This is a genomic window from Phenylobacterium sp. J426, from assembly GCF_024699945.1.
Classification (GTDB): Bacteria; Pseudomonadota; Alphaproteobacteria; order Caulobacterales; family Caulobacteraceae; genus Phenylobacterium.
Window position 1 is genome coordinate 2,599,534 of the sequence record NZ_JAJOMY010000001.1, and the last position, 51,940, is coordinate 2,651,473.

73 protein-coding genes and 1 pseudogene (1 of these 74 cut by a window edge) are annotated in these 51,940 nt (G+C 66.6%); 45 read left to right on the forward strand and 29 right to left on the reverse strand.

The annotated features are described in order from the left end of the window. The 19 genes from LRS10_RS13630 to LRS10_RS13720 form a co-directional block, all read right to left on the reverse strand. On the reverse strand, positions 1-486 hold the 5' portion of the coding sequence (locus tag LRS10_RS13630) for a hypothetical protein (RefSeq protein WP_257837746.1). The gene continues 462 nt to the left of window position 1, outside the view; 486 of the gene's 948 nt are visible here — the first part of the coding sequence; it begins with the start codon at positions 484-486; its stop codon lies off the left edge, out of view. Positions 487-603: 117 nt separating this feature from the next. After that, on the reverse strand, positions 604-1,398 hold the full coding sequence (locus LRS10_RS13635) for a hypothetical protein (RefSeq protein WP_257837747.1): 795 nt from the start codon (positions 1,396-1,398) through the stop codon (positions 604-606). Between the two features lie 4 nt (positions 1,399-1,402). Continuing rightward, a complete protein-coding gene (locus LRS10_RS13640) occupies positions 1,403-1,882 on the reverse strand; it encodes a hypothetical protein (protein WP_257837748.1) in 480 nt (159 codons plus the stop codon). Then, complete coding sequence (locus tag LRS10_RS13645; protein ID WP_257837749.1) at positions 1,875-2,036, reverse strand: hypothetical protein; 162 nt, start codon at positions 2,034-2,036, stop codon at positions 1,875-1,877. The genes LRS10_RS13640 and LRS10_RS13645 overlap by 8 nt, the downstream gene beginning before the upstream one ends. Before the next feature lie 205 nt (positions 2,037-2,241). Further along, on the reverse strand, positions 2,242-2,754 hold the full coding sequence (locus LRS10_RS13650) for a DUF1643 domain-containing protein (protein ID WP_257837750.1): 513 nt from the start codon (positions 2,752-2,754) through the stop codon (positions 2,242-2,244). 411 nt (positions 2,755-3,165) lie between these two features. After that, positions 3,166-3,612, reverse strand: coding sequence for a hypothetical protein (locus tag LRS10_RS13655; RefSeq protein ID WP_257837751.1), 447 nt, complete (start codon positions 3,610-3,612; stop codon positions 3,166-3,168). Positions 3,613-3,651: 39 nt separating this feature from the next. Beyond that, the gene (locus LRS10_RS13660) at positions 3,652-4,290 is read right to left on the reverse strand and encodes a hypothetical protein (protein WP_257837752.1); all 639 of its coding nucleotides are present in this window, start codon (positions 4,288-4,290) and stop codon (positions 3,652-3,654) included. 26 nt (positions 4,291-4,316) lie between these two features. Then, a complete protein-coding gene (locus LRS10_RS13665) occupies positions 4,317-4,496 on the reverse strand; it encodes a hypothetical protein (protein ID WP_257837753.1) in 180 nt (59 codons plus the stop codon). After that, positions 4,497-5,195 (reverse strand): exonuclease domain-containing protein, encoded by a 699-nt coding sequence (locus LRS10_RS13670; protein ID WP_257837754.1) that lies wholly within the window; start codon positions 5,193-5,195, stop codon positions 4,497-4,499. It lies immediately after the preceding gene. Then, entirely contained in the window at positions 5,195-6,232 is a 1,038-nt protein-coding gene (locus LRS10_RS13675) for a recombinase RecT (protein ID WP_257837755.1), read from the reverse strand. The genes LRS10_RS13670 and LRS10_RS13675 overlap by 1 nt, the downstream gene beginning before the upstream one ends. Further along, positions 6,232-7,248, reverse strand: a complete 1,017-nt coding sequence (locus LRS10_RS13680; protein WP_257837756.1) for a PD-(D/E)XK nuclease-like domain-containing protein — start codon at positions 7,246-7,248, stop codon at positions 6,232-6,234. Before LRS10_RS13680 ends, LRS10_RS13675 begins: the two co-directional genes overlap by 1 nt. Then, on the reverse strand, positions 7,245-7,505 hold the full coding sequence (locus tag LRS10_RS13685; protein ID WP_257837757.1) for a hypothetical protein: 261 nt from the start codon (positions 7,503-7,505) through the stop codon (positions 7,245-7,247). Before LRS10_RS13685 ends, LRS10_RS13680 begins: the two co-directional genes overlap by 4 nt. After that, positions 7,502-7,708 carry a hypothetical protein gene (locus LRS10_RS13690; RefSeq protein WP_257837758.1) on the reverse strand — a complete coding sequence of 69 codons (207 nt, stop codon included), beginning with the start codon at positions 7,706-7,708 and terminating at the stop codon, positions 7,502-7,504. Before LRS10_RS13690 ends, LRS10_RS13685 begins: the two co-directional genes overlap by 4 nt. Further along, positions 7,708-7,899 (reverse strand): hypothetical protein, encoded by a 192-nt coding sequence (locus tag LRS10_RS13695; protein WP_257837759.1) that lies wholly within the window; start codon positions 7,897-7,899, stop codon positions 7,708-7,710. The genes LRS10_RS13690 and LRS10_RS13695 overlap by 1 nt, the downstream gene beginning before the upstream one ends. A gap of 359 nt (positions 7,900-8,258) precedes the next feature. Beyond that, positions 8,259-8,522 (reverse strand): hypothetical protein, encoded by a 264-nt coding sequence (locus LRS10_RS13700; protein ID WP_257837760.1) that lies wholly within the window; start codon positions 8,520-8,522, stop codon positions 8,259-8,261. Further along, positions 8,522-8,773, reverse strand: coding sequence for a hypothetical protein (locus LRS10_RS13705; protein WP_257837761.1), 252 nt, complete (start codon positions 8,771-8,773; stop codon positions 8,522-8,524). Before LRS10_RS13705 ends, LRS10_RS13700 begins: the two co-directional genes overlap by 1 nt. Next, complete coding sequence (locus LRS10_RS13710) at positions 8,773-9,138, reverse strand: hypothetical protein (protein WP_257837762.1); 366 nt, start codon at positions 9,136-9,138, stop codon at positions 8,773-8,775. Before LRS10_RS13710 ends, LRS10_RS13705 begins: the two co-directional genes overlap by 1 nt. A 554-nt stretch (positions 9,139-9,692) precedes the next feature. Further along, on the reverse strand, positions 9,693-10,133 hold the full coding sequence (locus LRS10_RS13715) for a hypothetical protein (RefSeq protein WP_257837763.1): 441 nt from the start codon (positions 10,131-10,133) through the stop codon (positions 9,693-9,695). A 303-nt stretch (positions 10,134-10,436) separates the two neighbouring features. Then, positions 10,437-10,703: a hypothetical protein gene (locus LRS10_RS13720; RefSeq protein ID WP_257837764.1), complete on the reverse strand. Its 267-nt coding sequence runs from the start codon at positions 10,701-10,703 to the stop codon at positions 10,437-10,439. A 176-nt stretch (positions 10,704-10,879) separates the two neighbouring features. Here LRS10_RS13720 and LRS10_RS13725 point away from each other — a divergent pair, with 176 nt between their 5' ends. Further along, positions 10,880-11,116, forward strand: a complete 237-nt coding sequence (locus LRS10_RS13725; RefSeq protein WP_257837765.1) for a hypothetical protein — start codon at positions 10,880-10,882, stop codon at positions 11,114-11,116. 27 nt (positions 11,117-11,143) lie between these two features. On the opposite strand, the gene LRS10_RS13730 is transcribed toward LRS10_RS13725, so the two are convergent. The 4 genes from LRS10_RS13730 to LRS10_RS13745 are packed head-to-tail and all read right to left on the reverse strand — an operon-like array spanning position 11,144 to position 12,720. Continuing rightward, positions 11,144-11,623 (reverse strand): hypothetical protein, encoded by a 480-nt coding sequence (locus tag LRS10_RS13730; RefSeq protein ID WP_257837766.1) that lies wholly within the window; start codon positions 11,621-11,623, stop codon positions 11,144-11,146. Beyond that, positions 11,616-11,885, reverse strand: a complete 270-nt coding sequence (locus tag LRS10_RS13735) for a hypothetical protein (protein WP_257837767.1) — start codon at positions 11,883-11,885, stop codon at positions 11,616-11,618. The genes LRS10_RS13730 and LRS10_RS13735 overlap by 8 nt, the downstream gene beginning before the upstream one ends. Positions 11,886-11,922: 37 nt before the next feature. Continuing rightward, the gene (locus LRS10_RS13740; RefSeq protein WP_257837768.1) at positions 11,923-12,315 is read right to left on the reverse strand and encodes a DUF805 domain-containing protein; all 393 of its coding nucleotides are present in this window, start codon (positions 12,313-12,315) and stop codon (positions 11,923-11,925) included. A 33-nt stretch (positions 12,316-12,348) separates the two neighbouring features. After that, the gene (locus LRS10_RS13745) at positions 12,349-12,720 is read right to left on the reverse strand and encodes a helix-turn-helix transcriptional regulator (protein ID WP_257837769.1); all 372 of its coding nucleotides are present in this window, start codon (positions 12,718-12,720) and stop codon (positions 12,349-12,351) included. Between the two features lie 91 nt (positions 12,721-12,811). On the opposite strand from LRS10_RS13745, the gene LRS10_RS13750 reads away from it, so the two are divergent. Beyond that, on the forward strand, positions 12,812-13,042 hold the full coding sequence (locus LRS10_RS13750) for a helix-turn-helix transcriptional regulator (RefSeq protein ID WP_257837770.1): 231 nt from the start codon (positions 12,812-12,814) through the stop codon (positions 13,040-13,042). A 29-nt stretch (positions 13,043-13,071) separates the two neighbouring features. Here LRS10_RS13750 and LRS10_RS13755 read toward each other — a convergent pair whose 3' ends face one another. Beyond that, entirely contained in the window at positions 13,072-13,356 is a 285-nt protein-coding gene (locus tag LRS10_RS13755) for a hypothetical protein (RefSeq protein ID WP_257837771.1), read from the reverse strand. Positions 13,357-13,430: 74 nt separating this feature from the next. Between LRS10_RS13755 and LRS10_RS13760 the strand changes: the two genes are divergently transcribed. The 17 genes and pseudogenes from LRS10_RS13760 (at position 13,431) to LRS10_RS13835 (ending at position 26,190) form a co-directional block, all read left to right on the forward strand. After that, a complete protein-coding gene (locus LRS10_RS13760) occupies positions 13,431-13,565 on the forward strand; it encodes a hypothetical protein (protein ID WP_257837772.1) in 135 nt (44 codons plus the stop codon). A 3-nt stretch (positions 13,566-13,568) separates the two neighbouring features. Further along, entirely contained in the window at positions 13,569-13,925 is a 357-nt protein-coding gene (locus LRS10_RS13765) for a hypothetical protein (protein ID WP_257837773.1), read from the forward strand. Positions 13,926-14,394: 469 nt separating this feature from the next. Beyond that, positions 14,395-14,898: a hypothetical protein gene (locus LRS10_RS13770; protein WP_257837774.1), complete on the forward strand. Its 504-nt coding sequence runs from the start codon at positions 14,395-14,397 to the stop codon at positions 14,896-14,898. 49 nt (positions 14,899-14,947) lie between these two features. Continuing rightward, positions 14,948-15,640, forward strand: coding sequence for a hypothetical protein (locus tag LRS10_RS13775; RefSeq protein WP_257837775.1), 693 nt, complete (start codon positions 14,948-14,950; stop codon positions 15,638-15,640). Positions 15,641-15,666: 26 nt separating this feature from the next. Beyond that, on the forward strand, positions 15,667-16,086 hold the full coding sequence (locus LRS10_RS13780; RefSeq protein ID WP_257839166.1) for a RusA family crossover junction endodeoxyribonuclease: 420 nt from the start codon (positions 15,667-15,669) through the stop codon (positions 16,084-16,086). Further along, on the forward strand, positions 16,083-16,493 hold the full coding sequence (locus LRS10_RS13785; RefSeq protein WP_257837776.1) for a hypothetical protein: 411 nt from the start codon (positions 16,083-16,085) through the stop codon (positions 16,491-16,493). The genes LRS10_RS13780 and LRS10_RS13785 overlap by 4 nt, the downstream gene beginning before the upstream one ends. After that, positions 16,490-16,549 (forward strand): annotated as a pseudogene (locus LRS10_RS25180) (GcrA cell cycle regulator); the annotation flags it as partial. The gene LRS10_RS13785 and the pseudogene LRS10_RS25180, both read left to right, overlap by 4 nt. 157 nt (positions 16,550-16,706) lie before the next feature. Further along, the gene (locus LRS10_RS25185) at positions 16,707-17,138 is read left to right on the forward strand and encodes a GcrA family cell cycle regulator (RefSeq protein WP_374570999.1); all 432 of its coding nucleotides are present in this window, start codon (positions 16,707-16,709) and stop codon (positions 17,136-17,138) included. Further along, entirely contained in the window at positions 17,138-19,645 is a 2,508-nt protein-coding gene (locus LRS10_RS13795) for a DNA methyltransferase (RefSeq protein ID WP_257837778.1), read from the forward strand. Before LRS10_RS25185 ends, LRS10_RS13795 begins: the two co-directional genes overlap by 1 nt. Next, complete coding sequence (locus LRS10_RS13800) at positions 19,642-21,447, forward strand: AAA family ATPase (protein WP_257837779.1); 1,806 nt, start codon at positions 19,642-19,644, stop codon at positions 21,445-21,447. Before LRS10_RS13795 ends, LRS10_RS13800 begins: the two co-directional genes overlap by 4 nt. Continuing rightward, positions 21,444-21,599, forward strand: coding sequence for a hypothetical protein (locus LRS10_RS13805; protein WP_257837780.1), 156 nt, complete (start codon positions 21,444-21,446; stop codon positions 21,597-21,599). Before LRS10_RS13800 ends, LRS10_RS13805 begins: the two co-directional genes overlap by 4 nt. 302 nt (positions 21,600-21,901) lie before the next feature. Beyond that, a complete protein-coding gene (locus LRS10_RS13810) occupies positions 21,902-22,204 on the forward strand; it encodes a hypothetical protein (RefSeq protein ID WP_257837781.1) in 303 nt (100 codons plus the stop codon). Between the two features lie 59 nt (positions 22,205-22,263). After that, a complete protein-coding gene (locus tag LRS10_RS13815) occupies positions 22,264-22,458 on the forward strand; it encodes a hypothetical protein (RefSeq protein WP_257837782.1) in 195 nt (64 codons plus the stop codon). A gap of 265 nt (positions 22,459-22,723) precedes the next feature. Then, entirely contained in the window at positions 22,724-23,215 is a 492-nt protein-coding gene (locus LRS10_RS13820) for a hypothetical protein (protein ID WP_257837783.1), read from the forward strand. Positions 23,216-23,374: 159 nt separating this feature from the next. Further along, positions 23,375-24,907: an IS21 family transposase gene (istA, locus tag LRS10_RS13825; RefSeq protein WP_257839117.1), complete on the forward strand. Its 1,533-nt coding sequence runs from the start codon at positions 23,375-23,377 to the stop codon at positions 24,905-24,907. Between the two features lie 9 nt (positions 24,908-24,916). Then, positions 24,917-25,657 carry an IS21-like element helper ATPase IstB gene (gene istB, locus LRS10_RS13830; protein WP_257836904.1) on the forward strand — a complete coding sequence of 247 codons (741 nt, stop codon included), beginning with the start codon at positions 24,917-24,919 and terminating at the stop codon, positions 25,655-25,657. A 188-nt stretch (positions 25,658-25,845) separates the two neighbouring features. Next, positions 25,846-26,190, forward strand: a complete 345-nt coding sequence (locus LRS10_RS13835) for a hypothetical protein (RefSeq protein ID WP_257837784.1) — start codon at positions 25,846-25,848, stop codon at positions 26,188-26,190. A gap of 5 nt (positions 26,191-26,195) precedes the next feature. Here LRS10_RS13835 and LRS10_RS13840 read toward each other — a convergent pair whose 3' ends face one another. After that, entirely contained in the window at positions 26,196-26,381 is a 186-nt protein-coding gene (locus LRS10_RS13840; protein WP_257837785.1) for a hypothetical protein, read from the reverse strand. 131 nt (positions 26,382-26,512) lie between these two features. On the opposite strand from LRS10_RS13840, the gene LRS10_RS13845 reads away from it, so the two are divergent. Further along, positions 26,513-26,749, forward strand: a complete 237-nt coding sequence (locus tag LRS10_RS13845) for a hypothetical protein (RefSeq protein ID WP_257837786.1) — start codon at positions 26,513-26,515, stop codon at positions 26,747-26,749. A 29-nt stretch (positions 26,750-26,778) separates the two neighbouring features. Here LRS10_RS13845 and LRS10_RS13850 read toward each other — a convergent pair whose 3' ends face one another. Then, positions 26,779-27,099: an STAS-like domain-containing protein gene (locus LRS10_RS13850; protein ID WP_257837787.1), complete on the reverse strand. Its 321-nt coding sequence runs from the start codon at positions 27,097-27,099 to the stop codon at positions 26,779-26,781. Further along, a complete protein-coding gene (locus LRS10_RS13855; protein WP_257837788.1) occupies positions 27,096-28,130 on the reverse strand; it encodes a hypothetical protein in 1,035 nt (344 codons plus the stop codon). The genes LRS10_RS13850 and LRS10_RS13855 overlap by 4 nt, the downstream gene beginning before the upstream one ends. A gap of 805 nt (positions 28,131-28,935) precedes the next feature. Here LRS10_RS13855 and LRS10_RS13860 point away from each other — a divergent pair. Further along, a complete protein-coding gene (locus tag LRS10_RS13860; RefSeq protein ID WP_257837789.1) occupies positions 28,936-29,319 on the forward strand; it encodes a hypothetical protein in 384 nt (127 codons plus the stop codon). Positions 29,320-29,478: 159 nt separating this feature from the next. Here the strand turns inward: LRS10_RS13860 and LRS10_RS13865 are convergent, their stop codons facing one another. Next, entirely contained in the window at positions 29,479-29,793 is a 315-nt protein-coding gene (locus LRS10_RS13865; protein ID WP_257837790.1) for a hypothetical protein, read from the reverse strand. Between LRS10_RS13865 and LRS10_RS13870 the strand changes: the two genes are divergently transcribed. The 24 genes from LRS10_RS13870 to LRS10_RS13985 all read left to right on the forward strand — a co-directional run bounded on the left by LRS10_RS13870 (position 29,792) and on the right by LRS10_RS13985 (position 50,695). Then, positions 29,792-30,193: a hypothetical protein gene (locus LRS10_RS13870; RefSeq protein ID WP_257837791.1), complete on the forward strand. Its 402-nt coding sequence runs from the start codon at positions 29,792-29,794 to the stop codon at positions 30,191-30,193. The genes LRS10_RS13865 and LRS10_RS13870 overlap by 2 nt on opposite strands. 53 nt (positions 30,194-30,246) lie before the next feature. Continuing rightward, positions 30,247-31,089 carry a terminase large subunit domain-containing protein gene (locus LRS10_RS13875; protein WP_257837792.1) on the forward strand — a complete coding sequence of 281 codons (843 nt, stop codon included), beginning with the start codon at positions 30,247-30,249 and terminating at the stop codon, positions 31,087-31,089. Then, entirely contained in the window at positions 31,026-31,946 is a 921-nt protein-coding gene (locus LRS10_RS13880) for a terminase TerL endonuclease subunit (RefSeq protein WP_257839167.1), read from the forward strand. Before LRS10_RS13875 ends, LRS10_RS13880 begins: the two co-directional genes overlap by 64 nt. Further along, positions 31,946-33,367 carry a phage portal protein gene (locus LRS10_RS13885; RefSeq protein ID WP_257837793.1) on the forward strand — a complete coding sequence of 474 codons (1,422 nt, stop codon included), beginning with the start codon at positions 31,946-31,948 and terminating at the stop codon, positions 33,365-33,367. Before LRS10_RS13880 ends, LRS10_RS13885 begins: the two co-directional genes overlap by 1 nt. A gap of 17 nt (positions 33,368-33,384) precedes the next feature. Next, positions 33,385-34,596, forward strand: coding sequence for an HK97 family phage prohead protease (locus LRS10_RS13890; RefSeq protein WP_257837794.1), 1,212 nt, complete (start codon positions 33,385-33,387; stop codon positions 34,594-34,596). Positions 34,597-34,690: 94 nt separating this feature from the next. Continuing rightward, positions 34,691-36,040, forward strand: a complete 1,350-nt coding sequence (locus LRS10_RS13895; protein ID WP_257837795.1) for a phage major capsid protein — start codon at positions 34,691-34,693, stop codon at positions 36,038-36,040. A gap of 88 nt (positions 36,041-36,128) precedes the next feature. Beyond that, positions 36,129-36,515 carry a hypothetical protein gene (locus tag LRS10_RS13900; RefSeq protein WP_257837796.1) on the forward strand — a complete coding sequence of 129 codons (387 nt, stop codon included), beginning with the start codon at positions 36,129-36,131 and terminating at the stop codon, positions 36,513-36,515. Positions 36,516-36,606: 91 nt separating this feature from the next. Continuing rightward, entirely contained in the window at positions 36,607-37,230 is a 624-nt protein-coding gene (locus LRS10_RS13905) for a hypothetical protein (RefSeq protein ID WP_257837797.1), read from the forward strand. A 107-nt stretch (positions 37,231-37,337) separates the two neighbouring features. Then, positions 37,338-37,835, forward strand: a complete 498-nt coding sequence (locus tag LRS10_RS13910; protein ID WP_257837798.1) for a hypothetical protein — start codon at positions 37,338-37,340, stop codon at positions 37,833-37,835. After that, positions 37,832-38,830: a hypothetical protein gene (locus LRS10_RS13915; RefSeq protein ID WP_257837799.1), complete on the forward strand. Its 999-nt coding sequence runs from the start codon at positions 37,832-37,834 to the stop codon at positions 38,828-38,830. Before LRS10_RS13910 ends, LRS10_RS13915 begins: the two co-directional genes overlap by 4 nt. A gap of 70 nt (positions 38,831-38,900) precedes the next feature. After that, on the forward strand, positions 38,901-39,080 hold the full coding sequence (locus LRS10_RS13920) for a hypothetical protein (protein ID WP_257837800.1): 180 nt from the start codon (positions 38,901-38,903) through the stop codon (positions 39,078-39,080). 2 nt (positions 39,081-39,082) lie between these two features. Beyond that, positions 39,083-39,415, forward strand: coding sequence for a phage head closure protein (locus LRS10_RS13925; RefSeq protein ID WP_257837801.1), 333 nt, complete (start codon positions 39,083-39,085; stop codon positions 39,413-39,415). Further along, positions 39,415-39,939: an HK97-gp10 family putative phage morphogenesis protein gene (locus LRS10_RS13930; protein WP_257837802.1), complete on the forward strand. Its 525-nt coding sequence runs from the start codon at positions 39,415-39,417 to the stop codon at positions 39,937-39,939. Before LRS10_RS13925 ends, LRS10_RS13930 begins: the two co-directional genes overlap by 1 nt. Before the next feature lie 6 nt (positions 39,940-39,945). After that, positions 39,946-40,341, forward strand: coding sequence for a DUF3168 domain-containing protein (locus LRS10_RS13935; protein WP_257837803.1), 396 nt, complete (start codon positions 39,946-39,948; stop codon positions 40,339-40,341). 12 nt (positions 40,342-40,353) lie between these two features. Then, positions 40,354-40,776, forward strand: a complete 423-nt coding sequence (locus LRS10_RS13940; RefSeq protein ID WP_257837031.1) for a phage tail tube protein — start codon at positions 40,354-40,356, stop codon at positions 40,774-40,776. Beyond that, a complete protein-coding gene (locus tag LRS10_RS13945) occupies positions 40,776-41,120 on the forward strand; it encodes a hypothetical protein (protein ID WP_257837804.1) in 345 nt (114 codons plus the stop codon). Before LRS10_RS13940 ends, LRS10_RS13945 begins: the two co-directional genes overlap by 1 nt. 98 nt (positions 41,121-41,218) lie before the next feature. Continuing rightward, positions 41,219-41,482 carry a hypothetical protein gene (locus tag LRS10_RS13950; RefSeq protein WP_257837805.1) on the forward strand — a complete coding sequence of 88 codons (264 nt, stop codon included), beginning with the start codon at positions 41,219-41,221 and terminating at the stop codon, positions 41,480-41,482. Then, positions 41,479-42,534, forward strand: a complete 1,056-nt coding sequence (locus tag LRS10_RS13955; RefSeq protein WP_257837806.1) for a tape measure protein — start codon at positions 41,479-41,481, stop codon at positions 42,532-42,534. The genes LRS10_RS13950 and LRS10_RS13955 overlap by 4 nt, the downstream gene beginning before the upstream one ends. Continuing rightward, positions 42,492-45,680 carry a hypothetical protein gene (locus LRS10_RS13960; protein WP_257837807.1) on the forward strand — a complete coding sequence of 1,063 codons (3,189 nt, stop codon included), beginning with the start codon at positions 42,492-42,494 and terminating at the stop codon, positions 45,678-45,680. Before LRS10_RS13955 ends, LRS10_RS13960 begins: the two co-directional genes overlap by 43 nt. Then, complete coding sequence (locus tag LRS10_RS13965) at positions 45,677-46,585, forward strand: hypothetical protein (protein WP_257837808.1); 909 nt, start codon at positions 45,677-45,679, stop codon at positions 46,583-46,585. Before LRS10_RS13960 ends, LRS10_RS13965 begins: the two co-directional genes overlap by 4 nt. After that, entirely contained in the window at positions 46,585-47,895 is a 1,311-nt protein-coding gene (locus LRS10_RS13970) for a hypothetical protein (protein ID WP_257837809.1), read from the forward strand. Before LRS10_RS13965 ends, LRS10_RS13970 begins: the two co-directional genes overlap by 1 nt. A gap of 8 nt (positions 47,896-47,903) precedes the next feature. Continuing rightward, a complete protein-coding gene (locus LRS10_RS13975; protein ID WP_257837810.1) occupies positions 47,904-48,188 on the forward strand; it encodes a hypothetical protein in 285 nt (94 codons plus the stop codon). Positions 48,189-48,218: 30 nt separating this feature from the next. Continuing rightward, the gene (locus tag LRS10_RS13980) at positions 48,219-50,306 is read left to right on the forward strand and encodes a glycoside hydrolase family 55 protein (RefSeq protein ID WP_257837811.1); all 2,088 of its coding nucleotides are present in this window, start codon (positions 48,219-48,221) and stop codon (positions 50,304-50,306) included. 59 nt (positions 50,307-50,365) lie between these two features. Then, complete coding sequence (locus LRS10_RS13985) at positions 50,366-50,695, forward strand: hypothetical protein (protein ID WP_257837812.1); 330 nt, start codon at positions 50,366-50,368, stop codon at positions 50,693-50,695. Here the strand turns inward: LRS10_RS13985 and LRS10_RS13990 are convergent. Then, entirely contained in the window at positions 50,661-51,794 is a 1,134-nt protein-coding gene (locus LRS10_RS13990; RefSeq protein WP_257837813.1) for an acyltransferase, read from the reverse strand. The genes LRS10_RS13985 and LRS10_RS13990 overlap by 35 nt on opposite strands. Positions 51,795-51,940: the final 146 nt, after the last annotated feature.

Genomic DNA, 51,940 nt, shown 5'->3' on the forward strand with positions numbered 1-51,940 from the left:
TGACTTTGCTCTTGCGAGGGCTTTGAGAATGTCCTGAGCCTCGGCGTTCAGCACCCGCGCGGCTTCGGCTTGGCCCAAGCGCTCCATCCGGAGGGCGGCGGCGTCTATCGTGGTCTGGGCGTAGTCGAGCGCCCCCACGACTTCTTCCAAGAGGCGTTCGGCGGCTTGCTTCTCGCGGATCAGGCGCAAGACGGTCGGCGGGTCGAAGGTGGCGATGTGCTCCCCGACCGCCTCGGCCCGAATGATTGCCCCTTCGTGCGGTCGAGCCACGAGCAGGCCCAGCCCGGGATTGGTAACGACCGTGGCCGACGCGACTTGGTACTTCCAACCGCACGGCAAGCCGTGAGTGGCAGCCCGCGCCACCTTCTCCAGCCCGTCGAGGTCCAGCTCCGCCCCATCAGGAGGGGAGGATTCCCGGGGGCTCTGGCTGGCGTTCAGCGTCAGGACTGCCGGCTGCCACGCCGATGCCCGCGCCACCTTCCGCACGCGCTGCGTCGAGGAGGCGGGCCAACAGCGCACGCCCGCTGGCCACGTCCTTGCGGTCAAGGAGGGCGCGCATGTCTTCGTCGCTGATGCGCTCCACGAGAGCATTGCTCTGCTCACTCAGCATGACCGGCCTCCTGAGTGGGAGCGATACGCCGCCTGCCGATCATCGAACTCGGCGCGATCCTCCGGGCTTTCCCGCTGCGCCTCGATAATCCGCTGGCGTTCGTGGAGGCGTGCGCGGTCGAGCTGCGCATTGCAGGCTGCGACGATCCACTTGGCGCGGGCGATGTCCACGCCTTCCCGGCAGTCGTGATTGAGCGGGATCATCGCCCCGTTGGGCATGACGACGTAGCAGGGGTCATGTTCGCCCGGCTCATCGTGGAAGCCGAAGGGAGCACCCTCTGGCCACTCGCAGCCCTTTACCGACAGCGGCGCTTCGCTCGCGGTCGACCAGCCGTGGTGCCAGCAGAAGGCGGCATAGGCGGCTACATCTCGCGGGTCGCCCTTGGCGGCGTGATGATGCAGTTGGCGGCGGCATTCTTCCTGCCAGTCATCCCGCATCCAGCCGTCGCTGTAGCCGTATTTGGCTTCCGCCTTCGCCAGCTTGTCGGCGAGCGCTGCCGTGAAGCGCGCCACCAGATCGGCAGTCGCCGGGTGTAGCGCGGCGTCATGGTTGGCTGCGGGCAGCCCAGGCTCGGCCTGACCGCTGCCACTAGCCGAACTATCCTCCCCACCTCCTACATGGGGAGAGGGGGCGGCTGCTGGCGGATGCAGATAAAGCGGTTCCGCGATAACGGCGCACCAACCCGGCCGCGCCGGTTGAGACGCCATCGGCCGCTGAGTCAGCGTCCAGTGAACCTTGCGGCCCGGCGCGTCGTAACGATACCGCCAAGCGACCGGCTTCAGTTCCACGCTCTCAGACATTGCGGAGCCCGATGCTGTTGAGGGTGTTGATGGCGTCTTCGTTGGCGCCGTGAGGCTTGGCCTCGACCGGCGTCTCGATGATCTCGGCACACACGAACGTGCGGTCGCGTTGCAGGCCTAGCCGCGCCAGGAGGTAGGCCGCTTCCTCGACGCCCTCTCGGCTCTCGTGCGGGCCGTCGATGGGCTTGCTGTAGCCGTGCGGCCCGAGCTCAGCGAGCCACCACCAACGCTTCTCGACGCTCTCAGACATTGCGGGCCTCTGTGTCCTGGGTGAGGCCGACCACCAGATGCAGCGGTCGTGATCTTCCGGCTGGCAACAGTCGCACCCGTCGTCGGCCCACTGGATCGGGCCGCGCCGCGCCGTGATCGCCTGATGCGGGCCGTCATGGCCGGCAGGCAGCGGGCATCCGGTACGGTCGCCCAGGTCGCCGTGATAGTCGGGCGGCAGCAGGTCGCAGGTACGCTCAGCCATGATCGGTGTCCTGGGTGGAGAGGGCGGCGGCTTCCTGGCGATCCTTCTCGCGCTGCAAGACAACGGTCAGGAGGGCTGCGAGGCTGGCCGGGCTACGCGGGTTGACGTGATCCAGCGCGATGACGCGCCTCGGTTCCTTCTTCTCACCCTTCACCGGCCTTCTCCTGTGGTTTGATGGTTTGGTTCGGGCATTGATGATCTGACCGGCGGGGATGAAGCTGACGCGCGGCCAACCTTGCTTGTGGGCTCGTCCTGCTGGCGCGGTGTTTCCCGCATGACGCGGAAACTCGGCGCCACGGCATCTCGCCAGGACCCGTCGGCGCAGGTGCAGGCGTAGCGAACACAGACGGCGCAACGCATCAGGGCCGCCTCCACGGGATCAGAGGGGTGTCATAGGCGAGCATCAGCGGATGGCGCGGTTGCCCGTCCTGGGCTGTTCCAAGGCACATGAGCTGCACCCCCAGCCGGTCGGCCATGCCGCAGACCACGCGCCAGCGGCGCCGCAGGTGACCGGGCAACTTGGCGAGCGGCCCCCACGCCGCGATGACGACCGGCGCCTCTCGCATGATCCGCTCAAGGTGGGAGTCGTTCTCAGGCCCCCGCGGGTCGGCCACGTGCCGGAGCGCTTTGATGTCCGTCGCCCGATAGGCGAACTTGTTTCCGACGATGGCCCAGCCGCCACCCAGGCGCTCGGTGAAGCCCATCACCTTGCGGATCGTGGCGTCGTCTTCGGTCGCGTCGGCGGTCGACGGATTGACCATCAACCACGCGACCGCGCCGGCTCCGCTCAGCCCGTGACGCTCCAGCCGGTAGCGGTACAAGCCGCAGCCCGAGATGATGGCCGAGCCGTGGCGGCTGCGTCCGAGAGACACCGCCCCATCCGCAGGGAGCGAGGCGGCGGGGTTGGCCGCTGGCAATGGCCCGCTGGTCGATTGTGCGTGGTCCCGGGAGCCCGTCATGCTGCGATCCTTCCGATGCTCGGTGAGACAAAGCGCAGAGCAACCCGATCCCGATAGCCGCAGCGGTCGACCCGCTCTTCGGCAGATCGCCAAGTCATCTGACCGTGGCAGTAGGCCGCTCCCGTCTCGTTGATCGGAGGGCCAAGGTTCGGGCATTCCCCGCACTTAGGGGTTAGGGCGGTGAACAGGTCAGGCTGCACGCTGTTGGTAGAGCCCGTCATTGCAGAGCCCCGGCGCTCAAAGCGGTGCAGATCGAACCAACGGCCCCTCCGAGGAAAATGCCAACGAAGGTACCGATGAAGAATGAGATGCGGTCGGCCTTGGTCATGGCGCCTCCGAAGGGTGAGGTGGCGCGCCGTCCACGGATGCTTTCGTGAGGCCTTGCCCGGCCGCGAGCTCAGCTTGGCGGCGCTCCTGCCCGAGGCCGATCCGCTCCTCGTAGGCTTCGGGGCTCTCGCCGGACGCCGCCATTGCCTCGCAGCACGGCTGGCACCACGCGAAGCGCATGAACTCGCCGTCGTAGACTTCAGCGCGGCGACGGATGCGCATCGAGACAGCGACCTCGCCAGCGCACGTGTGGCACTCGCCGGACTTCCGGCACCAAACCATCTTGTCCGACAGCACGCCGTCGCCAGGGCCAGACCCGCCGAAGTCACCTTCGAACGGATCGCAGGCCAAGCAGTCCGCTTCCCAACTCAGCGCCTGCGGCTGGGCAATGCGTCCCTCGTTATCCGTGGACGGCGCGCCACAAATTCCATTTTCCGAGCCCATCAGGCGCTCTCCATCTGTTGGTGGGGGTTAGAGGCCGCGCTACTTCGTGGTGACGGCGACCTTGAGCGCCGCGGTCGCTTCGCCGAGCTTCAGCTTCACCGTGTCCAGCAGGCCTTTCGCGATGGCGCTGTTCGCGTTGGCGAGCGCCTCCTTCATCGCGGTCTCGATGGAGTAGTGGAGGTGCTTGTGGATCAGGTGGGCCACGCGGGTCTGCGTGCCCGACCACGAGTAGCCGCCGCTCTCGTCCTTGGACTTGCCCTCGTAGTTGACCTTCTCGGTCATGTAGGCTTCGGCCCGCTGGACTAGGTATTCGATGAAGGTGACCGACTTCCCGGTCGGCTCACCCCAGCGGTTGGTCTCCTGCAGGACGAGGTTCTCGACCAGCTCGCTCACGCGCGGCAGTACGTGCTTGCTGCCGAGGTCTTCGACCAGGGCGTCTAGACGCGCCTTCACCAGCTTGTTCAGCGACTTGGCGAACGGGCTCGTGCCGCGAAACTCGAAGCCGTCCTCGTCATAGTGCAGGTCCGTCAGCAGACCGTCCGCCAGCCTATCGACGAGGCGGTTAGCCAGATCCTCCTGAGACAGCCCCAGCACTTCCAGCGTCAGCGGCTGGGCAAGGCCTGTGGGCTCTTGGGTAGGGGACGGCGCGCCACAACTTCCCGACTCAAAACCTTCCACCTTCTGTTCCTCTCTGGTCATGGGGATCACGCGGCTTCGGCGAACAGAGGCCCGGTGCGGAGCGCTTCGACGCGGCGTTCGGAGGCCTTCGCCCACTCGAGCAGTTGGGCGGCAAGCGCCGGGTTCTTGCTCTTGCGGTTGGACGCCTCGCGCCGATACGTCGCCGCGACGAACTGCTCGTGCGCGATGAGGTCGACGACGCGCACCTAAGCCGCCCTCCGCCGGTCCAGTTCGCGCCGAGCGTTCCAGACGAGATCCGCTTCGACGGGCTTGTTGATCATCCAGCGCAGGAAGCCCGCGTCGACGTCTGCCCAGCGCTTGCCGCGCCACTCGCCGATAGGGCAGGTGGGGAGCACGCGCGGCTCCTTCGTCCACGCCACCATCTCGGCCGCCGTCGCCTTCGTCAGCAGCGCCAGCAGAATGTGGGCCGTGACATAGGCGTCTGGGCCCGCGCGGTGTGGCGGCATGCAGGCGTCGGGCTCAGGAGCGATCAGGCCCTGGTCTTCAAGCCAGTACCTCAGCGTGCCGTTGTTGTGCGCCGGTGCTTCCGGCCACACCCGCAGCGCGGCCTTCAGCGTGCAGAGCACCGGAAGCTTCTGCTCCCCGCTGAAGCGCGCCTCGAAGTCCAGGTTGTGTGCGGCGACGACGTTGATCCCGTCGACCAGGCAGTCGGACCACATGCCGGCGGGATCAAACGAGGGCTTGTCGTGCAGATCGGCCGCGCAGATGTGGTGGACGGCGCGCACCTCGGGCGGCACGGCTTCAGCGCGGTAGAGGAACGAGCCGCGCGGCCCGATCCTCCAGCCGTCGCCGTCGTTCTCGACGTCGCAGTAGCCGTGCTCGATGACGACGGCCGGCGGCTCCATCCCGGTCGTCTCGTAGTCGATCACTCGGATGCGGGGCATCAGTCTTGCCCCATGGATGCGAGCGCCTTGCGGCGGCCAAGCACGGCGGCGTCGAGGGCCTTCGCCTTCACGGCGTCAGCGCCTTTCAGCAACTCGAAGCGCTCGACGTTGGTGGCGTCGTTGGTGAAGGCGTCGAGGTCCTCGACCGAGCCGAACTGATCGAGGCTGTCCATGACCTGATCGGCCCAGGCGACAGCATCGAAGTCGCTGTTTCGGTCGCCCGGGAAGTCGTCGGCCGCGCCAGTCGGGGCGTCCGTGACTTCGGCCTCGGTGGCGGGCTCCTGCGGCTCATCGAAGTCAGCGTGCAGCCGGCGCATCGTGGCGGCGCCCTGCGCGGCCCGGCTGAGGTCGTAGTGCTCGTCGTCCCGCTGGAAGACCTGCATCAGGTCCGTGCTCATCGGTAGGCGCTTCGCCAGCCGCCGCAGGACCGTCTTGCGGGCCATCTCGCCCCACCACTGCACCCAGGGCCCGTTGTTCTTGGCGCGCGAGACGTTGCGGACCTGCTCGACCTCGGCGATCGACATGACCTCGCGGTAGATGCCGCCGTCCTTGGTCTTGGCCACGGCGTAGACGGCGACGGCCTTGCCGCGGTCGCCTTCCATGTACGGCTGGTGCTCGATCTTCTCGTTGTCGCCGAGCGTGTAGGAGAAGACGTCCTTGGCGTAGACGACGTGCGCCGAGATCGATAGCAACTCGCCGGAGCGGCGAACCTTCGTCAGCACGCCCGCGATCATCGGCAGGTAGCTGGCCTTGTTGCCGTAGGTGACCAGCGCAGCCTCTCGCCCGTCGGGCAGCAAGCCGTCCTGAGCGCACTTCATCGCGGCCGCTAGCACAGACTGGCGGTCGGCCTTCTGCAGGTCCGGGTTCGTGTTGATCGCCGTCATGACGACGCGGACGAACTTCTCGGGCGAAACATGCTCCGGTAGGGCCAGGGCGAACTGCTTCTCCATCCGCTGGACGTCGCCGACGACGCCCGGCGCGCGCGGTTCGATCTTGGCGACGGCGGTGGATTGCTGGGCTTGGGCTTGGGCGGCCATCAGGCGGCGTCCTTATGTTCGGGGAAGGTGAAGGGCTCGGCGACGTCGGTTAGCCAAGGCGGGAAGCTGTGGTCGGTCGGCTCTTCGGCGGGCTCGATCACGGCCCACGGCACGTCGAGGCCGAAGCGGTTGACGAAGGTCCGGTAGTTTGCGAGCGCCACCTCGACCTTCTGCCGTCCGCTCTCGAATGACGTGTCGAAGTGCGACCGCAGGATCGGCTTCACGATGGGCGCGTAGCCGCGGGCATCATCCCGGCGCCGGTAGAAGATCCAGCACCACTTCCAGTCTTCGACCGCGGCGACCTTGGTGATCCACTCGCGCTCTTGCGGCTTCCCGCCGACGAGGCGGCCGGCTTCGATCAGCTCGCGCATTTTCTGGCGAGCCTGGAAGTAGAGGAACCGCTGCACGTCCATGTGCCGCTGAGCCACGAGGCTCAGGCATTGGTCCGTGATCGTGCGGCCCTTGGCGTCTCCACCGAAGGTCTTCAGGTCCACCACGAACCGGGGCAGCAGCTTGTCGAAGCGAGCCCGAAGCTTGACGCCCTGGTCGTTCGTCCAGAGCACAGAGACCTCGCTAAGCCCGGCCTGCATCGGCGGACCAAGCTCAGGGTGGTTGCGGATCAGCTCGGCCATGTGGCGCACGCGCCGGTCGGCGTCTTCGCTGATTATCGTGACGCCGGGGCGGTCGTGCTGCTCGAGCCACGCTTTGCAGACGCCGGAGTTGCCGTTCCACGGCTTCACCTCGCCGGTCTTGGCGTCCACGTAGGTGGCGGGCTTGATCGCGACGGACTTGCGGTAGGCCTCTTCGCCCTCCAGCAGGAGGACGTGCAGCGCAGAGCCGAAGGCCATCTCCTCGGACGTTTCGCGCTCTGGCCGATAGGGGTTGTGCCGCGAGCCGTAGAACCAATCCGCGGGCCGATTGTGCAGCACGGTCAGGTCGGTGGAGCCGAGGCGGTCAGCGGCGAAGTACCGATCGGCGTCCAGACCGATGTAGACGCCATCTTGCAGGGTGATCAAAACGGCAGCTCCTTCTCGTCGATCTCGGCCAAGTGGTCCGCTTCGCGCTTGGCGCGGCGGAAGCACTCGGCTTCGCCGCCGCAGGCGACGATCTCGTCGTCGATCAGCGCTCGGACCGCGTCGGCCCTCACACGGGTGAGCAGGCAGGCCTGGTGCCAGAGAGCGCGCAGGCGGAAGATGCGCCACGCGGTCTCCTGCGCCGGCGTCCGCTCGACATGTCTGCGTGAGCCGGGGTTCTTCGGGCGTCGGAGGCTCAAACGAACACGCCGCGACGCGCGAATGCCGCCCCCTTCTGCGTGACGAACACCCGCTGCGGGTGCTCACGGTTGATCTTGGCCAGGCCGAGCAGCTGCAGCCGGATCGCGGCCGACGTGCCGACGCGGTCGAGCGTCAGGCCCTCAGCGCCGGCGCGGGTGAGGTCGGCGAGGGCCGCATGCTCGAAGTCGCGGAGGTCGAACATCAGATGACCTCCCAGAGCGCCTTGGCCTCACGGATCAGCGCCGCGAGCTCGTCCTTGGCGGATCGGACCGTGGGGCCCGTCGCGCTCGCTTGGCTCAGCCAGCGGCGGATGCGGACGGAGCGAGCGCCGATGCTGTCGGCCTTTTCGCGTACGTCGGCGGGCAGGGTGGTGTGGGCGAGGAAGGTGGTCATTGCGGCGCTCCCGCGAGGCCGCAGTAGCCTTCCGCAGGCGACCACGCCCCCTTCCGGCGGCCAGCGCCTTTAACCCACTCGCGCGGTTTCGTTTCGCGCCACATCATGCAGCGGGAAGCAATGCACGCCGCCCGCCACTTGCCCTGAGGCCCCGCCACGTAGTTCGCCGCAACGCTGCCGACGATCGCGGGAGTGGCGCCAGCGCCGCCAGCGACGTAACGGGTTTCTGGACACCACTTCGTCTTGGCTTCGTCTTCGGTCATGGGCTCAGAACCCCTGCGCTTGAAGGTGAAGGTGGCAGGCGGTCGCCAGCGTCGCGGCGGCGATCCAGACCCAGTCGGAGAGGCCGAGAAGGCGCATCAGGCGGCGCGCTCCTGCGCTTCAGCGTCGGCGGCCTTCAGCATGTGGATCAGCTGATGTGCGCGGCCGAGAGCGTCGGCGATGTGCTGGCGCCGCTTGCGCGCATCGCGAGCCCGCTGCGCGTCGGCCACATCGAGCCCGATGCAAGAGGCCTCACGTCGAGCGTCGCAGAGATGATCCAGATCGGCGGGCGTCACCGGCGTCGGCACACACCCGTCAGAGATCATCTTCGCGACGTGGGGCGGGTAAGGCTGGCGGGGCATCAGGAGGGCTCTCCCGTCGCGTGGTCGCAGGTCTCGTCGCACTCGGCTCCGATAAAGCCGGGGCAGGCGCCGCACGCTGGGCAGCAGCCGTCGTCCTCATCGTCCTCAGAGGCATCGGCGAAGCAGCCTTCGCAGAGGAGCGACCCAAACCGCTCGAAGCACTCGGCGAGGTGGCCTTCCTCGGCATAGATGCCGTCGCCGCACTCTCCGCAGAGCATGTCGGGCTCGTCGCCGTCTTTCAGGCCCAGCATCAGAACGCCTCCAGCCGGCGCTCTTCCCAGCGACGCTCCATCGCGTCGTCATGGGCGGCGATCTCGTCTTCCGCGGCGGCTTGCAGAAGCTCGGCCATCAGCTCGTCGGAGCACTCGATGTGGCACTCCAGCGTGTCGGCCTCGTACTTGCCGTAGGTCCGCGCGCTGATCGGCTCGCCGTCGATGTGCGTGACGGTCACGTCCTCGACCGTCGCGGGCTCAGCGGGCAGGCCGCCGTGGCTGTAGCTGGGCGGCGTCTCGGCGCAGCCGGGGCTGACGGAGAAGGAGACGGTCGCTTCACCTTCCCAGGTCGGCTCATCGCCGCCGAGGGACAGGTACAGGGTGTGAGTGTATCGTTGGGCCATCAAGCGGACTCCGCTTGAGTGGCGGGCAGCCCATGCGCCGCTAAGGCGCGGATTTCCGCCAGCTCCAGAAGCGGGCCGCAGCGGCGGCAGTTGCGCTTGCCGAGCTTGCGCCGGATCGGGCGCTTCCCGCATTTCGGACAGCTTGCCATCGTCGTCGTTTCTCCTGGCGTTAGGGGAGGGGTTCTTCACCGTGAGGCCCCACGAACCCCTCCCCGCCGGCCACATCGCGACCGAAGGGAGCGATGTGGGCGAGCCGAATGGCTCGCCCGGCGAGCACCTCCTGTGGGGCCATGGCACCAGGTCAGCGCTCGGGTTGCGGTGCTGGCCCCGGTTATTGCGCGCGGCTTTGGCGCGCTTACCGAGAACCAGCGAAATTCCATGAGGCTTACGGGGAGGGGCCCTTCGCCCTTGCGGTCCCACGGACCCCTCCCTTTCGGCCTTCGCCGCGGCGCTAGATCTCGAGGGATCTAGTTGCCCGCATCCGAATGGATGCGGGGGAAGCGCCTCCTGTGGGACTGAGGGCACCAGGGCTCGCGCTTCCAAGCTCATTGGGTTCAGGCCTCGGGAGGAGCCGGCAGCGCGGCGTCCTTGGCGGTGAAGCTGAGGCCTTCGAGTTCCGGATTATCAGCGAGAAGCTTCTTGGCGAGTTCCTCCCGCCGGGAACGGGCCTCAGCAGACTTCATGGCCTGGATGGCCGCCGCTTCCTTGGCGACCACTTCCGCGTGCGGGATGGTGTCCACGCGGCCGATCAGCCACTTCACTTGCACCGCGCTATCGAAGTCGACTTCGACGTCGACCGCCTCCACACGGCCCACAGTCATCTTGTGGCGGGTGTCAGTTGGGATCACGACGTAGTCGCCCTTGGCGATGTCGGGATCGAGCGTCTTGTACAGGGTGAACGGACCGACGCCGTTACCAACGCTATCAGTCTCATACGACACGGAGACAGCGCGCACGTCGCTGTTCACGAGGAAGATTGCGGTCGAGTAGTTCATTGGTCTCTCCTGTGGATTTGGGGCGCTGCTATGCGGCTGCAGGGGGTTCCGGCGGCCCGCTCGCGGCGAGTTCGCGGAGAACGGCGCGGGCTACATCGAGGCGCGGCCCGTGGATCACGCAGACCAGCCCGCCTCGCTCGTAGATCGCGTACCCGGCAACCCAGGTGCGGAGCTCGAAGCGGTCTTCGCTCTCAGGCATCCGGGAGGGCGGGGTCGGGGGCTCAACGAGCGCCAGAACCCGGCGCTCGGCGTCTCGGGCAAGCTCGCGTGCGGTGCGGGGGGAGGGTGACGATCTCGCCCATCTCAGGCCGCCTTCTGCAGGGCTTGAGCGGCGTGGAACTGCTTCAGAACGTAGCGCGCCTGACCGAACTGGAGCGTCTCGGACTCCGTGCGCGGGTCGCCAAGCACGTCGTAGGCGGTCAGCTCTTGCGTGGCGGCCCAGCAGGCGGCGGCTGGCTCAGTGCCCGGCACGGCGAGCTCAATCCGGCCCGCCAGCACCGCGATCTCTTCATTGCGGGCGCAGGGATGAAGGCCGTAGCGCGAGCAGTTCGGGAAGTCGGTGGCGGGCATCGGTGTGTCCTCGTTGGTGAGAGGACTTGTATCACATGCAAGGCACGTCGCAACAAGAAAATTGCATGTCATGCAAGACGCTGTCGTGCGTCATTTACGGTCGCAGGGATACTTGCGCCCTATCGACTCGTATGCCCGGCCGTGCAGATTCGGGGCGTTAACCTTTGGAGGATCCGATGTTCAGGGTGGTGCGCTACTGCGTTCAGCCCTTCGAGGAGAGGGCGGACGGCGGCATCGTAAAGGGCGATGCTCAGCAGTTCAGAACGGCTGACGAGGCCCTAAGGGCGGCGCAGCTGATGAAGCGAAGGGTGGTCGGCGCGGCCGTCTATGAAGTCGCCGGATGGCCCGTGCAGGACATCTGGGATCGGCCGCGTCTGCTTAGCCGGTTCGGGCTCGTGGGCACTTTACAGTGAGCGAGAAAATCCGCCGAGGACGCTGAGCTACTGGGCGGCCGGAGCTTGCGGAGGAGCGCGCACCGCACGCTGCGCGACCGCCCGTTCTGCCGCCTCTTGAGCGACCTGGCCCGAATTCAAGCCTGAGCTGAACATGTCGTTGCCGAAGGCAAGGAACGCCACAAGCAGGGCGGCAATGCCGAAGAACAAGGTGATCGCGGTCGAGATAACTGTGGCCTTGCTGGCGGTCTTAGCCTCAAGCGCCTGGATGTCTCCGCGTAGGGATGCGAACTCGATCCGCATTTCGCCCATGGCTCGCTCGAAGGCCGTGGCCGTGCGCGCTTCCGAAGCTGCGATCTTCGCGTCGACCAGATCTTGGGTAGCGTCGGTCATGGATCTAGAAATGCGCTCGCCTGGTGTGTGGGGCAAGTCCTTCGCCTTCAGAGCGGGGCTCTCTTCGACCCGGCGCAGCTTTTCGTCGGAAAGGTCGATTATGGCCGCGCTGAGGAGCTTTGCTTGGTCAGGCATTCTTTAGCGCGTCTAACAATGTCCGCGTCTCATCGCGGAATTCGGTGATCGCTCGTGCGACCTCCACTAACCGTTCGCCGATCTTCTCCAATGTCTCGCGAGATGGACCATCCCCAGCAGCCTCGATGACCCCCGTGGCAAGGCTTACGTTCAGCTCAGCCTGAGCCGCCATCAGCATGAGTAAGTCGACTCGCCCCTCGACGCGGATCGCCTGGAGAGCTTTGGCAGTCGTTTCGTCGTCCGCGAACTTGCGATCGCTCACGCTAGCGCCTCATACGCAATGGCGGGTCGGCTTGAGTTCACGCGGTGGCTGCCGGCGCCTGATAGAACTGCTTGACCGGCGGCCCGTACTTGTTGGGGCCTTGCTGACTGTCTTCGATCATGAGCCAGTAGAACGGCAGCAGGTTGATGAGCGGGATCAGCAGAAGCAGCCAAATCCACCCGCTCTTCCCGGTGTCATGAGCGCGCCGGAACACCATCGCCATGTTGTCAACCATGGCACCGACCACGCCGACGCCAAGGAGGAGGGACAGGACGCCGCTAGCGCCGCCCTCCGGCTCTGGCGCTACAGCCATGCCGATCACGGCGAACACAAGCAGCGCACCGATCCAGCAAGCGAGGTTGGCCCAGTAGTGCGAACGGCGCGCCCGGCCGCCAAAGTCGAAGTTGAGGAAGTAGTTCGTCACCTTCATCATCGCCCCCCTGCGCCAGCCCCCTGGCGCTGTTTATCCGCTCGTGCCAGTTCGCTCGTCGTCTTCGCGAATGACCTGAACGAACCTCTGCAATTGCTTCACCTGTTGCGGGTTCAGCCCCTCCAGCAGGGTCCACGGCGCGCCAACCGCCGTTGGGTCGCGCATGATGATGTCCTCAGGACCACACTGCAGCACGACGGCAGCGGCCTCGAGTAGGTCTTGGGTGTATGGCTGGTTGCCGTTCTCAACCCGCGAAAGCTGTCCGGGGCTGATCTCGTAGCCCGTCAACTCGGCCAGCTTCTCCACGAACTTCTCTTGGCTCATGTTATCGCGGTGCTTTCGCCAAGCCTTGAGGTAGATCGGCCGCCGTTGCGGTTTGAAGTTCGGTCGCGCCCTAGGAGCCATGCGCTATTGTGAGAGCGCACAACGCCGCATTCCACGGCGCCCCATGCAAACTTGCTTGAGATACAAGATTGCATGAGATACAAGTCTGTGCATGGCAGACGAAGCAACCCCGCTCCGCACGTTTCGGCACGCGCAGACGCCGCGCTGGTCGTTGAAGGATGTCGCTGAGGCCCTCGGCCTGAGTGAGAGCCAAGTCTCTCGCATCGAGCGAGATGGCACGACCTCTCTGCCGCTGGCCATGAAGCTGGCAAAGATCACCGGCCTTCCGGTCGAAAGTTTCGCCCCTCGTACCGCCGACCACCCCACCCGGGACGCGGCGTGATGGCGGCCGCTCAACTTGCGCCCGTGGTGTTAGTGGCCGCCTCGGCTCTGACCGAGGGCCATGAAGGCCGCGTAACGGGAGCGTGCTTTGGAGTTGACTTCTCCGCCTGCGAATTCGCGGCTCCAGGCCAGGAACTTATCAGGGTCGAGAACCACCTTTTGGACCTGATGTCCTCGGGCCTCGATTTCCTTGATGCCCGCCTCGACCCGCCTGAGCCAGTGGTCGTAGTCGGGCTGGAAGTCGGGATCGATAGCCAGCCATCTCGGCCAGTCTTCCTTCCGCATCCACGCAAGCGCGACACCAGCGACGGGCATGGGAGCCTCCCCTGTGAGAAGAGCACCTTGTCGTCGGCGAGCGGTGGAGTCGACTCCCGGTCCAGGGTTGCCTGATGCCCCGCCCGCTCGATCCAGCCCGCGCTCTGGGCATCCTCGCGGTCATCGCCGGCTGCTTGTTCGTCTGGTGGCTGGTGCTCGCGTTCGGATGCTCGCTGTCGAGCCTCTTCCTCACGCCGGGGAGGGGCTAGGCAGTGCCGATCCGCCCTGAGAACAAGGCTCGCTATCCGAAGAATTGGAAGGCGATCAGCGTCGAGGTCCGCACGCGCGCCGGTTGGCGCTGCGAGGGTTCGCCCGGGATCTACCCTGATTGCCGCGCCGCCAATGGTGAGCCGCATCCGGTCACCGGCTCCAAGGTGGTGCTGACGGTCGCGCACCTCGACCACATTCCTGAGAACTGCGGCGAGCCGGGCAACCGGCCGAACCTCATGGCCATGTGCCAGCGCTGCCATCTGACCTACGACGCGGCGCATCATGCCGCGAACGCGGCGGCTACCCGCCGGCGCAAAGCGGGCGTGCTCGACCTCTTCGACGAGGCCGCTGCCGCATGACCCAACCTCGCCAACATGCCCGCGTGCCCCAGCCCCCGCGCGGGCATCAGGCCCTGGTCTCTTCCAGTCAGGGAGATCAGGGCCGCCAATTTCCCGAGATGCGAAACCCACCCGGTGAGAAAATCCGGTCGAGCGTGGGCAGAGCATGGCGGGGCCTGTCGTCGATCCGTGACTCGCGGGTAGGCAGGCCCCCCACCCATTTTTGCTTGTCACCTGTCGAGCATGCGAGCGGACCCGGCGCGCCAACGCCGGGCCATCGCTGCCTGCAAAGCGCGCCTCGCACGCGCGCTGTTGATCTCCGAGGCAGCCCTGAAGGTGTCTGCCGACCTCGGGTAGTCGTGCGCCGCGAGCCTGAACTCATGGGCTCGCACGGCGCATCTGATTGCCAACCTGATCGCTTCGCCGATCCCCTGTTCCACCTCCATCGCGCTCCCGCCTGCGCCGTCAGCCTCGTGAGTAGGTCCCCTTCATGACCTACGAGGCCGCACAGATCATGAGCCGCAGAGGCGCTGAATTTGAGCTCGACCGGCGACGCCGGGACGCGCTCGCCACTTACGCCGAGATCGCCGCCGCCGAGGCCGGCAAGCCCGCGCAGACCTGGGTCCGCGAGACCTGGGGCTTCAAGGTCTACGAGGCGAAGCACCTGCTGGCCGGTAACGCCTCCGAGACCATGTGGGAGCGGATCCTGAAACAGCGCGGGCCGCACGGCGGCTGGCGCGTGGCCCTGCCGATCCTGGGGGCCGTCATCGGTGAGGACATCGCCGACCACTTCCAACGAGAGAAAGCCGAGGTCGCCCATGAGCGAGCCCAATTCGCCGCGCGGGAGGCGCGCCTTGCTGCCCTGGAAGCTCACGCCCGTGACCGCCGGCCCCTTGGCCGTGTGGGTGCTCGGGAAGCTGCTCTGCAAGGCCGGAGCGCCGCTCGTGAACGTGGGGTGGACACTCCGCGAGTGGGCCGCGGCCCGCCTCTCTGACTGACGGAATGGGCGCCGGGCCCATCCCGGCACGATGAGGAGTGAGCCGATGGCTCGTGCGAAACGGAACCCGCCCGGCGTCGGGCACAATCACCGGGAACTCACCGATGAAGAACGCGGCGCGCTCGTCACGTCCTTCACGACCAAGCTGATCACGGCCGGCAAGGAGGTCGATCGGCTGGACTCGGAGCTGAAAAGCGCCCGGAAGGTCGTGAACGGCATCTTCAAGCTGGTGGCCAAGGAGACCGGCTACACCCGCAAGGAGTTCGAGGCGGAGGTCATCGCCAACCTCGACAAGTCCGAGGAGGAGCTGATCGCGGCCGAGCAGCGCCGCCGACGCTTGCAGGCTGATGCAGGCCTTCGGTCTGGCGAACAACTCGATCTCATCGAGCGCATCAATGACACCGTCGACGACGCCATTGCGGCGGAGGCCGCAGGCTATCGCGCTGGCCGCCGAGCCGATGACCGCATCCCGCCGGACCACGTCGACACGATCTTCCACCAGGACTGGCTGCGAGGCTGGGAGCGCGGCCAAGAGGTCAACGCGAAGGCCGAGGCTATGGCCTACGAGATCCTGAAGCGGCCGGCGCCCGGCGAGCTCGCCGCCGATGACGAAGACGACATCGAGGAAGAGGAAGACCCGGCCGACCCCGAGACGATCCGCAGGAAGGCGAACGCGCTGAAGGACAGCGGCTGGACCGAGCCCAGCGCCGACGAAACCAACTTCGGCGCCGCTGCCTGACGATGACGGCGCTCCTGACCTTCAGCATGTCAGGTCTGCCGCGGGGCCAAGGCCGTCCGCGCGCGACGGCGCGCGGCGGCTTTGCCTCGGTCTACAAGGACCCGAAGGACCGCCGATACGAGGCCTCTGTCGCCCGGGTGGTGCAGAAGGCGATGGGCGACCGCCCGCCTTACCAGGGCGCGCTGACGCTCTCCCTGCGGTTCCGTCTGCCAATCCCGAAGAGCGAAACGAAGGGCATCCGCGCCGCGATGGCAGCGGGCCAGATCGCTCCGACCAAAAAACCGGACCTCTCGAACCTGCAGAAGGCAATCGAGGACGGCATGAACAAGATCGCCTTCGACGACGACGCCCAGATCGTCCGAGCGGTCACCCTCAAAATTTACGCGGAACAGCCGGGCGTCGACGTCGTGCTGCACCGCTATGCGCCGCAGGGGGCGGAAGCATGAGAGCGCAGACCGCACGACATCGGATTGACGGAGATGACGTCGTCATCAGCTTCGACGGCAAAGAGCCCGTCCGCTTGGCCTTCACGACAGCGCGGCGGCTGGCATGGGGGCTCTTGGTCGATCTCGAGCCCGATGAAGCTGAGGCTGCGGGCATGCCGCGGCCGCGCCGTCGTCAGGGCGAGACGGATGCGGTCCGGATACTGCGGGCGTTGGGCCATGAAACCCTGCCTGCGCGTGTGATCGTCCTAAGGTCCGGCGTTCCCACCCGCTTTGTTTCGGCCCGGCTGATCGACCTGCGGGCGCAGGGCCTCGCCAAGCGCGTCGACGCCGGCTTCGGCCGGGGTGTGAAGGCGCTCTACGCGGCCACGCCGCGCGGACTGCAATTCCTGCGGGAGTCGGCGTCGTGAGCAACTGGACCGACGAGCGCATCGATCTGCTTAAGAAGCTCTGGGCGGACGGCCTCTCAGCGGCGCAGATCGCGAAGCAGATGGGCCGCGTCTCGCGCAATGCCGTGCTGGGCAAGGCGCATCGTCTCGGTCTCGGTGGGCGTGACGCGCCTAGCGCTCCGCAGACGGTCAAGCGCGTGCTGCCGCCTCGCGCCGGCGCTGCTGGTCTGGCGCATGCGAAGGCTCGCGCTGCGAACGCCCCCAAGAAGGCCTCCCCAGAAGCCCGCAATCTCCGCCAGCACAACGGCGCAGCCAACCGCACGCGGGCCAAGATCGAGCGCCCGAAGAACCCCATGCCGCCGCACGTGCTGGGGGAGGGGCACAGCCCGACCCCGAAGCCGCCGACAGTCGTGGAGATGCCAATGGGGGGGTGGGGGCAGCCACGCCGCGACGCTGACGGAGCTCGGCGCCCATCAATGCCGCTGGCCGCTCGGCAAGATGCTGGACCCGGTCCACCTGTTCTGCGGCGAGCCGCTGGACGAGGAACGGGACACTACCCGGCCGGCGTATTGCGCCGCGCACATGGCACGGGCCCACCAGCCCGCCCAGCCCAAGAAGAAGGCGGCCGCGGCTGAACTCGCCCGCTCGCTGCGGAGGTACATCTGATGGCCGAAGATGCTTACACCGAGTTCCTGGCCGGCAAGGCAATCGCGGCGCCGACGTCGGGCTTCCACGTCGACCAGGCCGACCTGCACCCCTGGCTGAAGCCGCACTGCAAGGCGATCGTCCAGTGGGGGCTCGCTGGCGGCTGCCGCGCCTACTTCACCGCCTACGGACTGCACAAAACGTCGATGCAGCTGGAGAGTGGCCGTCAGGTGCTGCTGCACCAGGGCGGGGAGGGCCTGATCGTAGCGCCGCTCGGCGTGCGTCAGGAGTTCTTCGACGACGCGGCCACGATGGGTATCGAGCTGGTGTTCATCCAGTCCGACGCCGAAATCCAGCCCGGCAAGCTGCACCTGACGAACTACGAGAGCGTGCGCGAGGGCAAGGTCACGCCCGGCCGCTTCGTCTTCGCCAGCCTGGACGAGGCCGACGTGCTGCGGTCCTACGGCTCCAAGACCTTCCAGGAGTTCCTGCCGGCCTTCGAGGGCGTGCCCTTCAAGTTCGTCGCCACCGCGACGCCAAGCCCGAACCGCTACAAGGAGCTGATCCACTACGCCGGCTTCCTTGGCGTGATGGACACTGGCCAGGCGCTGACGCGGTTCTTCCAGCGGAACAGCGAGAAGGCCAACGATCTCACGCTGTACCCGCACAAGGAAGCCGAGTTCTGGCTCTGGGTCTCGACCTGGGCCGTCTTCCTGCAGAAGCCTTCAGACCTGGGCTTCAGCGACGACGGCTATCAGCTGCCCGAGATCGAGGTGCGATGGCACGAGGTGCAGGCCGACCTCGCCGATGCCGGCGCCGATAGTCGAGGGCAGCTCAAGCTGATCCGCGACGCGGCTGTGGGCGTGCAGGACGCGGCGCGGGAGAAACGCGCCACGCTCGGCGCCCGTATCGCGAAGATGAAGGAGCTGCGGGACGCTGAGCCCGACAACCACTTCATCCTCTGGCACGACCTCGAGGACGAGCGTCGGGCCATCGAAGAAGCGATCCCGGCGGCTCAGAGCGTCTACGGCTCCCAGGACCTCGACGCGCGTGAAGAGATCGTCCGCGGGTTCAAGAACGGGACGGTCACGGACCTGGCCGCCAAGCCCGTCATGCTCGGCGCTGGCGGCAATCTGCAGCGCCATTGCCACCGGATGATCTTCGCCGGCATCGGTCACAAGTTCCGGGACTTCGCTCAGGCCATCCACCGCATCCAGCGCTTCGGCCAGCAGCACCGCGTCGTCGTCGACATCGTCTACGCCGAAACGGAACGCGAGATCAGGCGCGACCTTGAGGCGAAGTGGGCGCGCGACACCGAACTGCGCGAGCGCATGGGCGAGCTGATCCGCCGCTATGGCCTCAATAACGTCAGCCCCGTCGAGGCGATGCGGCGCAGCATCGGCGTCGAGCGCCACGAGCAGCGCGGCGAGACCTGGACCGCAGTCCACAACGACTGCGTCGACGAGGTCCGGCGGATGGAGAGCGACAGCGTCGGGCTGATCCTGACGTCAATCCCCTTCGGCACCCAGTACGAGTACTGCGAGAGCTACAACGACTTCGGCCACAACGACGACAACGCCGCCTTCTTCCGGCAGATGGACTTCCTGTCACCGGAGCTGCTGCGGATCCTGAAGCCCGGCCGGCTGATGGCGGTGCACGTCAAGGACCGCATCCTCTTCGGCAACGTGACGGGCCTGAGCTTCCCGACGCTGGAGCCGTTCCACTCTGACTGCATCGACCACTTCCGGCGCCACGGCTTCCACCTGCTGGCCGTGCGCGTCGTCGAGACCGACGTCGTCAGGGAGAACAACCAGACCTACCGGCTCGGCTACAGCGAGATGCGGAAGGACGCGAGCCGCATGGGCTCGGGCTGCCCGGAGTTCGTGCTGTTCTTCCGCAAGGCCCAGAGCGACCTCAGCCGAGGATATGCCGACGATCCGGTCGCCAAGGCCCTGGACGAGTACAGCCTGGCCCGCTGGCAGGTCGACGCCGCCGCCTACTGGCGCTCTAGCGGCGACCGACTGCTGACGGCCGACGAGCTGGCGCAGCTGCCGGCTAAGACGCTGAGCCGCGCCTTCCGAGAGTGGTCGAAGTCGGCGGTCTACGACCACGACGCCCACGTCCGGCTTGCCGAGGCCCTGGCCGCCCGAGGCGCGCTGCCGAAGACCTACAGCGCCCTGGCCCTGGAAAGCCCGTCGGGGGAGGTCTGGACCGACATCGTGCGGATGCGGACGCTCAACAACGAACAGAGCCTCGGCAACCGTGAGAAGCACGTCTGCCCCCTGCAGATCGACCTCGTTGACCGGATTGTGCGGCTCTACTCGGCGAAGGGCGACCTGGTGTTCGATCCGTTCATGGGCATCGGGACCGTGCCGGTCCGCGCCGTTGCGGCCGGACGGCGGGCCTACGGGTCCGAGCTGGAGCCGAAGTACTTCCGCGACGCCGTGCGCTACCTGCTCGCTGCCGAGTTCGACGCCCGACAGCCCACGCTATTCGACGTCCTCGACGTCGGGGCGAAGGCGGCATGAGCGCAGTGCCGGCGAACGACGACATCTTCTCGCGCCACATGGAAGTGGTCGCGAAGAAGCTGCTTGGCGACCCGAACAAGGCGCTGTCGTCGCCGGCTGAGCTGCGCTTCGGCTCTCACGGCTCTCTGGCCGTGGACCTCGAGATGGGCGTCTGGTCCGATCACGAGGCCAAAGAGGGCGGCGGCGTCATCGATCTCGTCATGCGCGAGCGCCGGTGCTCGAAGGGCGAAGCTCTCGACTGGCTCCGGCAAGAGACAGACGTCGAGCTGCAGGAGCGTCAGGAGCCGCAGCGCTCCACCGGCAACGTCCAGCCGCTGAAGCGGATCGTCGCGACCTACGACTACGTCGACGAGGCCGGGAAGCTGATCTTCCAGACGGTTCGCTACGAGCCGAAGGACTTCCGCCAGCGTCGGCCTGATCCCAGCGCCCGCGACGGCTGGGCGTGGTCGGTCAAGGGTGTCCGCCAAGTTCCGTACCGCCTGCCCGAGATCCGCGAGGCGATCGGCGCCGGCGCTGTGATCTTCGTCACCGAAGGCGAGAAGGATGCCGACGCCCTCCAACGCGAGGGGCTCGTCGCCACCTGCAACGCCATGGGGGCCGGCAAGTGGCCAGAGGAGCTCGTCGAGCACTTCGTCGGCGCTGACGTCGTGATCCTGCCGGACAACGACGATGCAGGCCGAAACCATGCCGCCGTGGTGGGAGCGGCGCTGGCCGGCAAGGCCAAGCGCATCCGCGTCCTCGACCTTCCGAATCTTCCGCCCAAGGGCGACGTGTCTGACTGGCTCAACGAGGGCGGTGAGGCTGTAGAGCTGCTGGCTGCCGTCGAGCGGCTGGGCAGGACCTGGCAGGCGGAACGGCCGCAGAGCCGCTTCCGCGCCATTCCCTGGGCCGACATCGACAATGTCGTCACGCGTCGCAACTGGCTGGTCGAAGACATGATCTTCGAGAACGACTCCGGGCTCATGTATGGCGCCAGCCAGAGCGGGAAGAGCTTCCTCATGACGGACATGAGCTTCGCCATCGCGCGAGGCGTACCGTTCTTAGGCAAGCCCACCCGGAAGGGCGCGGTCATCTACCAGGCCGGCGAGGGCGGCCTCGGCCTCCTGTCCCGGATGAAGGCCTATCGCAAGCACTATGATCTCGGCGCTGACGAGCTGCCGTTCGTCCTACTGCCCGGCAAGGTCGACCTCTACAGCCGCGAAAGCAGCGACACGGATGACCTGATCGCCGAGATCCTGGCGTGGGGCGCCTACTTGAGCGACCCGCTGGCCCTGGTGGTCATCGATACGTTCTCCACGGCCTCGCCCGGGGCCAACGAGAATGCCTCAGAGGACATGAGCCGCGTGCTCATGAACTTGGAGCGCATACAGCGTGAGGCAGGCTGCGCGGTCATGGCCGTGCACCACAAGAACGCGTCAGGCGAGAAGCCGCGCGGCCACACCAGTCTCTATGCCAACGCAGACACAGCCCTGGAGGTTATCCGCGATGAAGTAACGAATGTGCGCACCCTGCGCGTGGCCAAGGTGAAGGATGGCGAGGACGGGGAGAAGATCTCCTTCCGGCTGCAATCCGTCGATCTCGGGTCCTATGAAAGCGGCAAGCCCATCACGTCATGCGTGGTGGCCCCCGCCGAGGATGGAGACCGCCGGACCGGCCCCAACCGCAAGCCTCTCACCACTGACCAGCGCATGTTCCTGACGGCGCTCGACGCCGCGATCCGGATGCACGGCGGCGTCATGCCGGCGATCGTTCAGGGGGCGAGAGCGCCTACACCCGCGGCGTGGAGTGGCACCACTTCATGACCGTGTTCCGGCAGATCGCCAATCCGGACAAGTCGGACGACGCCCTCCGCAAGCAGCTCCAGCGCGACGGGGACTACCTGATCACGCGGGGTTTCATCGGGCGCGACAAGCCCTGGGTTTGGCTCACCGAAAAAGGGGACAAGTTGTCATGACGCTGTCCGCATCGTGTCCGGTGTGGACACAGAAAAAATTGGAGAAATCGGCGCGATCTGTCCGGTTTGTCCGAAATGTCCGAGGCGTTGTCCGGTCAGGAGGTTCGCCTCGCGGGCCCTCGTGCGCCCTCGCGTGTGCGCCCGGGATTGAATCCCCTTCGGGGATACATTCTCAGCTTTTCAGTAGGGGGGTTGGGTTCTCAAGAACCCATACCCCCGTATCAACTGCTGAATCTCAGCTGCACTGAAGCCGCGCGGGCTCGCCTTCGTGGCGACCCGCGACTGACGCGCCGAGGTGTGGCGTGAAAGCGCTGGCCACCAGACGCGCCCCCACGCCGGCCGAGCGCCAGAAGCGGGCCATCGCCGACCGCCTCGGAGACCAGGCCTTCGCCGCCTTCCTCGACAGGCTGCCGCCCGATCCGGTCGTGCGTCGACGGGCCAGTGAGCGGCTGACACGGCTGCTCGGGGCGTTCGTGGCCGACGGGCATGGGGAAGCGGCCCTGCACTGCGCTCTCGCCGGCGCCGTCGTGGCTGGAGCCCCAGCCTTCCAGTCCGAGCCCAAGACGTCTGCCGCTGAGGCGCTGTTCCGGAAGGGGGAGGGGTGATGGGACGGCCAACCGAAGCGCAGATCGTGAAGCGGCTACAGCGTCAGACCGAGCGGCAAATGCTGGCGCTCCGGAGGCTGCTGGAGTGGCCTGACGGCATGCCGCCGACCAACGACGCTCAGGTCGGCGCGCTCGTGTCGCTCGAAACCGCTGGCTTCGCACAGCGCCTTCCCGAGCGCGATAGCCGCATCGGAGACCTGCGCTTCGTGATCACCGAAGCCGGGCGGCAGGCCCTCGAGCAGGCCAGCCGATGACCCCGCCTCGCACCCCCTGCGCTGTCCCGTTCTGCCGCCGCTCCAAGAAGGGCTCATGGGCGTGGTGGCTTTGCCCTGAGCACAAGCGCTCAGCTCCGATGTGGGCGAAGGTGCGCCACCGGCGCCTCAAGGCCTATTTCCGCAAGCGCGGCGAGGTCGATCAGAACACCCGCGCCTGGTGGTGCACGTCGCCGCGAGCCGAACGCGTCATGGACGCCGCCGGCCGCGCCATCATCCGAACCGCAATCGCACGAGCGAGTGGCCTATGAGCAAGCCGACCCCGACCGACACGATGTTCAAGCCCGAGTACGAGGGCGAGCGGCCGAAGGCGACGCTGAGCGGACCCGAGAAGCAGCAGCTGCGGCTCGTGAAGGCCGCCGTCATCGATCGGCTGCACTCGGCCATGCTGACGCTCGACGTCATGCGAGGGGAGGGACCGGCGCAGCTCCGCGCCGCCGGCATCCCGCAGCACCTGGTGGAGTTCAGCGACCGCGTCGGCGAAGAGGCGCAGGAAACGCCGCGGGCCCGCTGGGAGCCGACGGCCGCCCAGGTCAGCGACATGCCGAAGGCGCTGGCCCTGCTCGATGGCTTGAGGAAGCCCTACTACACCGTCGTGAAGCTGCGGGCTTTCGAGGTGTTCGCTCGTGACAACGGCGAGAGCAGCCCGTGGCCTTGGGACAGGATCGGCGAGGTGTTCGGGCTCTCGGGACGATGGGCTGCGGATTCCGACGTGATCGCGCCCGCCGTTCCGATTTGATGCCGCCCACCATTCCGAAGTGATCCCGCCCACCGTTCCGGGATAACGCCGCCCAGGATCCGGGATGATCCCGCCCAGGCGGCCCGGCGGTCCAGGCCTTCGCCGACGCTAGGCTCTCCTCCTTTCGAGGAGAGGCCGATGCCGACGGAGAGGATTGCGATGCGCCGCGTGCGCGAGATGTTGAGGCTGCGCCTGGACGCCGGGCTTGGCGGGCGGGAGATCGCCCGCCGGATGGGGATCGCCCCGTCGACGTTCCGCGAGATGACGCGGCGCTTCGAAGAATCCGGTCTCGCCTGGCCGTTGCCGTTGGATCTGACGGACAGCGAGCTGGAAGACCGGCTCTACGGCGAGAGCAGGACAAAGCAGGGCTTCCGTCGGCGCGCCGAGCCGGACTGGGCGGCGCTCAACCGCGAGCTGAAGAAGAAGCACGTCACCCTGCAGATCCTGTGGGACGAGTACATCGAGGCTTATCCGGACGGCTATCGCTACAGCCGATTTTGCGAGCTCTACCGCAGCTGGGAAGCCCGCCTGCCGGTGACGATGCGCCAGACGCATCTTGGCGGCGACAAGCTCTTCGTCGACTACGCCGGCGACACCGTGCCGGTGATCATCGACCGCCGCAGCGGCAAGACACAGCCGGCGCACATCTTCGTCGGGGTGCTGGGCGCCTCCAGCCTGACCTTCGCCTGCGCCACCTGGAGCGAGAAGCTCCCCGACTGGGTCGACGGCCACGTGCAGGCCTTCGCCTTCTTCGGCGGCGCGCCGCGGCTGCTGGTGCCGGACAACCCCAAAGTGGCGATCATCAAGGCCTGCCTCTACGACCCGCAGGTCAATCGCACCTACGGCGAGCTGGCCGCCCACTACGACACCGCGGTGCTGCCGGCGCGGCCCAGGCGGCCGCGGGACAAGGCCAAGGTGGAAGCCGCAGTGCGGATCGCCGAGCGTTGGCTGCTCGGCAAGCTGCGCCATCGACGCTTCTACAGCCTGGCCGAGGTGAACGCCGCCCTGGGCGAGCTGCTGGTCTGGCTCAACGAGCAGCAGGTCCGGCGTTATCAGCGCCGCACCCGTCGCCAGCTCTTCGCGGAGATCGACGCCCCGCGGCTTAAAGCCCTGCCGGCCGAGCCCTATGCCCTCGCCGAATGGCGCGTGCGCAAGGTGGGGCTGGACTACCACGTCGACGTCGACGGCCACTTCTACTCCGTCCCCTACCGTCACGCCCGCGAGACGGTGGAGGTGCGGCTCACCGCCCGCGCCGTGGAGATCTTCCTGCACGGCGAGCGCATCGCCGCCCACCTGCGTGGCTCCGGCGACGGCAAACACACCACGCTCAGCGAGCACATGCCGGCCAGCCACCGCCGCTACAGCGACTGGACCATCGAGCGGATCCTGAGCGAGGCGCGGGCCTGCGGCCCTTCCGTGGCGCTGCTCTGCCAGGTGATCCTCGAGCACCGGCCGCACCCCGAACAGGGCTTCCGCACCACGATGGGGATCGTGCGCCTGGCCAAGGTCTACGGCGTCGCGCGCCTGGAGGCGGCCTGCGAGCGCGCCCTGCTGGTGAGCGCGCGCAGCTACGGCGCGGTCAAATCCATCCTCGACAACCGGCTCGACGGCCAACCGGTCCGGCGGCGCGACGGCGAGGCCGGCGGCGCCGTCGCCCACCCCAACATCCGCGGCTCAACCTACTACCACTGAGGAGATCTGATGCTGACCCATCCCACCTTCGACCAGCTCAACGTCCTGGGCCTCCAAGGCATGGCCAAGGCCTTCCGCGAACTGCTCGACAACCCCGAAGCCGGCGGCCTGGGACATGCCGACTGGCTGGCGCTGCTGCTGGACCGTGAAACCGTGCACCGACAGGACAAGCGTCTCGGCGCCCGGCTCCGCCATGCGCGGCTGCGCCACCACGCCGTCCCGGAAGACATCGACTACCGCGCCCCCCGCGGACTGGACCGCGGCGTCCTCACGACGCTGCTCAAAAGCCACTGGATCGACGCGGCCGAGAACCTGGTGATCTGCGGCCCGACCGGGGTGGGCAAGAGCTGGATCTCCTGCGCGCTCGGCCACAAAGCCTGCCGCGACAACCGCTCGGTGCTCTACGTCCGCGTCCCCAAGCTCTTCGACGAGCTGGCGCTGGCGCACGGCGACGGCAGCATCGGCCGCCGCTTCAAGAGCCTGGGCGCCGTGCAACTGCTGATCCTGGACGACTGGGGCCTGGAGCCGCTCGACGCCCAGGCACGTCACGACCTGCTCGAGATCCTCGAGGACCGTTACGGCCGGCGCTCCACCATCGTCACCAGCCAACTACCGGTCTCGGCCTGGCACACCGTCATCGGCGAGGCCACCTACGCCGACGCCATCCTCGACCGGCTCGTCCACAACGCCCACCGCCTGGACCTCAGCGGCGACTCCCTGCGCCGCCCGAAACCCGCCGATCAGGCTTGACCAGCCGGCCGAACCCCAGACAGATGAAACCTGTCGATGAAGGCTGTGCCGCTGGGCGGCATCAGATCGGAACAGCGGGCGAGATCATCTCGGAATAGCTGGGCGGCATCGTCGGAATCCGCAGATGGGCCGAGGACGTCTACGACGCGGCCATCGTCCAAGCAGCGCGCCGGGCAGGGCTGCTGCCGATGGTCTCCAACGACTACGGCATCCTCATCGCGGCCGTCTGGCACGCTGGCGGCTGGCTCACGAACCTGAGCACCGCGTCGGATCCTCGCCAGGCGGTCGCGAACCTTCGCGCCAAGAGCCCGGTTCGTCTCGAGCAAGCGATCATCATCTGGACCGCTGGCGCGCCGCTCGCGAAACGCCTCGTCGACGCGGTGAAGCCGAAGCTCCGCGGCGTGCACAGCCACGGATCCTGGTTCAAGGCGAACCCGGACACGCTGACCAGCGACGTGGTCGAGGCTGCACGCGAGATTGGCGCCAGCTGGCTGATCGAGGATGTGCCGGTAAGAGGGGCGCTGGCGGCGTAGGTCGATCAGCCGTACTTCTTCACGAACGCTCGATCGAGTGCCAACTCGAAATCAAGCGCGGCCAGCATAATGTCTTGCCGTCGACCTTCGTTGTCTGGTGCCGCGACTTCAACATCTTCGGTCGCAAAGCGCCGCAGCCGCACCAACTCGTCCCCCAGCTTGAAGATCTTCTGGTCGCGGGCGGAAAGCATCTGGAGGTGCTTCCCCAAGCGGTTGAATTTCGTGACCAGTTGCTCGACCGCCTCACGGCGGGCTGCTGTTTCCGGCTGCTTCCAGATAGCGACCGCGTCCCCGCTGCTGAGATCACCAGCTCGCGGACATTTTGGACGATCTTGAATGTCTCGTCGCGACGCTGACGAAGTTTGGAAAGGTGGTGAACGACGAAGAGGCCGATCAGGCCGACCAGAATGGTTGGCGTACCCATCAGCATGGCTGTGCCGAAGGTGGGGCGGGGCGCCACCACCGCTACGTCGATTGGTGGTGCTTGCAGCGCCACAAAATCGCGCTGATACCAGGGTTCAAACGCCAGTTCGTCGAGCACCAGGGGCTCGGGCTCTGATCTGCGCAGCTCTGCGCTACTGGCGTCGCTCAACTGTCGATGGGCTCGGCGATCTTAATCGAAGCGATCGCTTCGTCTCGATATGTGGGATCCTCATCCGATACGATCTGGACGCGTCGGAGCGCCTCTGCCTTAGACAGAGCGCGGCTACGTACCAGCCCACCGAAGGCCTCATCGAGGAACGACGATCCATATCCACGGGTGCCGTCGAGGTTCACCGTGATCACGTCGTGCTGCTGCAACTCCTTGACGAGGAGCTTCCGGAATTTCTCGCCGCTCCAGTCGCCCTGACGGATGTAGCGCGGACCAGGCGCGCGCGAGAAGTCCTTCGCGACCGAGATGATTCTCACGCGTCGAGCCCCGTGATTTTCTCCGAGTGTCGAAAGCGCCATTGAATCAGAGTTCCACCCAGCGACGTGCCCTCGTCAGACCTAGAGCTACCCGCGCGAGAATACGAATATAGGCCAAAATTGCTGTAAACAAGGAGATCTCCATCGTCGCAGGCGTCGACGAATTTCCGCATGCTGGCGAAGCCTTGGCCCCGGCCCGCCTGCCCAGTGGAGGTTTGACCCGACCTAGTAGCGACCTCAATCATCAAGCTATCGGACGGGTGGATTCGCAGGTCGCTGGCTAGGGATTCTGCGTAGGTTTTCAGGTCAGGCTCGAGCGTGGCTGGTATCCCAACACCTTGGTCGAACAGCAGGATGGAAACTTCCTTCCTCGCGAGATCGAGCGCTCCACTGAGCCACCAGCGCCGGCCCATCGCCTGATGTTGAGGCTTGAGTTTGTACGCGTGCTCGCCAGCGTTCTTCATTGCTTCGATGATCGCGCCGTATAGGTATCGCTCTGCGCGATCATCCATCTCGACCACGCCGGAGATTATTCGGGTGAGGATGTCTAAGAACTCTGCTGTGCGCTCTGTCTTCACTTCGGCGTCCGTTAGGAACGGCACTACCAGAACGTCACTTTCCGGCGGGTCACCCGCCCCCTCAGGCACGTTCTCGTCGATCTGCAGGAGCTTGAAGAAGCCCATCCGCCTCAGCGTTTCATGGACTGTGGGCGATTTCGGATAGGTCCCATGCACGAGCGGCTTGCCGCCGATCTTTCGGAGATTGCGGCAGCGCTGAATTTCAGCCGTAAGCACCATCAAAGCGGCGGGCTCGACTGTCTGCACGCCATCAAAGTACAAATCAAGTGGCTTGAAGCCATCAAGAGCATACGTTCGGATTGCGTGCACGAGTTTGACTGTCTCGCCGTAGTTCTCACGTAGTGAAAGCGTTCTGGGCACGACAATGGGAATGCGCTTCTTACTAATCGGCTGGAAGCTGAGTTCTGCGAGATGTTTCCGGACGAGCAGATCAAGTTCCGAGATGCGATTCAATCCGGATCCGTCGCGCCGCCGCAGGGCTTCTGGCTCGCTTCGATTGCAGCCGGAGGTGCTTGATCTTCTGACGGGGTGAGAGTCGTTTCATCTCTTTTGCGATAGCATCCGCCGCTCCCTTGCTCATCATTTGTCCATAGCTATTTGACAGCCCGGTAGCTTTCGACGATCTATGGCTAAGGCGCGGGGAACCGCGTTCGGAGCCCCGGCCTCACCGCCGGGGCTTTTTCGTGCCCGATCCCCGTCTACGTACTGAGCTGCGGCGCAAGGCTAGCTCGGGTGGAGAGGTGCGAAGCGCAAGTTCGGCGCCTCGGCTAAGCCGCTGGCCCAACAACAGAATTGCGCTGAAATGCCAGGGAGATTGGCATTTTCGGCGCCACGAAGATCGACGCGTCGGCCTGAGCACAGGCGGCGAGAGCCAGTAAGCGGAACCCGCGAAGACTCCCTGGCTTCAAGGCAGCTCTGATAGTCGCAAGGCCAACTGCCCTCTGACAATGCCATAGACCACCCGCGGCAGGTTGGGCGTGAGCCCGCGCGTCGAGCCCGAACACCGAGGCCACAATGACCCACACCGACGAGCGCCGACCCGTCGGGAGGCCGAGCGAGTACGAAGAGCGCAAGATTGAGGGGCGTTCGGCGTGAGCCGCCCACCACCTCCGCCGCCTCCACCGACCCCGTACAGCAAGACTGAGCAAGCGAGGCGAGAGCGCAGACAGCTCAGCGACGCCCGGTTCGAAGGGTTCGCGGCTGGCGTATTCCTCGGCCTCGTGCTTGCGGTCATCCTCGCGGCGGTCCTGAGAGCCTGATGCGAACCCTGCAGTTCGGCAGGACGCGATGTCTGGTCGGACCCTCGTGGGTGGTGACCACACTGCCGAGCGGCGCCGAGGTCCACGCACACCCGCAGAACAGCGAGGGGCAGCGTCAGACCGCCAAGCGCCTCGGCTACGGCGATGACCTCGCCGCAATGACACGAGATCACGACCCGCTCCACGCCGCACTGGCGGAATGGCTCGGGATGAAGGCGAGCACCGCACTGCGCCATGCCGCCGGTGAGCCGGTCAGCAAGGGCCTTGCCGATCTGGAAGAGGCCGCAGTCGTGGCCGTACAGGCTTACTGCCGAGCCCTCGGCCGGTGGCCCTGGGACGTCGAGGCCCCATCACAGCCCCGCGCTGCCGAGCTGCGGGGGTAGGGGGGGTCTGGTTAACAGACGGGGAAGATCGGCCGGGACCGGCGGGGGCGTAAAAAACCGCGCGCATAGTTGAAAAAATCCGGAGCCCTCATGCCGCAGGTGTTTCGGGCCTCGCCGACAGCAGGCCGGATCCTGAAGAGCGTTCGGGAGCGCCGAACCTCACCGCGAGCCCGCGGCTATGACGCGAGGTGGGACGCTCGTTCGGCGCAGTACCGTAAGCGTCATCCCTTCTGCGCGGTGTGCCTGGAACAGGATCGGCTTACCGCCGTCGACGTCGTCGACCACAAATTCCCGGTCCAGGACGGCGGCGACGTGCACTGCTCCGACGCCGGCCTTTGGTCGCTTTGCACGACGCACCACGGCTGGAAGGGCCGCCTTGAGGACTTCGCTCGGCGAACCGGACAGCTGCATCTGATCGTTCAGTGGTGTGACGAGCCAGAGACGAGGCCCATACTGAGAGGTGACGTCGGCCATGGCGCAGGCGCAGCGTAGGGAAGCGGCGGCGCCCGCCCAGGTCGGAGGCGGCGATCCGAGAGTGGTGGCGCACCCGGCCTTCCGAGAAATTCCGCGGTGCCTCTTCCCGCTGAGCACGGACGAGGCCCGGGGCGAGTACGACACGGTCGCCCGTATGCTGTTCGACGCCGGCCGGCTTACGGCGGGCGCACACCGGACCCTGTCGAGCTACGCCATGCAGTTCGACGCCATCACGAAGGCAGCAGCCGAGGGGAAGCAGGTCCGAGGCTCCTGGTTCGCCAATCTCGACAAAGCGCGGAGCCAGTTGGGCATCGATGACATCGACAAGCCTATCGCCGCGCCACGCGAGGCGCCGACCAACCGCTACGCGCGCGTCGGTTTCGCGCACCGTCGCCGCTAAGCACTTCAAGCCGGTCGAGCTCGAAGGGGGAAAGCTACCCGGACTACGTCGGGATGGGCGTCTGGTACGCCGAAGAGGTGATGGCCGGACGGGTGCCGGCCTGTCGCTTCGAAGTCCTCGCCTGTGAGCGGTTCCTGCGGATGCGCCGCGAGGCGCTGGCTGGCGGACCGATGGTGTGGTCGGACGCGCATGTCGTCGACGTGTGTGCCTTTATCGAGAAGCTACCGCACGTAAAAGCTTTCGACGGCACGATCGTGCTGGAGCCGGTGCAGTGCTGGTGGCTCGCCGCGATCTTCGGGCTTCGGGAGCGCCGGACCGGGCTGCGGTGGGTTCGCAACGTTCGGCTCTGGATACCTCGCAAGAACGCCAAAACCACGCTGAGCGTCGGGATCGTGCTCTTCTGCACGAACTACGAAGGCGAGCCTGGAGCAGAAGCCGTCATCAGCGCCGGCTCGGAAGCACAGGCGGGCATCCCGTACGGCGCAATCCGGGCGACGCTCGACAAAGACGAGGACTTGGCTGACGCGCTCGGGGCGTCACACACTCGCGACGAAGCCTCGTTCGGACAGACCGGCGGGGTCATCAAGCTCGCCCACAGCCGAGCCAAGAACCTCGACGGCTTGAACCCGCACGTGCTGCTCCAGGAAGAGCTGCATGCGCAGGATCAGGCCGTCATCGGGGTGCTCAAGACCGCGCAGGGCGCGCGACAGGCGCCGCTAGACCTCGGGATCAGCACAGCCGGGCGCGACATCAACGCTGCGGCGCATGACGACTGGAAGGCTTGCGTCGCGGTGCTGGAGGGACGTCTGAAGGCCCCCGGCAGTTCGTGGCGATGTATGCGGGTGACGAGGAAGACAAGGCTCGAGCCTTCGATCTCGCCACCGTCGAGAAGCTGAACCCGCTGTACGGCGTGTCGCTCAACCCGGTCTCCTTGGAGGAGGAGATCGCTGAGGCCAGAAAGTCGGAGGCCAAGCGTCAGGAGTATCTCAGGACCCGCCTCGACATCTGGGCGCGGGCGGCGGGCAACCTGATCAGCGTTGAGCGCTGGGAAGCATGCGCCGACCCGGCTCTCACGCTGGATGCGATGAAGGGCTTCCCGCTGTTCGTCGGGATCGACTTGGCCAGCCGGTCCGATTTGAACACCGCGCAGTACCTCAGCTGGGTCGGCGAGACGGTCTACCTGACCGGCGACTACTGGCTATGCGAAGAGGCCGAGCGCCTGAAGGATGACCGCTTCTCCGAAGCCTTCATGGGGTGGGCGCAGGAGGGCTGGCTAGAACTGACGCCCGGCGCCTTCATCGACTACAAGGTGATCCTGAAGCGGATCCTGGCGCGCCTCGAAGGTCACAACGTGATCGGGGTCGGGCTCGACGACTACCAGGCCAACCTGATGGCCAAGGAAATCGAGGACGCCGGCTACAGGGTCTTCATCGTTCGGAAGAACGCCAAGAGCCTCACGCCTTCGACCGAGGACATCATCGGTCGGGTGAACGAGCCGGCTCGCTTCCAGCACGACGGAAACCCGATCTCGACGTGGTGCGCAGGGAACGTCGTCGGCCACTGGGACAACAACGACAACGTCCTTCCGAAGAAGGAGCGGCGGGGCTCGAAAGCCAACATCGATGGCTTCGACGGCTTCGTCATCGCCAACGCCCTGCGCCTCGATCATGAGGCCGGCGTGCTCGGCAAGTCCGAGCGCGAACGCGAGCAGGTCAACCCGTACATGAGCCGAGGCCTCGCCGGAGAACCCTGATGGAAGAGCTCTGGGACATCTTCGGCGGCGTGAGCGCGAAGTCCGATGGCGAGATCGTCGGATCGACCATGGACTACAGCTTGCCGGCCAATCTGTACGGGCAGGAGTACCAATGGTCAGAGCTCGGCCTGGACGGATCGATCCTGCGGGGCCGAAACGCTGCCGAGGCGGTCGGTTTGGGGCTCGCGATCCAGTGCGCTTCGGTTAAGGCCCGCGACATCGCCAAGGCCGAGATGCTGCTGTGGAAGCGCGGCCGCGGAAGGTCGTGGAGTATCGTCGAGCCTGATGAGCACTGGCTCGCTGCGATGCTTAGCGAGCGTCCGAACGACATCCACTCGTGGACCGAGTTCTGGCGGATGGTGATCCTTCATCTGGAGGTCGCCCAGAACGCCTACGTCATCAAGGACATCCGCCGCGACGGGACAGTTACCGAGCTACTGCCCTGGATGCCTGGGCGGACCCGGCGCCGGGTGAGCGAGGACGGCCGGCTGTTCTACGAGTTTGCCGCATACACCGAGTTCGAGACTGCACAGCTGGGCGGCGCCAGCGTTATCCTGCCGGCCAGCCGTGTGATCCACCTCCGTGGCCGCATGTGGGATGGGCTGAGCGGCCTGTCGAATGCGGTCCTCGGCAACCCGATCTTTGAGCTGCTCGGCGCGATCAATTCGTACCAGACCAACCTCTTCGGCAACGACGGCCAGACCCCGCTGGTATTCGAGACAGATCGCGCCTTCGAGGGCGAGCAGGCCAATGCGGCGTTCCGGCGCCTGAAGGACCAGCTGGCGGAACGCACGCGCAAGCTTCGCACCCGAGGCGACCCGATCCTCCTCGAGGCGGGGCTGAAGGCGAAATCGGTCGCTATGAACTCGGACCAGGCACTCACCACGGGCGCGTTCAATCAGCAGGTGCTTCGCGTCTGCGGCCTGATGGAAGTGCCGCCGTCCAAGATCTACGCGCTGGAGAGCATCAAGTACGACAACCAGGCGGCGCTGAACCTGCAGTACGCCGCCGATTGCCTGATCCCGATCACGCGCAACATCGCCGAGAAGTTCAGGAACGAACTCCTGCCCCGAAAGGAGTGGGGGACCTACTGGCCGGAGCACGATGAAACCGAGCTGCTCCAAGGCGATCCGGCAAGCATGGCGAAGCTGGTCGACAGTGGGCTCAAGAATGGCGCCCTTGAGATCAACGAGGCGCGGGTCCGCTACTACGGCGTCAACCCGATCCCCGGCGGTGACGTGCGGATGGTGCCGGTCAACATGGCGCTGGTGGACCGCGACGGCCGCGTAATCCAAGCCGCCACGGGCCAGGCCGCTCCCGACCAGAACGAACCTGAGGAGCCCGACGAAGAGGCTCCTGAAACCGAAGATGACGAAGAGGCCGACGACGCCAAGCGCGCGCGCCTCCGCGTCGTCGCCTGACCAGAGAGAGTCCCGACATGGCTGACCTGATCGACGAATTCCTGTCGGCCCGTGAGGGTTTCGTGAAATCCGGCAACGTGCTGGTGAAGGCGAACAAGGCGCCACCTTCGTGGGACGCGGACAAGCGCAGCGCTCGCTTTATCATGTCCACCGAGCAGGAAGACCGCGACCGCGACATCATCGTTCAGGCCGGCGGCGATCTGACTGAGTTCCTGAAGAACCCCGCCGCCCCATTCGCTCACCGCAGCTACGACTTCGCCGTCGGATCTTGGGCCAACGTCGAGCAACTGCTCACCGGCCGCCCGAAGCGCCTGGAGGGCGATCTCATCCTCCTGGCCGAGGGCGAAGACGAGATGGCTGACCGCGTCGCCCGCCACATTGCTGGCGGCACGCTGCGGGCGTGCAGCATCGGCTTCATTCCTAAGTCGGTCGAGCGCCGGGAGGTCCCCGAGGACAAGCGCGACAGCTATTTCTGGCCGGGTTGGATGATCCATGAGTGGGAGCTTGTTGAGTGCTCTCCGTGCCTGATCCCGGCCAATCCGGGCGCAATGGCCAAGGCCGCGCTGGGCGGCGACACGATCGCCCGCGAGATCCTTGAGGATGTGCTCGACAACTGGGCCAAGCACCCGGAGACAGGCCTCCTGATCCCGCGAGAAGAGTTCGAGGCGGCCTTCAAGAGCGCTCGCGCTGCGCGCTCCAGTGTCGTGATCTCGAAGGATCTGCTCCGCCGCCCCGCGACCTTCGCCGTCGGTGCAGAGCTCAAGGCGAAGTCCCAGGACGAAGCCCGCACCTTTGTTGGCGCCGAGGTCGTGCTCGACCTGACGCACGAAGAGAACAAGGGCGCGCCGTTCGAAGACATCGGCGAGGCCAGGGGCGAGGTCATCGATAGCTGGATCGTCGAGGAGGGCGCGAAGGCCGGCGCTCACGCCCTGGCCGTAGAGTTCGTGACGCCGAAGTGGCAGGGGATGTTCCGCGGGATCGCGGCTGATCGCCTGAAGCTCGTCGTGGCGCCGACGAAGGCCCTACCTGAGCCGGCTCCGCCCGGTCTGTTCGATCAGGTGAAGGCTTTCATCGCCAAGGCCCTGGGGAAGACCGTTGAAGAGATTGAAGCGCCCGAGGTCGAGCATGAGCCGGAGAATCCGGCTCCGGCTGATGCGGCCGCCAAGGAAGCGGCTGTGGCTCGAGCCGCGGCCATCGAAGAACGACTGACGGCGAAGCTCGCCGCCTAAGTTTCGGCCGCAGCCGAAAGCCCCAGCAGGGGCGCAACACCCGAGGGCCTCTGCGGGGGGCGCCCTCATCCCCAAAAGCATAGGAGGCTCAGGCATGGACCTGGAGCAACTGCGCGCCCTGCTGCGTGAGAAGCTGGGCAACCTCACGGCCATCAAGGCGAAGGCCATGGCGGCCGACGCCACTGACGATCAGGTCAAGGCGCTGGAAGACGCTCTCAACGAGATCGAGGGCATCGAGAAGAAGATTGATCTGGCCGAGAAGGCCGAAGCCGCCGCCGCCAAGGCGGCCCGTCCGGCCGACGCGCCGGCCGGTGAGCCGGAAGGCGGCCAGCGGATCGAGCCGCGCCCGGAACAGAAGATGGGCCTCGACCAGAAGCTCTCGCTGACCGCCGCGGCCATTATCAAGGTCGGCAAGGGTGCTCCGCAGAAGGCCGTCTTCGATCTGCTCGACCAGGAGGGCTACGGCTCTCTGGCCAAGGAACTGCGGGTTAAGGCGCCGCAGGGCTTCGTCAACACCGGCGAAACCACGGAAGGCGGGATCCTGGTTCCGACCCAACTGGCTGGCGGCATCGTCCCGCTGCTGCGGGCCCGTTCGACGTTCCTCGGCGCGAACCCGACCCGCGTTCAACTCGTCAACGGCGCCTTTAAGCAGGGCCGCGGCGCGACCGGCGCGACGGCTTCGTACGTGGGTGAGGGCGGCCTGAAGCCGGTCAGCACGCCGACCTTCGACGCCATCGACATGAAGGCCAAGAAGCTGGCCGGCATTGTCCCGCTGACGAACGAGGCTCGGAAGTGGACCGTCGGGAACATCGAGGGCTACGTCCGCGGCGACCTGCAGAACGCTCTGTCGCTGACGATGGACCTGGCCGCTTACCTCGGCACCGGCTCGGGAGCCAATCCGACCGGCATCTTCAATAAGTCGGGCATTCAGACCGTCACCGGCACGTTCACGAACCCGAAGGCTCCGACGCTGGCGGAGCTGGACGCGTTCGCCACGGCCATGATCCTGAAGCTGACCACGGCCAACATCTACAGCTCCGATACTTGGCGCTGGGTGATGAGCTATCGGACGCTGATGTACCTGGCCTCGATGCGCGTCGGCGACAACGATGGCGAGCTGGCCTACCCGACCCTGCAGGGCGCCAACCCGACCTGGAAGGGCTTCCCGGTGATCGTGACGAACCAGGTTCCCACGAACCTGGGCACTGGCACCGACCAGACGCTGATCGGTCTGGTCGACTTCCAGCACGTCCTGTTCGGCGAAGAGGAGGGCATCGTCATGAAGGTGTCCGACCAGGCGACGCTCGACGTCGGCGGCGGCGACCTGCTGCACCTCTGGCAGCAGAACATGTTCGCCATCTTGGCCGAGACGGAACACGACTTCGGCCTGCGTTACGCCAAGGCCGTCGTCAAGGCGACCGGCATCCGCTGGGGCGCTCCGTAAGCGGGGCTTAGTCGCGAGGTCCCCGGCTACGGCCGGGGGCCTCCTTCCCAAGCGGCCACGTGGCTGGCCGCTCGGCAAGGAGGCCAACATGAAGCTCTCACAGTTCCAGGCGCTCGCCGCCGCCAGCGCTACCGGCCTGGTGGCGATGCGGGTCGCCGAAGCCTTCACGCCCTACAGCGAGGGCGACGTCGCCGGCTTCCAGCCGGACGAGGCGCACAAGCTGTTCAAGGCGAAGGTGCTGACCCTTCCCGACGGCGTGCGCGAGCCCTCGGTCGAGGACGACGAAGACGACAACGGCGCTGATGACGCCGAAGCGACGGCCGTCGTCATCCCCGAAGAGTGGGAAGGCCTGCACCACCTGACGCGAGTGAAGCTCGCCAAGGAGATCACCGGAGGGGAGATCGCCAATAAGGAAGCCGCCGATGAAGCCATCCGCGCCGAACTCGCCCGCCGCGAAGCCGGCCCCGCAGCCTGAGCGCAGGCCCGACAAGGACCTGCAGCGCTACGCCGACCGGCAGCTGCGCCCGCAACCTGTCTCGCCCGGCTACCTGACGAAGGGGTGATCTATGGACCTCCGGCTGCTGTCCGACCCGCTCACCAAGGAAGAGAAGCTGGAGGTGGTCACCGTCGCTGAGGTCAAGCGCGACCTGCGGATTAGTGACGACGACGAAGACGGTGTGATCGCCGACGACATCGAGGCGGCGTACGACTATCTCGCCGGGCCAGACGGATGGCTGGGTGGGTGCTCGCTCCTCCAGGAAGAGTGGGAGCTCTACCTCCCGGCGGCACTTGGAGAGACGTTCGAGCTGCCCATGCGGCCACTGCTCGGGGCGGCGCTTACGGGCTTCGCTTACCTCGCAGCTGACGGCTACGAAGATGTGTCTGCGGATCGATACTTTGTTCGGCCAGCTTACGGAGAGTTCGCGACCGTGGGGTATCTACGCGGGCGTGTCTGGCCGTACGTCGCGCCAGGGACAGCCCAGGCCTACCGCATTCGCTTCACGGCCGGATTCGGAACGACGAGGGATTCGATCCCGAGCCCGATCCGCAAGGGCATCAGGCTCCTAGCTGGCCACTACTACAACAACCGAGAGGCGACCTCGGATGATGGCAAGGCCCCTGGCCAAGAGATTGCATTCGGGCTGAAGGCGCTGTGCGGCCGCTACCGCATTGGACCGGACCACAGTTGACCCGGCCGATTTGGTACCCGGACTGGAGCGGCGATACCGCGGTTGTTGTCGCCTCCGGTCCCTCCGCTCGCGACGCACCGATAAGCACAGCTCGGGGGCGCGCCAAGGTGTTAGCCGTCAACGAAAGCTGGCGGCTGGCCCCTTGGGCCGACGTCCTCTACGCCTGCGATCCTGGCTGGTGGGTCTATCGTCGTGGGGTCCCTGAGTACCTGGGCCTGAAGGTGACTGCTGATCTCGGAGCGGCCGAGACCTTCGGCCTCCAGCACGTGGCGCTAGCCGAGCGCGAGCATCAGATCCTGACTACGCCCGGCCGTATCGGCTGCGGAGGTAATTCCGGGTTCCAGGCGCTGAACCTCGCTCTTCAGTTTGGCGCCCCGCGCATCGTCCTGGTGGGCCTCGACTACAGCGCTTCGGCCGGCGTCCACTGGCACGGCCGGCATCGTGGACACCTTTCGAACCCGACCGCCGCAAGGCTGGCTGAGTGGGCGCGTCGCCTGGATGCTCAAGCGGTGGCGCTGGCGGAGCTCGGCGTCGAGGTGCTGAACGCCTCGCCGGCATCGGCCCTGACGGCATTTCGGAAAATCTCGCTGGAGGAGGCGTTGTGAGCGCAGCGATCCGCGTCGAGGGGATGGGCGGCCTTGGCGACTGCTTGCATCAGCGTGCCGTGGTGCGACAGCTCCTCGCGCAAGGGCGGGATGTGTGGCTGGAGACGCCCTGGCCGAGTGTCTACCACGACCTCAGTGGAGAGCGGCTGCACCTGGTCGACGCCGGCTCGCCGCTGAGAACGCAGGCCAAGAACGCTGAGCGAGAGGCCGCAAGTTTCAGCCATCGCCCGCCGCCTGATGAAGCCGACTATCTGCGGGTCCACTATCCGGCGCCGGCGTGTCAGGCGTGGGGCTCGGTGCTGAAGGCCATGCTGGCGACTTGCCGGCTCGACCCCGACGAATGCGACTTCCGTCTGCCGGTGCCGGACCGGTGGCTGGACATGGTCGAGGTTTGGCTGAACCGGTGGGGCAACCCCGTCAAGCCGCTGATGATCTATCGACCGCTGGTGGCGCGTGCGGAGTGGGGCGGGGCTGCGGCGCGCAATCCCGATCCCGATACATACCGGGCCCTCTACCGAGCGGTCCGGGGCCAATACTTCGTCGTTAGCGTGGCGGACCTTGAGCCCGGCCGCGAGTGGCTTGTTAGCGAAGAAGTCGACGTCGACGTCGTTCTGCACGGCGGCGAGCTTGTGTTCGAGGAACTGGCGGCGCTCTTCAGCATCGCCGACCTCGTGTTCACAGCCCCGGGCTTCGCCGTCGTGCTCTCGCAGGCGGTTGGAGCCAAGCACGTAGCGGTCTTTGGCGGCTATGAGCGGGCCCGGAGCTACTCCGCTGGTCGGAGGTTCGCGCGGCAACTAGCAATCGAGCCCATCGAGCCGTGTGACTGCTTCAGACATGACCACCAGTGCCGCAAGGAAATCGACCTGCCGGCAGCGCTGAACAGAGTTCGTGAGTTCGGCTTCGGGCTTCCACCACTGGCTGGTTGGAGAGCGCCGCTCGCGTTCGTCGGCGACGTCGGCCCAGAGCTGTACCCGCCGACATCCCAACGAGCATGACCGTAGAAGCGCTGCTCGCCCCTTACCGCATCTGGGCCTGAGGCCCGCTCTCACCGAAACGGAGACACCCATGCGCCTGAAGGCCCTCATGCCCCACCCCGTGTCCGCAAAGCTCAAGGTCCGCCGCGGCGCCGTCTTCGAGGTCAGCAAGGAACTCGGAGACAGGCTGGTCCGCATGCAGATCGCGGAGCCGACAAAGGCGAAGGTCACGGTCGGCGACGGCGAGCCCTCAGCGCCCGCTGATTCCTGATCATGCGCGCCGGAAAGCTGGATCGCCGGCTCACGCTGCTGAGCTATGGGAGCGAGGGCACGAACGCCTTCGGCGATCCGGCTGACGCCTGGACCGACATCGGTACGGTCTGGGCCTCCAAGCAGGACGTGAGCGACGCTGAGCGCATGCGGGCTCAGGCGCTCGGCGCCACCATCACCACCCGCTTCGTGGTTCGATCAACCGAGCGCGCCCGCGGCCTCAAGCGGCGCGACCGCGTCCGCTGCGATGGGGTGACCTATGACGTCGTCGGCCTGAAGGAAGTCGGCCGGCGCGATGGAATCGAGATCACCGCAGCTGCGGCCGAGGAAGGCTGATGAAGGTCAAGGTGAGGGTCGAGGGCCTCCGCGATCTCGACGCCGCGCTGGCCGAGCTCAACAAGGCCACAGCCCGCAACGTGCTTCAGCGGGCGCTCCTGAAGGCCGCAGACCCTGTGCATCAGGAGGCCGTGCGGCTGGCGCCGGAACGATCCGGCGTTCTGAAGTCGAAAATCCGCAAGTCGACCCGGAAGCCGAAGGGTCATCAGTCGAAGGCTGCCTTTGCCGCGGCCATGAAGCGCGGAGCCACGCGACGGGAAGCTGTCGCGGCGCAGCGGGCCTTCAACCGCGAGAACCCTGCACGGTTCGCTGAGGTGTTCGTCGGCGTCGAGGAGGGTGTTGCGCAGGCCTGGCCGCAGGAACTCGGCACGGCGAAGCACCCACCTCAGCCGTATATCCGCCCCGCCATGGAGGCAAAGTGGGGCGAGGCCTTGGAGATCATGAAGGCCGAGGTTCGGCCCGAAATCGAGAAGGCCGCTGAGCGCGCCCGAAAGCGGGCGCTCAAGAAAGCCGCGAAGGGCTGATCCGCCATGGAAGACGAACTTCGCGCCCGCCTTCTGGCGGCGACGGCGCTCGTCGCCCTCGTGCCGGCGGAGCGGATCGCCTGGAGCCGTCGACGCGGCATGCCGGCCGTGGCGCTTTGGCGGGTAAGCGGTCGGCCCGACTACCACCTTAAGGGCGCGTCCGGCCTCGTGGACAGTGTCGTCCAGATCGACTGCTGGGGCTCGACCTACGAGCAGGCCAAGAACATCGCCCGCGCCGTGAAGGTCGCGCTCAGCGGCTTCAGCGACGCGGTCTTCCGGGGCGTCTTCATCGAGAACGAGCGCGATGGTTTCGAGCCCGGCGACGGCGCTCCGAGCAGCGGCGCCCCTTCCAACTTCTTCCGCACCAGCCTGGACGTCCGGGTCTGGTCGACCGTCAGCTAGAGGAGACCTGCAATGACGGACGCGATCACGGGCTATGGCTCGTCCTTTGAAGTCCACGATGGCGCATCGCCCGGCGCGTGGTTCGAGTTCGAGGAGGTCAAGTCGGTTGGCCTTCCGAACGAGTCGCGCGAGCGGCTGGACGCCACCCACATGCAGAGCCCCGCCCACACTCGGGAGTATATCCCGGGTTTCATCGATCCCGGCGAACAGACCGTGACGATGAACTTCGTCCCAGGTTCTGACACCGACGAGTTCATCGTCGACTGGCGCGCCTCGGGCGAGACCCGCGATGTTCGGGTGACGGCCAACGGCATCACCTTCACCTATCCGGCGTTCCCCACCGGCTACGACACGCCGCTCGAAGCCACCGCCGTGGCCGAGGCGACGCTGACACTGGCGGTCGCCGGCGCCGTGGTGCGGGGCTCGGCGGCCTGATGCCGGCCAACCCTGAAACGGGCGTGGTCTCCTTCGATACGGCGAAGGAGACCTACCGCCTGCAGTTCACGATCGATGCCATCGTCACGCTCGAGGATCTGCTCGACAAGAGCGTCGCCGACGTCGGCGTGCAGATGGCCCGTGGCCGCATCGGCGCCATCCGTGCGGCGCTCTGGTCCGGCCTGCGGGAGCATCATCCCCAGCTCACGCTGAAGGAAGCCGGCGACCTGCTCACCGATCCGTCGCTGAAGGGCGGCAAGGCGGTGGAGCTGATTGGGCAGGCCCTGAAGCTCGCCTTCGGTGATGACGCCGCCAAGCCGGAGGGCGACAGCCCCCAGGCGTAAGCCCGCCGACCTGGGCTCAGCTCTTCACCGCCTGGTGCGGGCTCGGCTTTGCGCCGGACCTGTACTGGCGCCAGACCCCGCGCCTTGCGCGGCTGGCGATGAGGGGCGGAGCCCAGCGGGTCGAGCGGGATCGGAAGAACGCCCGCTACCTGGCTTGGCACATGCTGAGGCCGCACGGCGGCAAGGACTTCCCGAGCCTCGAAAGCTTCGTCGAAGGCTCGGTGAAGACGGAGCCGACGAAGGTCCAGACCGGACCTGAGCTCTACCACGTCATGCGCCGCTGGGAGGCCGCCTCCGGAGCGCAGCAGGCCCGCGGGGCACAACTCCAGAAACGACGCTCCAAGCCGAGGGAGGAACCATGAGCACTGGGCCCATCAGCTCGCTCTATGCCGCCCTCGGCATGGACTCTGCGCAGTTCGAGAGTGGGACCAAGCGCGCGCAGGCGGCCTGGAACAACCTCGGCGGCAACATACGGTCGGGCGCTACCCAGATCGAGCGCTCAACCGAGCGGATGAGCGCGTCCATGAGCGCCAGCGCCCGCTCGGCCGATCTACTGGCGTCGTCGCTTGCCGGCTTGGGCGTCGCTGCCATCGCGGCCCAGACAGCCCGCCTGGCGGACGGCTACACCCAGTTCACCAACCGGCTGAAGACGGCGGGGCTGGAAGGCGAGGCGCTCGCCGCAACCCAAGCCGACCTCTACGCCGTCGCTCAGAAGTACGGCGTAGAGCTCGAAAGCCTCGGCACGCTGTTCGGCCGTCTCTCTGGCGCGGGCAAAGACCTTGGCGCGACGCAGGACCAGCTGCTGCGCTTCACGACCGGCGTCGCCGCCGCGCTGAAGGTGCAGGGCGGCTCCGCGGCCGACAGCGCCGGCGCCCTCCTCCAGCTGTCCCAGGCGCTCAGCGGCACCAAGATCCAGGCCGAGGAATACAACTCCCTCATCGATGGCGCCCGGCCGCTGCTGCAGGCGGTGGCGAACGGGTCTGACCGCTTCAAGGGCTCGGTGAGCGCGCTGACCAAGGCAGTGAAGGCTGGGGAGGTGACCTCCCGCGAGTTCTTCGAGGCGGCGCTGCGCGGCTTCGGCAGCCTGGAGGCGCAGGCCGAGAAGTCGGCCATGACCATCGGCGGGTCGCTGACGGTGCTGAACAATGCGCTCGGCCGGTACGTCGGCCAGACGGACCAGGCGCTCTCCGCGACCCAGCGCGTCTCCGGCGCCATCACGGGCCTGTCGGCCAACCTCGACACGATCATCCCAGCGGCTACCGCGCTGATCGCCCTGGTGGGCGTGCGTTATGCCGCCGCCGGCGCCTCGCCTTCGTCGCCACCTCGACGGCCAAGGCCGCAGCCTCCGCGCGCGACGCCATTGCCGCCGACATGGCCGCAGCAGCGAACACGCGGCTGGCCGCCGCCGGCCTGACCGCCAGCGCGTCCGCAGCCCGGTTCAGCACGGCAGTCACCGGCGCCGCCGTCGCGACCAGGATGGCCACCGGTGTGGCTGGGGGCCTGGTCGGGCTGCTGGGCGGGCCCTGGGGTGTGGCCTTCACCGCCGCCGCGACTTCCGTGTGGCTGGTCCACAAGGCGCTGGTCGCCATGGATCAGCCCAGCAAGGAGATCGTGAAGACGACGACGGCGCTCAGCGCCGCGACCGACGCTTACGCCGAGGCTGCGCAGACCGCCGCCCTCGCCAGCGGCAAGGAGCGTGAAGAGGCGATCAAGAACGCCGCCGCCAAGAAGGCGCAGGCCGAAGAGAACATTAAGTCGGCGCAGGCCAAGATCGCTGACGCCCGCGCGACCCTCGCCCAGATCGAGGCTGAGAACCGCCGCGCCATCGAGGCGGAACGCTTCAGCGCGCGCGGCGACGCCGCCGGCACGATCCGCCCCACGATCAACACGCCCGCAGTGATGCGCGCCAAGGCTGACATCGAGGCGACGCGCGCCGCTATCGAAGCCGCGCAGAAATCGATCGAGAGCAGCGATCGCATCCTCAAGGCCGGTTCGTCGGCCGTGAAGGAGCTGTCCGAGAAGGAACTCAAGGAGCTGGAGAAGGCCGCGAAGGCGGCCGCGAAGGCCCGTGAGAAGGCCGCCAAGGAGGCCAAGAAAGACAGCGAAAAGCGGCTCGCCGATGCTCGCGAGGTCATCGACGATCTGCTGAACGAGGAAGAGCGCTACGCGAAGTCCTTCGCCGAGACGATGGCGAAGCTCGACGCTGCCCGCGAAGGCGGGGAGATCAGCGCCGAGGAATACACCGACGCCATCCTCCGGATGCTCTCCAAGATCCGCCAGGAGAGCGTGAAGGCCGCGGATGACCTGGAGAAGGTCGACTTCACCGTGGTCTTCGGGACCGCCAAGGAGTGGAACGAAGGCGTCAAGAACATCGACGGCGTGAAGGAGCAGCTCGACAGCCTGCTTCAGTCGCTCGACGATGTGATCTTCGGCTTTCAGCAGCTTCGATACAGCCTCTCCCGCGGTGACTGGAGCGGCGCGCTGCAAGGCCTGCTCGGCACGATCGGCGGAATCCGTGGCGCGTTCGCCTCTGGCGGCATGGGTGGTGGCATCAGCGCCATCGGCACGGTCGCGGGCCAGGTCATCGGTGGGCGCACCGGCCAGGCTATCGGCGGCGGGCTCGGGCTCGCCGGGTTGGGCATGGGCATCGGTGGCATGCTCTCCAGCGGTGCAGCGGCCGGAACGATCGGTACGCTCCTCGGCGGGGGCGTGCTGGGAGCTGGCGTAGCCAACGGCATCATGGCCATCGCCGGCCTCGCCGGGCCGATCGGGATCGCCGCGGGTGCGCTCTACGCTGCTGCGAAGCTATTCAACATCGGCGGCAAGCCGTCCAACGCCGGCGCCGGCCTAGACCTCCGCACGGGCGCGCTCAGCGGAAACAAGCGGACCAGCGAGACGGAGCAAGCCGCCAAGGCGGCCGGCGACGCCATCCTGGAGGCTCAGAAGACGTTCGAGGCCGCCGGCATCAAGCTCGGCGATACGATCACTGGGCTTGTTATCGGCACGCGGGACCTGACCCAGGTCTACACCGCATCGGGCCGCACGCTGACGTCGGCTGTGGGCGATGCGGCCGCAGCGACGGACGCCGCCGTGAAGGCGATGCTGGACGGCGCGAACTTCGCCTCTGAGGCGCAGGAGAAGCTGGTCCGGTCGATGCTCGCCGCCGGCAAGGGCTTCGATGAGATTGCCGCCTCGCTCCAGGCCTACCAGGTGGCGCAAGGCCTCGGGCAGTCCATCGCCGACGAAATCCTGCGGCTCACCGAGCCGCGCAAGTACGACATTCAGCAGGTCGAGCGTGCGGCAGAGGCGCAGCGCAAGGCCGTCGAAGAGGCGGTCAAGGCCGGCTACCTGACGGCCGAGCAGTCGCTCGATGTGCTGGAGAAGCTGGCCCAACTGACGGGGTTGCAGCTCGCCGAGGTCGAGAAGCAGTACGGCCAGACGTCCAGCGCCGCGGACATCGCGAACCGCAAGCGCGAGCTCGAGATCGCTCTCATGGAAGCGAGTGGTGACGCGGCTGGAGCCCTGGCCGCCCGCCGGGCCGACGAGCTCGCCGCGCTGCGCGCGATCGATCCGGTATTGGCCGACCTCAGGGCGCGCTATTTCGCGCTCACGGACGTCGCTGCCGCGCAGGCCGAGGTCGACCGGATCGTCGAGGCGCAGCGGCAGAAGCAGCGTCAGGAGCTGCAGGAAACCGTCTCCCGGCTGAAGGCGCTCACCGGCTCCCTTCGCGACTTCCGCAAGGAGCTGTTCCTCGGTTCCTCGGCCATGCTCACGCCGCAGCAGCAGTACGCGGCTGCGAAGGTGGAGTTCGAGCGCACAGCCACGCTGGCCAAGGCCAGGGACCGCGACGCCATGGAGCGCCTGCAGTCCGTCTCCGAGGCATACCTGAAGGCGGCGGAGGAGGTCGCGCCAACGGCGGAGGCCTACGGCCGAGATCTGCAAGCCGTGCGGGCGGCCGTCGCCAGCACTGAGACTATCGCCACCAACGAGCTGAACGCCGCCGAGGCGGCTTTGGCGACCCTGGAGAACATCTCCAGCGGCGTGGACGAGCTTGTGCTCGCCATGAACAACCTCGCCGCGGCCTTTGCGAAGTTGGAGGCGCTGCCGCCCGGCGCGGCCGGCGGCATCGACGTGGCCCGCTACCTCGCCAACAACCCCGACCTGAAGGCCAACTGGGAAGCCGGCGGCGTCATGCGAGAGCTTGGCGCTACCCTGGAAGAAGCGGCGCGCGAGCACTACGCCCGCACCGGCAAGTCGGAGATCGCGGCTGGCCTGCGCCACTACGCGCGTGGCGGCTTCCATCCCGGCGGCCTGCGTCTGGTGGGCGAGGAAGGCGCGGAGATCGAGGCGACTGGGCCGGCTCGCTACTACAGCGCCGCCGAGACGTCGCGGATGCTGAAGGGCGGCTCGGCCGGCGCGGACCTGTCGCGGGCCGCTGATCTCGTCGTGACCGCGCTCGGCCCGCACCTGAACCAGATGCTGATCAACTCCAACCGCCTCTACCGGCTCCTCGACGGCTGGGACGGCGAGGGCTTGCCGGAAGAGCGAGACGCTGCATGAGGATGGTCCGCCCGGCTTACATCGACGACGCCGTGCTCGTGTCGTCCACCGTCGAAGACACGGTCGCCGCATGGTCCGGCGACGAGACTTACGCTGCCGGCGCTGTGCGCTACCGCGCCATCGAGGGCGTGCACTTCCAGTTCCGGTCTCTGCAGGCCGGCAACACTGACAAGGTCCCGGAGAACGAACCGGAGTGGTGGCGGCCTGAGGGGCCGACCCCGGCCTGGGCCATGTTCGACGGCGGGATACAGACCAAAAGCAGCGCGCCCGATCTGCTGGGTGTGGGCTTGCAGCTGCCGGTCGATCAGCGGGCGGACACCCTGGCCCTGCTGAACATCGACGCCGCCAGCGTCCAGGTCGTGGTGACCGATGATGTGGATGGCGTCGTCTACGACCGCACGTTCGGCCTGATCTCCGATAGCGGCATAACGGACATCTACGCCTACTTCTTCGAACCGATCGTCCGCTTGCCCGACCTGATCCTCACGGACCTGCCGGCAGGCTACGCCGGTTCCCTGGTGGAGGTGAGCCTGATCGACGAAGGCGGCCAGCCGTCCTGCGGCGCGCTTGTGATCGGGCATGCACGGAAGCTTGGCGATACGCGCTGGAACCCCAGCCTCGGCATCCGCGACTTCTCCACAAAGGGCGATGCGCCATGGGGCGAGTTCGTGATCGTCGAGAAGGCCTACCGCCGGCGCGCCTCCTTCAGCGTGATCGTGCCCATGGGGTTCGTCGACGAGCTCATGGACCTACTTCCGCAGTACCGCGCCAAGCCGGTCCTCTGGATCGGAGACAGCGAGTTCAGGTCCACCGCCATCTTTGGCTACTTCAAGGACTTCAACGTCGAGCTGTCTCTCCCGCCGTCTCTCGCCCTTTGCAGCCTTGATCTGGAGAGCCTGGTCTGATGCCGACGCCGCCCCCGCCCGTTGACGTCCTGCCGACGGCTCCGAACCGCAGCACCATGCCGGCCTCGGTGTTCGTGGCCATCACGAACGCCTTCCTGGGTGCGCTGCAGGGATTTCGGGCTCAGCTCGTGGCCTTAGCCGCTAACGCCTTCGCGAACGCCACCGAAGCACACGGGGACGCCGAAGCCGCCGAAGCCTCCAAGAACGCCGCCCTGGCGGCTCAGCAAGGGGCGCTCGGGAGCAATACCCGTGTCGCGAGGAGCCTGACGCCGCATAGCTTCACGGCGGGCTCTAAGACGTTCGGGATGGTTGAGGCCGGGCGGGCCTTCACGGCCGACATGCAGGTCGTGGTCTACCGGGCTTCGCAGGTCGATGCGAAGATGGTGGGCACGGTCTCTGGGGTCGTGGGCCAGAACCTCAGCGCGACCTTCGCCGAGGACGACATCTCGCCCTACGTGCTGGGGATGGGAACGTTCACCGACTGGGTGATCGTCGATGCAGGGTTTTACCCGCAGGCGGCCCAGATCGAGGAGGAGCGGCGCGGCGAGACGCTGATCAAGTCGTCGACGCCGGGTGGTAGGACGCTTGCGCAGGCTCCGCAGACGCTGACCAGTGCGAACCCGGTGGCCTGGGACGTCAACGAGGGGGCGAACGCCCGCCTGACGCTCACGGGTAACCACCAGATCGGCGGGCCTACCAACCTCAAGGACGGGCTGATCTACACGCTGGACGTCAACCCGGCGACGTACACGCCGACTTGGCACGCGATCTGGGACTTCGGGCCTACGGCGCTGTATCTGCCGCCGAACACCTGGACGAAGGTGAGGGCGCAGTACAACGCCGACCGGGGCAAGCTGGAGGTGATCCGCGCGCCGGTGGGCTGGATCGAGCTCGCATCGCAGGCGGCCCCCGGCGGGACCAGCGCGATCGACTTCACGAACATCCCGCAGGGCTACAGTGACCTGCTGATCGTCATTGAGGGTGCGAAGACGGCCGGCGCTGCGTCGGACATCAAGCTTTCGGTTGGCCGGACCTCGTTCTCAACAGCGAGGGCTCTTGGCCCATCGCCCAGCAACGCGGCCGACTTGTTCTACGGCGCCGTGCTGATCCCGAACTATCGGGGCAACGGCGGGTCTGCGCTGGGCGGCGTCAACATCCACAACAGCGACCTGACGCTGGTGCTCGCGGGCACCCTGCAGCCGTACCAGCACTCATGGCGCGTGGCGGGCGGCATCGAGCGGGTCCGCGTCTCGGTCAGCGGTGACACCCTGGACGCCGGCACCACGGTCCGGCTGCTTGCGAGGCCCTGAGCATGTTTGTGAGCACCGTCTATGACTGCGTGACCGGAGAGACGGTCGAGGTCCACCACGACGAAGCACCCGAGGTGGAGCGTCGGCTGATCCCGAAGTCGGTGATCCAGGAGCGGGTGCACGCCGTCGGCAAGCTCGGGGCCGCCTTCGCCGTCCTGCAAGCCGACCCGATCAGCTTCGGCCGCTGGTTCGCGCCAGACTGGCCCAACGTCTACTTCGACGATGAGGGCCTGCGGGCCGTGCTCGCCGAGGCCGGCTGCACCGAGGCCGAAATCGCCACCATCACGGCCTGACGCGCTCCACACCGATCTGCGGAGACAGACATGACCACGCCACCGTTTTCGCGGTTCGGGCGCAGCCTGCTTGCGGGCAATGGCGCGCCGACCAACGACCTGGGTCAACCGGGCGACATCTATCTCGACCTCGATACTGGGGATTACTTCGGCCCGAAGTCAGCGGGCGTGTGGGGGTCTGCGATCCTGGCCTCGGGGTTGCAGGCGAAGCTCGCGGCGGCCGTGGAGGCGCGGGATGCGGCCGAGAGCGCCAAGGCGGACGCCGAAGAGGCGCGCGACCAGGTGGTCGGCGAGGCGGCAACGAAGGCGGATAAGGCCACGAGCATCACGGTTTCCGGCCTGCTGAGCCGCTCTGCCGGCGACGGCACACTCGGCGGCAACCAAACGCTGACCGTCACCGAGGCCTCGGAGGCTGAGACGCTGGCAGGGCTTGAGGCGGGCAAGGTCATCACGCCGCGGCGCTTGAAAGCGTCGCTTTTCAACAACGTGCACCGCCTCGACGCCAGGGTCTTCGGCGTCAGGGCGGATGGGGTGACCGACGACACAGAAGCCTTGCAGACCGCATTCGATTGGAGCGCGGAAAACCGCTGCCCCATCGGGCTTCCTGGTGGAAGGATCGTGGTGTCTGACACCCTGATCCTGGATGACTACATGGACATCGCCGGGCAGCCGGGTCAGACGATCATCCGCCTGGCCGACGGAGCGAACTGTTCTCTGATCGAGACGCGCGATTACGCGGCATTTGTGGCCGACAGCGACTCCGGTGTCTTTCCCCAGCTGTGGCGTCTCAGCGATGTCGTCCTCGACCAGAACGGCAACGTTCCGGGCATCTATGCCGGCAGCAATACGAGCGGATACTGCCTCGCCATCGCGGCGGCGTCCTACTGGCTGGACAACGTGCTCGCCCTCCGCGGCGCGGAGGGTGGCATCATCACCAAGGGTGAGCGGAATTATCTGGTCAACACGGTCGACGAACCATCGGGCCGCGTTGAGGCGCTCAGCATCCCCCGCATCGGCAAGATCAGCGCGGCGCGCTGTGGCGGCTATGGCATCCGATACGAGGGCGTGGACGACGCCTTCATTCAGCACGTCGAAGCCCTCATCTGCGCGGATGGCGGCCTGTACATTGGCCCGGGCGTCGTTGTCGACATCGATACCGTTCACAACTACTCGAACCACGGCCCCGGGGTTTACCTCGACGACTGCACGGCCCGCATCAAGGCGTGTCAGAGCGAGAGCAATTACTACGAAGACTTCGTGATGAACGGGACCTGCGCCCGCAGTTACATCGGGGTCGGCGAGTTCTGGGGCGGCAATCGCATCATCGAAACGAATCCTTCGGCGGCGGTCCCCTATCCCGTGGTCCTCAACGGGGTGGGCGGCGGAGCCAGCTTCGGCGAGCTCTTCGTGCGCAGCTTCCGTGGATCCAAGGCGCTTCAGATCAAGCCTGGGTCTGGGGGCTTTACTATTCAGGACATGAACGTCATCCGTGCAGACGGTACTGCGGCCGAGCTCGGCGTCGAGATCGACGGGCAGGGCCTCTACGGCTGCGATGTGAAGGGTCGGATCAGTGGCTACGACTGCCAGGTCCGCCTGGACGACCTGCTGATGTCGCAAATCGACCTGACCCTAGGCAGCCTGAGTGCGACCGCTGGGGCGTCGTATGTCGACTATCAGTCCAGCAGCCCGAATTATCAGGGCAACACGTTTCGACTCCGCGTGGCCGGCGGAGCGAGCGGCACGTTCTTCAAGGCGGGTTCCTCAACCCCCAACAACCGGGACAAGTGGGACGTTGACGGCCAGGGCGGCAGCTATCCGCAGCGCTACCGTTCGCACAATCGCCGTGTCTCGGCGGACGTGTCGGTCACCACGACCGGAGTCAAGACGGCGATGATCACGCACGGCCTGATCGCTGCGCCCGACATCAACAACATTACGGTCAGCTTCGCGAAGCCGACCATCAACTATGACAACACGGCGCGCTTCTCGAACCTTGTCGTCACGGCGGTGGATGCCACGACCATCACTTGCGAGTTCGCGGTGACCACGGCCGGGGGCACGGGAGCCCGCATCGCAGTGCTTGCGGATGCGAAGATCGGCGGCATGTACACCGGCTAGGCCGGCCGCGTCAGATTGCCGATGCAGCCGGCGCAAGGCGTGTGGTATGTCGTCGCCCAATGATCGAGCGCTTCCGATACGCCCCGCTCGGCCTGTGGGCGGCAGTGACCGTTGGCTTCATCTTCCTGGTGGCGGAGCGGGCCAGCCACACGTTCGTCGCTAGTTCTTCGCTCGCGTGGGTGCTGGCCGCGAGCGGCGGTCTCTGCCTCAAGGTCGGCTTCGTTCGTCGCGCGCCGTTTTACTGGGGCGTCGGCATTGTCTGCGTGGTCCTGGTCGCCAAGATGGGCACCGTAGCAGGGATGGACTTGCCCATTGCGCTTTGGCTGCTGCTTGGCGTGTTTCTGGCCTGGCTGCCTAGCCCCCCTGCGGGAGCTCTCGAGCAGGATTAGGCGCCGCTGGCGCGCTGCTTGAGGCGGAACGCCGGTTGAAGCGCCTCTGCCGCCAACGGTCGACAGGCTTCTCGATCAATTCTGTAATTGCGAACGCCATGGCCAGTGAGGCGAGGACAGCGACGGCCGCGCGAACGTTGCCGTCGATCCCCGGCGCGACGCTGTCGATGAGGATCAGGATCGGCCAATGGACCAAGTAAACGGCATACGAAAAGTTTCCTAGGAAGGCATCGCGCGCGTTGGATTTCGTCCACGCGAACAGCGCGGGCAGGCAGACCAGGGCCAGCGAATAAAAGGCCCAGCCCGCCACCGCCCTCGGCGCACCAAGGCTTTCGACAAAGACTGCTGCAGGCTGAAAGGCGAATACGGCGAGTAGGAGCGCGAGGCCAAGCGGACGGTGCAGACGCTCTGGTATCAGCCCTTGCGCGTAGATGCGGTAGGACACCATGCCGCCAATGAAGAAGCAAAGCTCAAGAGGGAAGAAGCGGTAGGACCACGGGTCGTCCTTGAGCCCTGCTGAAACGAACGCGACGCGAAGAAGCAGGCTTGCGGCGATCAGCGCCAACAGCCAGCGGCTGCGCAGCCTCACAAGCCAGGGCGCGACCGCGTAGAACATCAGCTCCAGACTGATCGACCACACCGGCGGGATCAGGAGCATGTCGACAACGCCCAGATCGGGCTTGGCTCCCGACCACTGAAGGGATCCATCAGCCATTGTCAGGAACAGGAAGAGCTCCTGCCCGACGATGGTGATCTGGGTCAGGATAAGCAGTCCCAGCGCGGCAAAATCTGGATCGTTGGCTTCGATCAGCGCAAAGGGCCCGGTGCTGCGCATGAAGTAGGCCAGTATGCCCACCAGCCCAGCAAACGCCAGGACGGCGAAATACGGGATGAAGATCCGTAGCAGCCTGTTGCTGTAGAACACGCCACGATCTGCAACGGGGTCGTACTTCGTCGAAAGAACCAGGGCCATCACGAACCCTGAGATCATGAAGAATGCTTCGACAGCGGCCACGCCGCCCGCAAGCTGGACCCTGAAGAATCCTTGCGCGTGGTTTAGTACCACCGAAACCGCGAGGAGTAGCCGTAGCGCGCCCATGATCCGCCCAGTTGCCAAGGCCTGCTCTAGCCGAAGAACAACAAGGACGCCAATGGTGTTGGTCGCGTCGTTTAGCCCCTGCGCGAGCTCTCGCCAGGGCCCGGCAGTGTGTGTTTTAAGGCCAGCGTCCAAGCGAAAGTCGACGA

Coding starts and splice junctions, on each gene's coding strand:
- LRS10_RS13640 (WP_257837748.1), bottom strand. CDS start 1,882: ATGGCTGAGCGTACCTGCGACCTGCTGCCGCCCGACTATCACGGCGAC.
- LRS10_RS13655 (WP_257837751.1), bottom strand. CDS start 3,612: ATGGGCTCGGAAAATGGAATTTGTGGCGCGCCGTCCACGGATAACGAG.
- LRS10_RS13670 (WP_257837754.1), bottom strand. CDS start 5,195: ATGCCCCGCATCCGAGTGATCGACTACGAGACGACCGGGATGGAGCCG.
- LRS10_RS13675 (WP_257837755.1), bottom strand. CDS start 6,232: ATGGCCGCCCAAGCCCAAGCCCAGCAATCCACCGCCGTCGCCAAGATC.
- LRS10_RS13690 (WP_257837758.1), bottom strand. CDS start 7,708: ATGTTCGACCTCCGCGACTTCGAGCATGCGGCCCTCGCCGACCTCACC.
- LRS10_RS13695 (WP_257837759.1), bottom strand. CDS start 7,899: ATGACCACCTTCCTCGCCCACACCACCCTGCCCGCCGACGTACGCGAA.
- LRS10_RS13700 (WP_257837760.1), bottom strand. CDS start 8,522: ATGCCCCGCCAGCCTTACCCGCCCCACGTCGCGAAGATGATCTCTGAC.
- LRS10_RS13705 (WP_257837761.1), bottom strand. CDS start 8,773: ATGCTGGGCCTGAAAGACGGCGACGAGCCCGACATGCTCTGCGGAGAG.
- LRS10_RS13710 (WP_257837762.1), bottom strand. CDS start 9,138: ATGGCCCAACGATACACTCACACCCTGTACCTGTCCCTCGGCGGCGAT.
- LRS10_RS13715 (WP_257837763.1), bottom strand. CDS start 10,133: ATGAACTACTCGACCGCAATCTTCCTCGTGAACAGCGACGTGCGCGCT.
- LRS10_RS13720 (WP_257837764.1), bottom strand. CDS start 10,703: ATGCCCGCCACCGACTTCCCGAACTGCTCGCGCTACGGCCTTCATCCC.
- LRS10_RS13725 (WP_257837765.1), top strand. CDS start 10,880: ATGTTCAGGGTGGTGCGCTACTGCGTTCAGCCCTTCGAGGAGAGGGCG.
- LRS10_RS13730 (WP_257837766.1), bottom strand. CDS start 11,623: ATGCCTGACCAAGCAAAGCTCCTCAGCGCGGCCATAATCGACCTTTCC.
- LRS10_RS13740 (WP_257837768.1), bottom strand. CDS start 12,315: ATGAAGGTGACGAACTACTTCCTCAACTTCGACTTTGGCGGCCGGGCG.
- LRS10_RS13745 (WP_257837769.1), bottom strand. CDS start 12,720: ATGGCTCCTAGGGCGCGACCGAACTTCAAACCGCAACGGCGGCCGATC.
- LRS10_RS13750 (WP_257837770.1), top strand. CDS start 12,812: ATGGCAGACGAAGCAACCCCGCTCCGCACGTTTCGGCACGCGCAGACG.
- LRS10_RS13755 (WP_257837771.1), bottom strand. CDS start 13,356: ATGCCCGTCGCTGGTGTCGCGCTTGCGTGGATGCGGAAGGAAGACTGG.
- LRS10_RS13760 (WP_257837772.1), top strand. CDS start 13,431: ATGCCCCGCCCGCTCGATCCAGCCCGCGCTCTGGGCATCCTCGCGGTC.
- LRS10_RS13770 (WP_257837774.1), top strand. CDS start 14,395: ATGACCTACGAGGCCGCACAGATCATGAGCCGCAGAGGCGCTGAATTT.
- LRS10_RS13775 (WP_257837775.1), top strand. CDS start 14,948: ATGGCTCGTGCGAAACGGAACCCGCCCGGCGTCGGGCACAATCACCGG.
- LRS10_RS13780 (WP_257839166.1), top strand. CDS start 15,667: ATGTCAGGTCTGCCGCGGGGCCAAGGCCGTCCGCGCGCGACGGCGCGC.
- LRS10_RS13785 (WP_257837776.1), top strand. CDS start 16,083: ATGAGAGCGCAGACCGCACGACATCGGATTGACGGAGATGACGTCGTC.
- LRS10_RS25185 (WP_374570999.1), top strand. CDS start 16,707: ATGCGAAGGCTCGCGCTGCGAACGCCCCCAAGAAGGCCTCCCCAGAAG.
- LRS10_RS13795 (WP_257837778.1), top strand. CDS start 17,138: ATGGCCGAAGATGCTTACACCGAGTTCCTGGCCGGCAAGGCAATCGCG.
- LRS10_RS13800 (WP_257837779.1), top strand. CDS start 19,642: ATGAGCGCAGTGCCGGCGAACGACGACATCTTCTCGCGCCACATGGAA.
- LRS10_RS13805 (WP_257837780.1), top strand. CDS start 21,444: ATGACCGTGTTCCGGCAGATCGCCAATCCGGACAAGTCGGACGACGCC.
- LRS10_RS13815 (WP_257837782.1), top strand. CDS start 22,264: ATGCTGGCGCTCCGGAGGCTGCTGGAGTGGCCTGACGGCATGCCGCCG.
- LRS10_RS13820 (WP_257837783.1), top strand. CDS start 22,724: ATGAGCAAGCCGACCCCGACCGACACGATGTTCAAGCCCGAGTACGAG.
- istA (WP_257839117.1), top strand. CDS start 23,375: ATGCGCCGCGTGCGCGAGATGTTGAGGCTGCGCCTGGACGCCGGGCTT.
- istB (WP_257836904.1), top strand. CDS start 24,917: ATGCTGACCCATCCCACCTTCGACCAGCTCAACGTCCTGGGCCTCCAA.
- LRS10_RS13835 (WP_257837784.1), top strand. CDS start 25,846: ATGGTCTCCAACGACTACGGCATCCTCATCGCGGCCGTCTGGCACGCT.
- LRS10_RS13840 (WP_257837785.1), bottom strand. CDS start 26,381: ATGCTTTCCGCCCGCGACCAGAAGATCTTCAAGCTGGGGGACGAGTTG.
- LRS10_RS13860 (WP_257837789.1), top strand. CDS start 28,936: ATGCGAACCCTGCAGTTCGGCAGGACGCGATGTCTGGTCGGACCCTCG.
- LRS10_RS13870 (WP_257837791.1), top strand. CDS start 29,792: ATGGCGCAGGCGCAGCGTAGGGAAGCGGCGGCGCCCGCCCAGGTCGGA.
- LRS10_RS13865 (WP_257837790.1), bottom strand. CDS start 29,793: ATGGCCGACGTCACCTCTCAGTATGGGCCTCGTCTCTGGCTCGTCACA.
- LRS10_RS13875 (WP_257837792.1), top strand. CDS start 30,247: ATGGGCGTCTGGTACGCCGAAGAGGTGATGGCCGGACGGGTGCCGGCC.
- LRS10_RS13880 (WP_257839167.1), top strand. CDS start 31,026: ATGTATGCGGGTGACGAGGAAGACAAGGCTCGAGCCTTCGATCTCGCC.
- LRS10_RS13885 (WP_257837793.1), top strand. CDS start 31,946: ATGGAAGAGCTCTGGGACATCTTCGGCGGCGTGAGCGCGAAGTCCGAT.
- LRS10_RS13890 (WP_257837794.1), top strand. CDS start 33,385: ATGGCTGACCTGATCGACGAATTCCTGTCGGCCCGTGAGGGTTTCGTG.
- LRS10_RS13895 (WP_257837795.1), top strand. CDS start 34,691: ATGGACCTGGAGCAACTGCGCGCCCTGCTGCGTGAGAAGCTGGGCAAC.
- LRS10_RS13900 (WP_257837796.1), top strand. CDS start 36,129: ATGAAGCTCTCACAGTTCCAGGCGCTCGCCGCCGCCAGCGCTACCGGC.
- LRS10_RS13905 (WP_257837797.1), top strand. CDS start 36,607: ATGGACCTCCGGCTGCTGTCCGACCCGCTCACCAAGGAAGAGAAGCTG.
- LRS10_RS13920 (WP_257837800.1), top strand. CDS start 38,901: ATGCGCCTGAAGGCCCTCATGCCCCACCCCGTGTCCGCAAAGCTCAAG.
- LRS10_RS13925 (WP_257837801.1), top strand. CDS start 39,083: ATGCGCGCCGGAAAGCTGGATCGCCGGCTCACGCTGCTGAGCTATGGG.
- LRS10_RS13930 (WP_257837802.1), top strand. CDS start 39,415: ATGAAGGTCAAGGTGAGGGTCGAGGGCCTCCGCGATCTCGACGCCGCG.
- LRS10_RS13935 (WP_257837803.1), top strand. CDS start 39,946: ATGGAAGACGAACTTCGCGCCCGCCTTCTGGCGGCGACGGCGCTCGTC.
- LRS10_RS13940 (WP_257837031.1), top strand. CDS start 40,354: ATGACGGACGCGATCACGGGCTATGGCTCGTCCTTTGAAGTCCACGAT.
- LRS10_RS13945 (WP_257837804.1), top strand. CDS start 40,776: ATGCCGGCCAACCCTGAAACGGGCGTGGTCTCCTTCGATACGGCGAAG.
- LRS10_RS13950 (WP_257837805.1), top strand. CDS start 41,219: ATGAGGGGCGGAGCCCAGCGGGTCGAGCGGGATCGGAAGAACGCCCGC.
- LRS10_RS13955 (WP_257837806.1), top strand. CDS start 41,479: ATGAGCACTGGGCCCATCAGCTCGCTCTATGCCGCCCTCGGCATGGAC.
- LRS10_RS13960 (WP_257837807.1), top strand. CDS start 42,492: ATGGCCGCAGCAGCGAACACGCGGCTGGCCGCCGCCGGCCTGACCGCC.
- LRS10_RS13965 (WP_257837808.1), top strand. CDS start 45,677: ATGAGGATGGTCCGCCCGGCTTACATCGACGACGCCGTGCTCGTGTCG.
- LRS10_RS13970 (WP_257837809.1), top strand. CDS start 46,585: ATGCCGACGCCGCCCCCGCCCGTTGACGTCCTGCCGACGGCTCCGAAC.
- LRS10_RS13980 (WP_257837811.1), top strand. CDS start 48,219: ATGACCACGCCACCGTTTTCGCGGTTCGGGCGCAGCCTGCTTGCGGGC.
- LRS10_RS13985 (WP_257837812.1), top strand. CDS start 50,366: ATGATCGAGCGCTTCCGATACGCCCCGCTCGGCCTGTGGGCGGCAGTG.
- LRS10_RS13990 (WP_257837813.1), bottom strand. CDS start 51,794: ATGGGCGCGCTACGGCTACTCCTCGCGGTTTCGGTGGTACTAAACCAC.